The following is a 57,671-nucleotide window of genomic DNA, read 5'->3' as shown; positions in this document are numbered from 1 at the left end:
GTTCGTTCTGTTTAGTTAGCATTGTTTCTAACAGTAGTTCCATTTGTTAGATTAGGCTGTAATTAAAAAACATTTTGAAACAAAAATTCCTGCGCAGTGCGGCGAGTTACCCGCCGCACTGTTCGCTCAGAAAGGAGGGAGGTAGTCGTATCTTTGTATTGGTACGTGTTGAGTCAAACGGAAAAGTAACTCATGAGGAGAAACTATAAAATGAAGAAACAGAATGTTATCGACAGAGTCATTGCATTGTGCCTCGTTGGTATCGGCCTGACAGTGGTGTGTACCCCGGTCTTGCCGGCAAAGCTTCAAAACTCGTCGTTTGTACGAAAACAAGCCTACACACTTGTGCGCTATGTCAAGATGGTCGGCCTATCAGAGGAGTCCACCCCCCTGTCCCAAGAGGCCCGTGAGGAACTGTCATCTCTTAGTTTTGGGCAGACTTCCGCAGCACCGGCACTTAAAAAACTTAGACGTGCCCTACTGACTCCGACCGCTGGAGGCAGGCGCCTCATTGACCTCATTGAGTCACTGACAGCGGTGTTTGTCGCTTGTGACATCAACAAAACTCAGGCCAACAAAGATGGGCAATCCAATCTTGTAGACCAGATTGGAGCACTTCTGAAGCTGCAACGACAAGTTGCGACCCTCAATTGCCACAGTCAAAAGAAAGACATCCCAGAGAAGTACGGACTCTTCGCGGAGTATCTGTGGATTCTTGATAGACTGCCATACACGGGGGTTCAGGGTAACACCATACGGGCTGCAGTCTTGGACATGTTGGACGAGAGAGAGACTCTGACATATACCAAGGACGACTTGGCAAAACTCGATGACTTCCTGAAGGCTCTTCTCGCTGCCTCTCATGCCGATCCTACCGATAAATCTGAGATAATGCGTCCTCTTGTACCGCTGATGTTTTTGGCTGTCCAGTGGAAACTGGATGCGGAGACGTTTCGCTTAAGTGGATATACGGACGAGGCGGAAGTCATAGAGAAGATAGGGGAGTTGATGAAGTAGTCACGTAGTATCGCTCATAAGACGGGGCCTTTTTGCTTGTATTGTTCGGACATATGGTTGGTCTTGAGACTACAATGGGTCATGTCGTGAAGCACTCCGTATCGTTTAATCTTATGACCCAAAGTCTTTTCGCGAAAAATGTTCTTGGACACGTACCCTAAGAAATCGACTATCTTAGGAATGTGCCTTGTCAGTGGTTGGCAATGGTTCAGTTCCTAGCTTACGACGGTCATTTCATCGACACTCATGATGGTTGCCGCCTCGCGTTGAAGGAGCTTCAGGTCAAGTCGTTTCTTCCGTATGTGGTCTCCAAGGGTGAGCAACACCTCTGGGTAAGCATTCGAAATCGGCTTTTTTGCCTTAATTTCGAAATGGCAGAATGGCAACGCAACCATGTAGTTGCGTGGCTATCTTACCAATCACCCTAAGTGCCCGAAATCCCACCGGAATCCCGCGAGTTCTCAAAACATACGGAGATCACATCAGGAAGCGCCGGTTGGGACAAAAGCTTTCTCAGCGGGAGCTTGCGCGTTCGCTCCACATCGACGAGTGCACCGTAACCAATTGGGAGCGGGGACGAACTCAGCCGACCCTTCAGGTGCTTCCGAGAATCATCGAATTCATAGGTTACCGTTTGGAACTTGAGGTTGATGGCTCCCTCGGTGGGAAGATTAGGCAATACCGCTGTCTCAACGGCCTCAGCCTGAATGACCTAGCGAAACAGCTCGGCGTTGATATAGACACGGTAAGGGGATGGGAACGAGTTGGGCATAAGCCGAAGAGAAAATTGAGAAACCGACTCGCCTTGTTCTCTGACTCAATTGGTCATGATCAGGAAATTCAATGAAATAATGTGTGACCTCAGAAAATTTCAGAAGTTCTTGAACTATGTCGGCAATCGACGTGTGCAGTCGGAACGGCTGCTCGAATCAAAGATCAGCGTTGCTAGGTTGAGTTTCATCGGCGAAGTCGGACCTGACATCAGAATTGACATCGGGGGTTTTGGTTTCGGATTTCCACCTCTGCCAATCTCTCACACCTGGCTCATACGTTCAAAGGGAGCATCATTTGAACATTTCAGACAGTGCTCTCCGCCAAACACAGCCACCCTCAGTTCCAGCGAAGATATTCGTTCCGCTGACCGTTAGGGACAGGACGGACATGTTTCTTAAACCGCTGTTGAATGCAGCCCAGCTATTTCCACCATTGGTTGAAAGGAACACACCTGCATCCTTGGTTCCCACAAAGATATTTGTGTCACTCACGGCGAAGGAAGTGACAGCTTGACTGAGCAAACTGCTGTTGATACGATTCCAGTATGAGCCACCATTGGTCGAAAGAAAGATGCCGATGTCTGTACCCGCAAGTATGTTCTTACCTGAAACCGCAAGCGCGTGAACGCAGGTGTCGGTTAGGTCAGTACTTTTCCAAATTGTGTCGTTGGTGGAAACCAAGACGCCGTGGTCTGTACCAGCATAGATATTCTTGCCGATCATGACAAGTGCATTGACGTCATAATTACTCAATTTACTGTTAACCTTAGTCCAGTCCTCGCCTTCGTTGGTCGAGAGAAAGAGACCGAAATCAGTTCCAGCAAAGACATTTGTTCCACTCGTAGCAAGGGAAAGCACTTGATAATGTCCAAGTATTTCCCTGCCTGTTGTACCTTTATTGACAAGACGCCAGCTTGAGCCATTGTCGGTCGAAAGAAGAACACCGCCGTTAAAGGTACCTTCAAATAGATTCGTTCCACATTTTGCGAAGGACTCAACGCAAGGAGAGACACCAGCTTCCCCGACCAAACTGTCATTGACCTGAGACCAACTTTTGCCTTCATTGGTCGAAAGAAAGTTGCCACAACTAGTTCCTGCAATAAGATTTGTGCCACTGGAAGCAAGGACGTTGACATCGAGGCCAATCAGTCCCCCGTTAAGTTGGGTCCAGCTTTCACCGCTATTGGTCGAAAGGAAGATACCTCCGTATTGGGTTCCTGCAAAGATATTCGTGCCAGTAACAACGAGAGAAGTTACATCTTTATCAGTCAGGCCATCATCAACTTCCTTCCAGCTTGAGCCATCATTGGTCGAAAGGAACACACCATGGCCGTACATTCCTACAAACAGATCTGTACCATCTATATTGTTTGGAGATGGGCTTACAGCAAGTGTATAGAGGAGTGATTCAGGCAAACCATTGTTAACGTCAATCCAGCTTTCTCCATTATCTGTCGAAAGGATAACACCGTGTAAAAAGGCTGTCGCATAGATTTTTGTCTTGCGTGTCTCACCATGACTGACAGCAAAACAAGTGATGTCAAAAGGACGACGAAATAGCGGATCATACAGCCCGTTGTCGGCTCGAATCCAGTTTGAGCCTCCGTCGGTTGAACGGAACACGCCAGAAGCAGTTCCGACAAAGATACTCGCATCGGCGAACGCAAATGATTGAATCGGTAGGTCACGCGGGTCGCCACTGATTGCTGCACCGATTATAGGCCAGCTTTTACCCCTATCGGTTGAACGATACATAAATCCATCTTTGGTTCCAACAAAGATATTCGTATCACTAACAGCAAGTGCATCAACTTGCTTGCCTTCCAAGCTGCTGTCGATTTGTGTCCAGTTTGAGCCAGCGTTGGTTGATAGAAATAGACTGTCATCAGTACTCGCAAGGACGATCGTTCCGCTGATAACAATATTATTAACATGTTTGCCTTTCGGACCATTATTGACTTGCATCCAGCTTGAGCCAGTGTTGGTTGATAGAAATATGCCATCGGGAGTCCCTGCAAAAAGATTTGCACCCTGAATAGCGAGGGAATAGACTGCCCCGCCGTAAGGGCCACTGGTTTGTTGCCATTGGGCAATCGATAGTCCTGCACTAGTGAAGGTGAAGGTCACCAAAAAAAGAAGCCGGGCTGTACCTTTCATATGTCATACTCCTGATATAATTGTCACGCGTGGTCTGAAACTACTTTTCAGTCAACCCATTCATTAATTATCCTCGGTCGACACACTTGACGAACAATTTCACTTACTGGCCTTTTGCGGGGAACAGACGACCACTTAAGTTAACTCGCTACCACAATGAAAATCAACTTGTTGATTATTGATCATGAAGCGATCCACAGACGAATGGGGAAAAAGTGAAGGGATTTAGTGGATTTGTACTTCATAAGAAGGAAGGATAAGTTTGAAAGTGTACAAGGGAATGGTGTCTGAGAGGTATAAAAACCAAATGTGTCTTTGCAGTAGCTCTACACCACGCACCACATACAAGATGACGCTACTATCTTTGTCTGGCAGAGTGCCTGCTTAGTCCGGACCTGCCCCCATATTATGTACCAATGATAAATTAGTGATTATTTCCATATCAAGCATTGGCGACCCGACAAGGAGACTGGTTTTTGAGATTCTGTTTGTGACAGATTGTACCGCCTTCTTGCATTAAAAGTTCCATCTCAATCATCTCCCTCTGGAAACACAAACAGGATTATCGGTCAGGCTTTCTTTCGTTCTGAGGATCAATAATGGAAATCAATTTACTGAGATATTTATCAGGGGGCGTGCTCATATTATGTATCCACTTATGGATTGTCATAGGACGAACGCCCACTTTTGAAGCAAGCTGTGTCCGAGACATTCCGTAGGATTTCAGATAATGCAGGATCCTGTCGCCATAGAATTCTTTCGTTTCGACTTTAGGGAGATACCCCAAGAATTTCACAATTTGAGGATGGTATCGGCGATTCGGACTAGCATAGTTATTCTCCCAATTTCGGAGTGCAAAGATACTTGCTTCCAGCATCTTGCACACTTCTTCTCTCGATAGCTTGAGTTCAACTCTTTGCTTCCGGATATGATCGCCCCAGGTTTTCAATGTCGCAGGAACCAGATAACGGGGCTTGAATTGGGGCTTTTTAGCGGTTAAAGTGACATGGCAAAATGGCACCGGACGCTGAATGGATCGAGCTTTACAACGCCACAGATAAGATCATCGATCTGTCTGGTTTCAGAGTCGAGACGCACGGAGGTTCGGACAAAATAAAATCTGGTTCCATAATTGGGCCCGGGGAATTCGCCGTTCTCTGCAAGGACTCATCGGTTTCAGTGCTTCATTATCCTGTGAAGAATCTCATAATTCAATCGACTCCTTCGCAAAATAACAGCGGCGATTGGATGGTCGTTTATGACAATCAGGGAAACCTTCTTGATTCGATGAGTTATGTACCATCTTACGGCGGCGCAAACGGGAGATCGCTCGAACGCATCGATTGTTTTGCGGGAAATGATTCTGCCAATTGGCACGAATCAGTTGACTCGACCGGAGCAACGCCTGGAATGATAAACAGCGTGGCGAAACTCCTCTATGATGTTTGCTTGAAGAGATTAAGCTGCAAAGTGGCTATAGATGTGAACGACCATGCGGACATAGATCTTATGGTTCAAAATGACGGCCGAAATCTGTTGAGTACCATAGACGCCTCGATTGACATTTTGAACGATGATGGAAAATTAATTTTCTCAGACAGGCAATTGTTGAATGTGACGCTGAAGCCGGGCGATAGTGTTTCCGCAAATTTTGTTTTTACGCCGGCGCAATCAGGGGCATGCAAAATACTTGCACAGATTCATCAGCCGCAAGATCAACGGCCATGGAATGACACCCTGTCAACATGGACGAACGTCTGCTATCGTCCGCAAGATATCGGTATCAACGAAATCATGTATACCAGCGGGATGATGGGCGAGTACTTCGAAATCTGCAACGCTTCGCAAAATCCGATTGATATCACAAACTGGGCATTTTACACTTCTTCTGAAACAAAGCCGATTCACCTGTCGGCAGTTCAAAAAGTCCTTCCTTACAATAACTATTTCGTGATCGCCGCAGACACTTCAATATTAAATTTTGTGACAGACACAAGTCTCGTTCTGATTACGAAATCGATGACGCTGCGCGACAACGGCGGATATATAGTGCTGGAGGATCCGTCATGCACATTAATCGACAGCGTTTACTATACACCATCATGGCACAACAGCGACATTGCCAATACCTCCGGTCGATCACTGGAAAAAATAAACCCGATGCTTCCGTCTAACGAGAAGACAAGCTGGTCAACCTGCGTTTCACAAAATGGCGGAACGCCTGGAAAAAAGAACAGCATTTTCATGGATGCTGGAAATATCGCAGGATCCGGATCGATCTCGGTTGCCCCGAACCCTTTTTCGCCCGATGGCGACGGCGTAAACGACTTCACTTTCATCAACTATTCTTTTCAATCTTCGTCTGTGAAAGTTCGAGTCCGCATTTTCGATTCGATCGGGAGGCTCATCGCGACTCCGGTTGACAATACGATTCTCCCATCATCGGGGAAGATAGTCTGGGACGGGAGAGACAATTCAGGTAAGATCGTAAGGTTCGGATTATATATTCTGTTTGTTGAGGTAACCGGATCGGATGGGAAATCTCTTTCCAGGTACAAAACGCCGCTCGTCGTGGCAAAGAGAATGAGGTAGAGTTGAAAACTTGCGAGCGAAGCCTGCGACTCGTAAGGACCTGGAGCGAATTCGTGAATTTATCGACACAATTCCCATGGAACTACTCATTCAAAGTATTTTTTGTGTGGCTTCGATTTAAAACATCAAACATAAAGAACATAGCAAACCGATGACGTAATCAATGCTGATTTGCGTTGATACGAGTAAAAAGAAAACCGGCATTTATTTGCCTCATCAGTGTCATCAATGTGCTATATTGATTGAAAATGGCTCTATCCGAAGATCATTCCGTGCTTAAGAAGCGCATCTCGCTTTACGTCACCGCATTACAGAACGAGATCGAGGCTCTTAGAAACTATTCATCGCGGAACTACTCGCTCTCCGCCGGAAAATTTCTCGGTAATGCGGACACGGAATTTCTTTACGAGTTTAAGTTCGATGATGACGCGCGAATGGGCGAGGATGTTCCGGTGGAGATCGATGTTGAAGGCAACGTAACTCGCGGAAGTCTCGTCGCCGTAGAAAGCAACCGGATTGTGCTCCTGCTTCAAGGATATATCGGGGATAAAGTCGACCATGCTATGCTCCGGACTGCGCCATACTTCCTTCTCGAACAGCTTATAGATCGTCTCGAGTCGATTGAAGACAAGGACGTGGAGTGCATAGAAGCCCTGTTCGGTGAAGATGAAGGGGAGGAACTCGGTCAGGATATTGCGCTTGACCCGAAGAAGCTGAATGAGTTTCAGGTCAAAGCGGCACGCTCGGTGATCAAGAGACAAATTTCATTTATATGGGGACCGCCGGGAACGGGAAAAACTCAGACTCTCGCATTTACGGCTGCAAATTTGGTTTCCATTGGAGAGAAAGTCCTGATCATCTCGAACACAAACATTGCCGTCGATGTTGCGCTTCAAAAAACTCTCGAATATCTGAAGGATGAGGACGATTATTTCAATGGAAAATTTGTTCGCTTCGGTATTCCGAGGTTTGTGGAGCTTGAGGATTTTCCGTGGTCTCTGCCGCAATATGTCGCGCGCGACAAAAATCCTGCGCTTTATGCAACTATTGAAAAAGTCGAGAAAGATATTCGGGGCTCCATGACGCAATTCAGAAACCCCGGGTCAAAGCGCCGAGGCGGCCATAAAAGACTTTCCGACCTTCGCGAGAAGCTTTCGAAGCTTCGTGAAGAAGCTTACGGCAAGGAAAGCAGAATAGTCCAGCACGCAGACCTGGTTGCATGCACGGCGGCTAAGGCAGCAATCTCTTCTCAGATATTTTCGAGGCGGTTCGATGCCGTTCTCATCGATGAAGCAAGTATGCTGTACCTTCCTTATGTCCTGTATGCGGCTTCGCTTGCGATAAAGCGCGTGGCAATTTTTGGAGACTTTATGCAGATCCCGCCGATCACACAATCCTCGACGAGAGTTCTGAATATTCTTTCGAGAGATATTTTCCGAGAGACAAGCTTGCATCGCTACGCGACGAAGGGGCATAAGAGACTGAACGTTTTGGAGGTTCAATACAGAATGCCGCTTCCCGTCATGGAACTGATTAACGACAGAATTTACGCAGGAAAGCTCAAGGCAAGTGATAAGATAAGAGGCGCGACACCGAAGGAAGAGCCGGTCGTATTCTATGACACATCGCCGTTGAACTCAAAACCGTTCCGCGAAGCTACAACCAACAGCAGGGTAAATATTCTGTCGGGTATCGCCGCGACTGATCTTGCGGTTGAATCTTTGAAACACGGTGCAAAATCCGTCGGCATCATCACTCCATACAGGGCACAGGCAAGATTTTTACGCTCTGTTTTGAACAGCATGGGTCTTGACAGGATCTCTGCCGCAACTGTCCATACATTTCAGGGCAACGAATGCGACGTGGTCGTATTCGATTTCGTGGATGACAGGCCGCTTCCACTCGGTGTTTTGCTCGCATCACGGGAACAGTCTTCGACATTCGAAAGTGGAGACGATGAAGATGTTACGGAGGGTGAGCGCTTGTTGAATGTCGCCATAACGCGTGCGAGAAAAAGACTACTGTTCGTAGGAAATTTCGATTATCTATCTTCGAAAACAAGTGAAGGATCACTGCTGCGTTTCGTGCTCGATAAATCGAGACGCGAGAAAGTTGTCACGCCGATTCAGATTGAAGAGAAAAACGAAAAAAAACATATCGGGAGCAATTTCGCGGGCATCTCTATGCATCATGGCTTTACCGACGCTGTAATTCCATTGTTGCGAGACATCCAGGGATCGGCCGAAGAACTGAAGCTGGTACAGCCGATCAAATCAAAGCTTCAATTTTTCAAATATGTTCTGAATAAAGAAGTCGAGTCGGCGAAGGAATTCCAATCTCTCGAAATGAGTGTTCTTCAGCAGAAACTAAGGAATACTAATCTCATAACGTCTGACAAATCCGATTTATTCTTCTGGATAATCGATGGAAAAATTCTGCATGTCTTCGACATTTTAGGACGGGATGAGATTTTCAGTCTTCGGATCGGCGTGCCGGAAATCACAAAAGTCTTCAATTATATTTTACCGAGGAAAAGTTCAAAGCTCACGGGTGTAGGTGGTAAAGAAGTCGATGTTCATTGTTCCGTATGCGGCGGGAAAATGGAGCTGAAAGAGATGAAGGGAATGATCGTGGCACAATGTGCAGACAATCAATGCATAACGGCTCCGGCGGATGGAAAAATCATCGAAGCAATACTTGAAGAAAGTGGAGAGAGCTGTCCAATTGATGCAGGCAAAATAAAAGTCAAACGCGGGAGGCGGGGATTCTTTGCGGGGTGTGCTAATTATCCCGCGTGTAACTGGACTGCAGATCTGGGAGAGATTTTGAAGTAGCCGCAGAGGCTCCGCTTAGTCGGTAGCGATGCCGTTTGAATTGTCAAAGCGAGTGATGAGGAGATTGCTGGAGAATCTTGCCCTGTTATCTTCTTATTTCAACCTCCTCGCTTCGACCGCTTTCAATTCCTTTTGAATCCACGGCAGTAATCCTGTGTTTGCGACGCTGCCGGAAAGTACTGTATAGGTTAAACCCCCGTCTGTTGAAAGCTCTACCTTTACATCGCCATAAATACCTGATGAAGCCCGGCGTATGTTCTCGACGTTCCCGATCGGCCACGAATCGTTACCGTTTGGAGCTACGACGACGATGGATGCTTGAGGCGGAGGCAAAGATGACGGCCTGTCTCGCGATCTGAGAAATGAAATATCAAAATATGGCCCCCCTCTCTTCCTACTCCTATTCTAGCAGGGAATCGGATTGTGCGCTGCTCTGCGCTGACATGTTACCTACATACGTCAAACCGAGAATCAGAAAGAGAATTCCCTTGAAGTATCCGTCACTCAACCTTACCTCTTCCTCCTCCTTTGATCCTTTTTTGCATCAGGTTTGGGTCTCTCGCCCGCTCGATTCGCCAAGTGAGGACATCTGCTTTGGCGAGAAACCCAAAAACCTGCTATGGTTTTTTATTTGACGACCATTAGCTTTTTTACATCGCTGAAATTTCCCGTCGTGAGCCTGTAAAAGTAGACTCCGCTCGAAAGGCGCGAGCCATCGAACGTGACAGCATGTGTACCAGCATCCTGGTTTCCATCCACGAGAGTCGCAACTTCTCTGCCGAGAACATCATAGACCTTCAATGTCGCGTGACCGACGGATGACAAGCGATAACTGATGACTGTCGTCGGGTTAAATGGGTTGGGATAGTTCTGAAACAATCTGAATGTTCCGGCGACAGGCTGTTGCTCCCTGACCGCAACGATTCCGTTCGGATTGTACCGGGCAAATCGATATGATGGTCTACCTCCCGCTGTGCTGAAAGCACCGCCCACATAAGTATCATTGCCCGTCGAAGAGATAACATCAACCGTATTATTGACGCCATCACCTAGGGTAGCGAATGAGCTGTCTTTGATGCTCCATTCGATTATGTTGTTGACGTTGACAAGCCCGCTCGTCGAGAATCCGCCTCCGATGAAAAGATTTGTCCCATTTATCGCCATTGAGTACACATTGCTGGCGACACCAGCGCCGAGAACGGTCCACGCGTGCGTGTTCCACTTTGCGAGGCAACTAGCGGGGCTCCCTCCGGCATTTGCGAATATTCCTCCCGCGAACAGCGTATCGCCGTATGTTGCCAAGGCATAAACGGTGTTGTCGACACCATTTGTTGGTGATCCAAGTGCAGACCAGTTTGATCCGTTCCATGATGCCACATAATTAGCAGAACCGCCTCCGGCCTGAGAGAATATTCCACCGACATAAATTTCGTTGTTCCCGGCAGCGATCGCATAGACAGTGTTATTAACTCCCGTGCCTAGGGCAGACCATGACGTGCCGCTCCATTTCACTATATGATTGACGGTCGCTCCCGAGCCGGTGGCAGTGAAGTTTCCGCCGACGTACAAATCCGACCCAAAGCTTGCGAGTGCCCTCACGGTGTTTGTTACACCATCGTTCGGAGTGGTTCCGAGAGTGCTCCATGATGTTCCATTCCACATTGCGATGCGGTTGGCTGGATTCCCATTTGCGTGAGTAAAACTGCCGCCTACATACAAGTTTCCGCCTAACATTGCAAGAGCATAGACGGTGCCATCAACACCGTTTGCAGTTCCAACGCCAAGTGCTGACCATGTTTTGCTGTTTGTGTTATACACGGCGACATGATTGGCTGCAACATTGCCTGCGGTGAGGAAGCTTCCGCCGACAAAAATGTTAGAACTGTCAATTGCCATCGCATATACATTTCCGCCGGGTGCATTCGTTGTTCCCCCGAGAGACGACCATGTTAATCCATCCCAGCTTGCGATTCCAAATGCACTTACACTTCCTGCCCTGGTAAAACCGCCGGACAGATAAAGTTTGCCGTTGACGACCGCACTCACCCATCCCCAATCATTCGTTCCTATGCTGGCAAGTGATCCAAGCGCCGACCAGACATTCGTCGATGTATCGACAGTAGCGATATTGTTTACCGTGATCAGGCCCGCAGCGGAAAACCCTCCGATTACATATAGCGTGCTGCCGGAAAGTGCAAAGGCTTCAACATAGCCACTTACTCCGGCTCCTACCATGTTCCACTTTGTTCCGTCCCATCTTGTTACATAGTTGACAGTGGTTGCGCCTGCCGTTGTGAAATCTCCGCCGACATACAGGCCGTTATTGGCAACGGCAAAAGCATACACTGCATCGTTTAGATCAGTTGCTGTGGCTCCGACGCTGCTCCAGTTTGTACCATCCCATTTGGCTATATAATTTGCAGTGCTGCCGCCCGCATTGAGAAAGGAGCCACCGACATATAGGGCGCCGCTCCAGATTATCATGGCATCCACGTTATTGTCGACCCCGGAGCCAAGTGCGTGCCATGACGAGCCGTCCCACCTTGCTACGTAGGCTGCAGCATTGCCGCCCGCATTCGCAAAGTGGCCGCCAACGTACAGATTACCTCCGAAATAGACCATGCAATAGACATAGCTATCCGTTCCGTTTGACGTTCCTGTCCCCAAAGATGAAAATGTCCCTGTGGATGTGTTGTAATCAGCGACATAATTTGCGGCTGCACCGCCCGCCGAAGTAAAGTAACCGCCGATGTAAACATCGTTACCATTGACAAGTATATAATCCACTTGGTCGTTAGTTCCTCTGTCAGCGCTCGTCGTATCGAAAGCCGACCATGTATTAGTGGTTAAATTGTATTTCGCAATATTGTTCGCTACGACATTTCCCGCACTGCCGAAGGAACCGCCGACATACAGTGTATCACCGTTATATGTTACTACGTCAAGGTAACCGCCGACGCCTGCGACGGTGAATGACGGATCCCAATTTTTATCGTTGGGATCGGAGGTGGCCTTTACAAATCTCGGGGAACCGTCCCTCGCAGTGACCATCCTGTATCCGCGGGCGTCGAAACTTCCTCGTGTAATTCCGGACATTACGCTTCCATCCGGATTGAGGATGGTTTCAAGCGGTTTTGCTGATTGCGCAAGAGCTGCGGATGCTGCGAGTATCAATCCCAGCATGGCAACCCTTCCTAGCCAGTCTGCAAGCACAAACCGGCGGTTTGTAGAGTTAGTCATTTTTTCCTCCTGTTATTTTTTTGCTTGTTCAAATGCAACAACTATGAATTGTGGTCAGCCACCTTTGGCGGTGACCATCTCATATCCACCAGCATCAGGGCTTTCTTAATAGTTTACAGTTTTGATTTTCCGATCAGGATTAATAATCGGCCGAATGGAATTTGAAGATTAAATATGGGCTGCACTTTAGGCACAGCTAACTTGATTGGATGATCCACAAGTGTGGACCGACGGGCAGTATCCTGGGACATCTCTCCTTCTCCATTTGTACTTCTGTTTCATTTTGAACGCACAGAGAGTTTCTTTCTATCCTGGATTCGCTCTCTCGTGCCTGCATCCTCCGTGAAGGATTTCAGCACGTGTTGTCCCTATCTCTCTGTAGCGTTATCTGGCAGACGAATTCCTTATCACCATGGAACCCATCTACTGACCAGCATAATAACTAACAAAGTTAATTCCAAAAAGATTTCATTACAAATGACAGGTGTCACACTTTTTAAAGGCTATGGTTTCCTGTCATTCACTGTAAAATGCCATGCGTCCGCATAGGAGGGCCTTGATACTAGACATCGGCTGACCTAAATTTTCTCGATGAAATAAGTTTCGGCATGAAACAAAACACTGTCGCTGGAGGCTGTATGCAAGTTTGCAGAGCAATCATCACCTTAGTTTCACTTTTCATTTCTTCCGAGAATTTATTCGCACAATCACAAGCAGCTTTTCAAGCGCTGCTTTATCCAAGGTCAGTCAGCTCCCAGGGCATTGGTGAGCAAGGAGTAGCTTCGAAAAACCCAATCGATGCCATGGAATACAATCCGGCGAATTTGGCCTATGCGGAAGATGCAAGTCTGTCGTTTTTCAGAAATCCATTCGAATCGTGGGCAGGGAACATACCGCTGAGTTCTCTCGCCCTTGCGACAAAGATAGAAGACTTTGGCAGCATCGGCTTAGAATATACCGATTATGGTTTTGACATGGTCAGCGCGGTAATCGACACGACCCCGCAAGGTTATAGAGACATAACGATGCATTTTTACACGCGAACATTTGCTGCAGGTTACGCAACGCATCTTGGTGATGAGCTTGCAGTAGGCGCACAGATAAGATATTCAAAACAGGTCGCTTGGCAAATTACTTTGGACCATCTTTTATTTAGCGCAGGGGCTACATACAGCCCCGAAGTATTTTCCAACCGGTTGAACATCGGCATTTCACTTATGAACTTTGGGACTAAAGTTGAATATCAGGAGAGCGTCTGGAATCCTGACAGCGGACGAGTCGTTTCACAGACGCTTTCCGCTCCTTCACCTGCGCAGCTAATTGTAGGAATTGAAGGATTGCCGATTGCGAATGAGTTCTTTGAGCTTGAATTAACGGCCGGGGCCATGAAGCCGCTCGATAAGGTCGGGAGCGCTCCTGATTTTGAAGCGGAATCTTCATTTGAGGCACTGTTCAACGATTGGAACAATTTCCCGAACGATGTCACGGGTCGGCTTGGACTAGGTTACGTCTGGCACCCGATTTATCTCGGCGGCGGGATTTCATACATTCAGGAAATGTATGCTGGCTTTTTTACTGAAGGACCGAAGCCGCGCTATTATAGCGCTTACACTCACGGTTTTAACGTTGGAATTGAAGCCGGCGGCATAAAAGCCATGGTGGGATATGCCGGATTGTGGCACAATAGTATCGAGAATTATCTCAATTCCCCGTTTGACTGGGATTATCCATGGGAAACATTTCAGTTCACATTGAGTGCTGATCCCAATTTGCTGATGGGAAATAGTATCGAGACTCAGCGTCAAAATTCTCCGAGCAATATCATCGTTTCAGGAGGCTATTCATATAACGTCGTAGTAGGAAAGATGGAAAAACAAAGCTTGAGTTGGGCAGATACTGGAAATTACTGGGCCAATTTTGGAAGTTCCTCTGATTCGTATTCGAGCTATTCAGAATTCTCAATTGAGGGAGACATCTATTTGAACTCAGATGAGGCTATTGTTTCCTCATTTTCCTATTCAAGAATCAAGCAAACCCCCACGGATTGGACTGAAACTTCTCCATACCCTATAGTATCTTACATTCGCGACGAAACTTTTTCGCTTTCCTCAGGATTCAGGTACCATCCTATCGAAGATTTACATCCGCTGTTTATTCAGGCGAGCATCGGCGTGATCCGACTTAATCCGATTGAGGACACTTCACCAAAATATTTCTATCAAACCATCACCGATCTTTCGATCGGAGGGGTGTTCCATATTGTTGACCCAAATTTTACGGTAATCCCGAGTGTCGGTTTGAAAACGATTTTCATGGACGCATTCGGCGTATTCTATGGGCCAACGTATAAGCTGGCCGGCTATAATCAGATACGATTGGGGTTGAATCTCGGATACGAATTCTAGGCCGCAATGAGATTGGAATCATTTAGCCAGCATCTTCTGGAATGCCGCAGCGTTCCCGTAACAGGCCGCGTTGTTGAAGAAGACATAAACGTATTTCATCTCATATGACAATGAATCTATTTTTTTCTGCAACCGGTACAATTCTTCTTCGGAAAAATCATACTGGTACATACTGGGCTTCCCGAAGCCGTGCAGCCTGAAATAAGCGGTCTTTGTCTTCCCTAACACAAGTGCATCGTTCCGGAATGGGTCAACGCAGTGTACCAGCTTGCAATCCGCACAAACTTTTTCAACGAGTCTTGAGTCGTCGTACCATTTTCCCCTCGGCTCCCAGGCCGTAACGATTCCTTCTCTATCTATTTTGTCAAAGAATTCCGTCATGGCATCGATATTCTCCGGAGACGGTTTAAAACTTGCCGGAGATTGAAAAAGAACCAGATTCGAACGAAGTACGGAGCAGATATCTTTGATAATTCTGTAGGTATCGAGCGATTCTTTTTTCCGGAACCGGTGGAGGTGAGTTATCCCTTGATATACCTTGACGGTGAATCCAAATCCCGGATTTACTTCGTCAGCCTCTTTGCGCCACCTCTCCGCAGTGGAAAGCCGGGGGAGTCTGTAAAAAGTGGAATTAATTTCTACGGAGTCGAACAATCTCACATAGGCTTGAAGCTTTGAATGCCCGGGCCTGAGACCTTCAGGTTCTCGAAATTCCTTTTCGTCGAGATAACTCCAACCGCAACAGCCTATGTGAATATGGGCGGGCATATTTGCAAACCTCGCGAAGGCGTTCAGGCCTCCGCAAGGTTTATAAGAAAAAAATTACTTGACTGTGAAGCTTCCCGTTTTGAGAACTTCTCCGGATTGGGTTAAAACCGTCACTGTCCAATCACCTGCGGCACTTACCGTTTTATAAGCCCAGGTTCGCCAGGGACTTCCACCGACGCCGATCGTCGCTTTGTATTCCTTGTCAGCGTGTTTCCACGTTACCACAATTGAATCGCCGGCGGCGCCCGTAACTTTCATCCAGGCATAAACTTTTGCGTTGAGAGCGAATGTCGAATCCTCGCCAGTGATCTGCTTGTCCTGTATCCCCGCGCCAAGTTTCATATCTACGACTTTCGGCCCGGCTTCCGGCTTCATATTGGCATTCTGGGCGCTGACCAGACTCGATGAGAGAGTGAGAACGCCAACAAAAATTACTGCTAGCAATACGATCCTCTTCATTGTTTTCTCCTGTTTTGTAGGTTCACGACACAATTCCCGCCTATGGCAAGCCTTCGGCGGAGACGCGCGCGGCACATTGGCCACACTCTGAAATGTTAACCATTTTGCGGACAACTCTCAAGGTTTCGAATGTTATTTTTCAAGCACCATCTTGTTGACCTTTGTGAATCCTGACGAAGTAGTTAGCCGGTAAAAATATACACCGCTCGAGAACTTGCTCCCATCAAATGTAGCGCTGTATTTCCCAGGAACCTTGGCCCCGTCCACAAGAGTCTCTATATCTCTTCCAAGAATATCATAAATCTTCAATGTCACAAAGCCCCCGGAAGAGATTTCATAGTCGATGGTCGTTGAGGGATTGAACGGGTTGGGGTAATTATTCGATAGAGAAAATGTGTAAGGACCACCGGATGGCGGAACGCTTTCAACGCCTACTATTGAAACGGCATCGCTCAAAAATGTTACGCCTCTATTTGTTGCGCCGGACTGGATAACTCGGAATTTTATGTCTGATCCTGCGGACAATGCCGGCACCGCAAAATCTATCGAATCTGCATCAGCCGGATAATTTACAGTTATGCCGGACCATGAGTTGCCCCCATCGGTAGAGCAGTCAACATCGACAGTATCAACGCCGGACGATTTCCACCTTAGAGTTGTAACATCACCCCCTCTGAGTGTGTCGCTGACCGTTGGTGATGTGATAAACAAGAAAGGGAAACGATATGCCCGGTAACTCAACGCGGAATCAAAGGGAAATGTCATTTCAAGTGCGATGCTTCCATCGGGCCTCACTTCCGTCATAGTCGGAGTTGGAGCGCCACCCCACCCGATCAACGTATTTCCGTTCGCAAGCCTTTGCACGTCGCCCATGAAAGAGTTATAGACATTTGGGCTGTGCTCAAACTGCCACGCCAACGTAGCCGTCTTGTTGACTTCATCCAGCTTGTATTCCACGGCCCTCGAATGCGTCGGCGTGTGCTTGTTGCCGTTATCCATCAATGTTATGTCGCCGTTTGGAAGCCTCCTTATGTCATGCTGGTATGAAAATCCGATCGGATCGTTGACAAAGTCAAATTGATTATTTTTTCCGCCGAGCCGCCAGATTATATCACCCGTCTCGATATCTATCTTTGTTATTTCACTGAGATAACGGGATGAAAGAAGAATATTCCCATCCTGATCCATTTCAATCGCATTGCAGTGAAAAGGATCGACGTTCGCGGTAGTCAGGCTTGTACCTATGCCGTCCGTGATATTGAAATGGTCGAAAGTCCGCCATTGGAATATGACGTTTTTGTTTTTGTCCAATTCCTGGATTACGTTTTCAAGCACCACTGCATTCGTGTCGCCACCCGGCACAATTTTGCTCATATCGATCTGCTCGTAATCATCGGCAAGGAGAATCACGTTACCATCAGGCAAGATTTTCATCTCGTGGCCATCGTCGATATAGCCGTTGCCGCATTTGAAGCTGTCAATAATCTGAAAGGACGTGTTCATTACGTAACGCGTGGGATCGATGAAGGGGTATGAATAAGTCAACACGCCGGTGGGCTGCATGGTAAAATCCCATGCCTGGTCACTTCCCATGTATTTGTAGAAAACGGGACTCCCTTGATTATCTGCCATTATCAGGTAATGGCCATAATCGGAGCTGATCGGGCTGCTGATCGTTGAAAGAAAAATATATCCCGGACTCGGGTTGTCCGATTGAGTGACCTTCAAAGTAGGAAAATTAGCCGGCAGCCCTTCAAACTCATTCTTCAATTGTGGTTCGTTCATTGTGCGGCTGGTTTGGTTTGTCGGGGACTCCGGATGCACATCTGGAATCTCCGAATTCGCCGCTGCGATCTCCGCAATCAGTGCCTTATCAGCATTCAGATTGCGCCCGGAAATCCTAAAAGAGAACGGATTCAACGATATCGTATCTCCATCTGCCGTCAGCAGCCGACGCACGATGGATACGCTCACGATTTCACCCAGCGAGAATGGGACAATGGGTTTGAATATTATCGTTCGTCGATCGCTGGCAAGTACTGCGTTTCCAGCATGATCGCCGCTAAGACTCCCGACGATCGTGAATAACCCGTCACCGGCAAGCGATGCCGCATCTATGCTCTCATCACTGCGAATAATAATATTGGTACTCGGAGTAAGATAGGCAGAACCCGGCACAGGCGAGACGTAGACGACATGAGAACCGGAGTTGGATTGACCTCTATGTATGTTTCCCTGACGTGCCCGTGTGGCGCCGGAGATTCCATGGAAACATAAAATATTTACGAACAAAAAAGCATAGTAATAGGTTTTTCTGTAAGCAATATCCATAGCAATAACTCTCCGTAATTTAGGTTGTTGATAGTATCCGAATCGTCAAATGCCCCTGTCGAAATCCTTGTACGCAATTACGTCTCAGGCATAAAGAAAATCCGAACGATTGGACGCCTCGGCCTGCAATTAGTTTAATCCTGGACTTGAAATTCCAGAGCCCCGCACCTTTGACCCCGTTTTGAATGTCTTACCCTCAGACGGTCGCAAAATCAGATCCGCAACGAGATGCAATCCATATTGCCGCAACATTCCGGCTCATGATTTGTAATACATCAGACTGCGGACGGCGTCCACCTTGCACGCTTCTTTACTTCACGATCGATGCTTCTTTACGAACGTTCCTTTATCGAGCTCTTCGAATGCCTGACGAAGCTCCCCTTCATGATTCATCACTATGGGGCCGTACCACGCTATAGGTTCGCCGATCGGCTCACCGGAAAACAGCAGGAATCTCACCTGCTCGTCAGCAGTCATAACCTCAACTGCCTCGCCATCGCCAAAGAGAACGAGACTCTCGTTGTCGATTATCTGGTTCTTCTCCGATTTCGATCCGTTACCGCCGTCGAGTTCGTATAAGAACATGTCATTCTCTTTCGTAAAATAACCTTTTCCATCGATGACGTACGCGAGTACCTTGTGGCCTTTCGTCGTCGGCAACTCGAAATGAGAATTCGCCGGAAGGGTCACGTCGAGATATTGCGGAGTTATGACTATGCCTGTTACGGGTCCTTTCACTCCTTCAACTTCTCCTGCCACAACTTTTATCTTCGTACCGTTTTCTCTGGTGAGGGTCGGGAACTGGTCGCTCTTGACCTCTTGATAACGCGGGTCCATCATCTTGTGGCTCTTCGGTAAATTCGCCCAGAGCTGGAAGCCGTACATCTCACCGTTATTATTGCCCTTCGGCATTTCCTGGTGAATGATTCCGCTCCCAGCGGTCATCCATTGAATGTCGCCGGAAGATATAATCCCTTTGTTTCCCATGCTGTCGCCATGCTCGACATCTCCTTTCAAGACATAAGTGATGGTCTCGATGCCGCGATGAGGGTGCCACGGAAAACCTTTCATGTACTGTTGAGGGTTGTTAGACCTGAAATCGTCGAGAAGCAAAAACGGATCAAACATCTTCACTTCATTGAAACCGAAAGCGCGTTTCAAATGGACACCAGCGCCTTCAAGTGCAGCCTTGCTCTTAAATACCTTTTTTATTTTTCTGTATTCCGTCATTTCTGTTTCCTCTCTGTGCAGATTAGATGCAGCGAGCCACATTTAGATGCAAAAGTATAACAGAGATGAAACATCAAGCGGTTCCGATAAGAATAGGATAGGGGTGAAGCTAAAAAGTGAAATCGACTACTTGATCGCAGATCAAAACACGATAGGCACTGCCAGGCTTTAAAAAACACGGAGTTAGATTTGTTTCAGATCAATGAGATATTCCACCAGGAAAATTAGTTGCCTCATCTCGTGTTTACAAGCACAACATAGTCAAAAGTATTCCAAGTCGTGCCGAGTCTCTCCTTAAACTCGATTGGAGCCATTGCCTTGCGCCACACAAAAACTTCCTTGACGTCGCGAACATTAATCGTTTTGAGAAATTCCGGATCCTCTCGAATGCCGTCTACAAAAAGAGCATAATCGCGAAATGTCATGAAATATGCATACTTTAAGAAAAGACCTTCGAAGTCAAAAATGCCATCTTTCTTAATATCCTTTGCAGTAACATCTGCGCTTGATGACAACCTGTAAAATTCGTCAAACTGATGAGTGCCCGTAACGGTTACTTCTGGGAGGGAAATCGAAGTTGGGTTCAGCACAGCGTTGATAAAAAACGTTTTCTCTTCTTCGATTGTTACAAAGTAATATCCTGCAACATAGCCAACGTGCGAGACTTTGACAACGTGCCATCCTATTGGTGGATCTCGTAAAGTAAATCGTCCGGCGCTGTCGGAGATTGTACCCAATTGTGACCCCACAATTATAATATTAGCGTTTGATACAGGACTCTTTGACCCGTTATCAGAGACCATTCCAATGAGATAGGTGTGATCTTGACCGTATGCTATCCGGAAGCTTAGCAGGGCAAGGATTAGTCCGTTCAATTTCGAATTGAAAAATCTGTTTCCCACTTCCATACCTTCCAATCCACAGACAATGTAGTATCCTGAGAAGCGATTGTCAATGTTGAAATGTACCATGGAATCTGCCCACTGCATAGACAATACAAACGTATCACGAGGAAATCATTTCTGCGATTTTGATGTTTAGATAGCAAAGAAAAAAGAAAAGGAACAAAATAATGGCTTTATTTGTAGTTCAACATAAACATTCAAGCGAAACATGCCCTGCACGCAGCAAAGAGATGGGCGGTATGTTATTATCACATCTTTCTTCGCGGAACGCCGAGAGTTACGGAGTCAGAATAAAAGGCGAGGGGGTTATCAACGGCAAGCATACGTTATACTTGATTATCGAAGCACCGGACGAGCAGCAGGTCAAGAAGTTCATGGAACCGTTCGCGATGGCGGGAAGCGTTGAGGTTATGTCCGCATCGCCCTGTGAGGTCGTCGTCGAGCGGGGCGCTTGCTGAAAGATCTGCTCATAACTGGTTGACAATTCTCAGTTAAAGGATTCAAATCGCTTCCTTCGTCAGATATTCTGTAGGATGGTGATTTGAGAAAATAGAGGAGAGAAGAATGAAAAAGGGGTTGATAGTCGAGAATTCCATATTCATCGACGGACCAGTATCGAGGGTATGGGATGCTCTGGTTAGTCCTGAAATAGCAAAGAAATACATGCTCAACTGCGAGGCGGTTCCTGAACGGGAAAATGGGAGGCCCCTGATCTGGAAGGGAGCATCGGATGGTAAGGTTTACGTGAAGGGATCCATTCAGAAGATAAAACGCGGAAAGATTCTTCAATACACCACGTTTGATCCAAACGGCGCCATGGAAGATGTGCCGTCTAATTTATTTGGCGGTGACATACACACTTTTGCCGGAAAAGAGTAGTACGACACTCTCCGTTTCCCGGGGAGATTTCTCAAGCATGGAGAACGGTCAAAAGAGATGTGAAGAAACTGCCGCCGGATGGTGAATGGTGCTTACGAAAATAAAAGAACTTGTCGAACAAGATTCATGAATATTGTGAGTGAAATATGATTGCAAAAGAAGACCTACTGCAAATAATAAAAAAAGAATCTGCGACGACGCTCAAGGCTATGCGGGCATTTCCGGAAGACAAGTTACTCTTCACTCCCCATGAACGCTCGCGAAACGCAAAGCAGGTCATGGCAACGTTTGTGTTTGCAATGTACTTGATCGAATCCGTTGTCTTCGGACAAAAAGTCGACAGGTCGGTATTTCAGAACTATGCGCCCTCAAATTTGCAGACACTCATTTCTGACTTTGAAAATGAAAGTTCCTGTGTTGTCTCAACCCTAGAGAAAATGTCGAACGATGACCTGAACAAACCGGTCGAGTTTGCCAGAAAGAAAATGACCGGAGATGAATTCATAACGGTAATGATTTTCGATATGATTCATCACCGCGGACAAATGTCCGTATACATTCGCCTCGCCGGAGGTAAGGTCCCTTCTGCTTACGGGCCGAGTGCAGATGACCCTTCAACAAATCTTTGAACCCCACGAAGGACGGAAACTTTCGCAAGGTTCAGACGCGATATTAACGCACATCTTCCCAGCGTCCTTCGAAGAAAACCCATTCGCAATTCCGCCCGTCCCAGTGCCCGGCCACCCAGACAGCATGTGGACGCGGCGGGCGGTTGCTATCTCTTTATTATCTGATAGTTTCCCGCGCTGTCTTCGACTATGGTGTACAGGTCATTCAACAGAAGTGTCCATCCATCACCGCTTATATTTCTGCCGTCGATCTTTGCAGGAGCGCTCGTAGTAATCTTATCCCATTTCTGACTCATCAATGCTCCGCTGTGCACGTCGAGAATTCCCCAATTGTCGGTCACGCGAATAACCGGGTAAACGTTTCCTTTATCGTCAAGCGGGATAACGTCCGTCGGGTCGAATGAGAGACGCATATTTTCAAAATGAATTTCAAGATGAGGCTGATAGATGAACGACTTTCTGTACTTTTCGACCTGCGCCTCTCGTATGGTCTCGCGGTTGGTCTCTTCCGCCCGGATAACCTTTCCGTCGTACTGATTCTCGATAGAACGCTCCGCTGACGGGATGTCGGCCGGCAAAGTCAACCAGAATTCCCTTATGAAAAAGTCCGTCAGGTTTGTGCCGGGTGTTATTTTCTTATTCCAAAACTTATCGGATTGTTGAAGTAGGTATCCATATATAGGAATCGTTTCATATGCAAACGATCTCACGAAAGTGGGGAATCTAACGAAGGAATTTATATCGGTCTCAAAATGGTAGATAGCCTCTTCTCTTGTTCTATTGCTGACCATGAAACCCGTATACTCAGCCAGACCTTCGTTCAATTCGAGAAGGTTCTCGGTAGTTTTCGCTTCAGGAAACAAAGTGTAACGGTACTCTCTGAAGATCATGGCATCGGTGATATGTTCTTTGATGTCGTAGCTTGAAGTCGATTCCAACGCCTTCCTCAGCGCTTCGAGTTCCAGCCTCATGAGAATTCTTCCGTTCTTGTCGTCGAGGTGGCTGTTCGCCGGGCTGTACCCTCGAAAGCCAAGCGACGATTGCGCAACATGGAACAGCTCGTGAGCCATTAGGTCTACGCGGTCTTTCTTGTAGCGAGGAAGAGGGAGCATCACCATTGCCCAATCCCTGCCGTTCCAGTGTACCATGGTATTGGCAGTATTGATTTCGGCAGGAAGCATTCCATGATAGACATCCCCATCGCTTGTGAGAGCGCCGCCAAGGTCGGGGTAATTCGAGTAAACTTCCCTCGTTGATGGATTGACCAAGAGAATCGGACCATACATGTCTCTATCCCACAGATCCCAACTCTGGTCTTCCGCAGCCTTTACTTCGTTGAAGTAGCTTGAATACATCTCCGCCGGCGAGGAAAATATCTGTGCCGACGCAATAGAGGTAAAGAGAAAAAGGTATGATACTGCAGCAAGCGCTTTATTCAACCGCAATCTTCCTCTTTTCCTTGCACAATTTCGGATTCATGTAAAAATCTAAATGCGCCTTGCGGAAAAACCAAATCGAATCCCCCACGTCAAACCCATCTGATAGAAAACGCGGAGATTGCGAACATTACAGTTGAGATGTTTTTCATAGGATCCTCCTTTCCTGCCACGCATTGCACGATGTTTCAATCTAGTCCGGGCAGACTTTTTGACCGGAATAAATTCAAAAAGAAAGTAAATCTATCAACTTGAAAAATCAAACGAGAGATGGGCTGCTGTTCCCGATATCAACTCACCATGGTACAGCTGAAATAATTCCCCTTCAAATCCTCAAAAAAATCTATTCTTGCGACTCGCTGGGAAGTGCTTTCTAATTCTTAGCGTTGCTCTTCTCGAAATCGAGAAGCCACTTCTTTCTCCAGAGTCCGCCTCCATATCCTGTAAGGCTGCCGTTTTTCCCGATCACGCGATGACATGGTATGACAATCGCGATTCGATTGAAACCGTTTGCGCTAGCCACTGCTCTGAGCGCTTTGAGATTGTTGATTGCGATCGCCTGCTCTTCATACGATCTCGTGTGCCCGTACGGAATCGTCGTGAGCTGCTGCCATACCGATTTTTGAAATTCGCTGCCCGGAGTCACAAGCGGAACGTCGAACGTCTTACGTTTGCCCTCGAAGTATTCTCGCATTTGCGTCTCGAGATTGGAAATGTGCTCGTTGATTCCGTACACGAAATTCGCTTTCAGCTTGCGTCTCAGATCACCAAACTCAGATTCAAGCATGCGTCTTTCGGTAAACTCGAGAAGGCAGATTCCTTCCTCCGTCGCGCCAGCTATCATTGGCCCGAGCGGAGTTACAAACCGGTGAATGTTTATCACGTTGGCGTACTTCGCACCGTTGGGGTTGGTACCAACGATCTTCCTAAACGCTTCCGAAAAACCGCTCAGAGAATCATAGCCATTTTCAAACGCGGCTTCCGTTACGCTTTCCCCATTCTTGATTTGGTGAAGTGCGCTGTTTATCCTCAGCATTCGCTGGTATCCCTGGAAAGTCAGTCCATGATTTGTCTTGAACCAACGGCGAACTTTGCTCGGCTCGATCTTCATCTTGACGAGATCATAGTCGGTAATCTTCTTCGAAGGATCTGCGGCGACCCGGTCGATCAGTTTCTGTATGAAGTCCGGTGTGGAACCGAGAAGCTCGAGCGGCCTGCATACTTTACACGGACGGTAACCGTTGAGAAGGGCGTCTTTGGCCGTTTGGTAGAACTCGATATGTTCACGCTTTGCTCGCCGGGCCCGGCAAGTAGGCCGGCAGAAGATGCCGGTTGTCCTGACCGCGACGAAAAAAATTCCTTCATACGAGGCGTCTCTTTTCATAAACGCTTCGTACATTATGTCTTCATCCCAAAGTGTCGTTTCGCCTTTTGTATTCATACAGTAAATCTAATATTCTTTTTCACCTGCCTGCAACCGAAAAATTGACAAGTATGTTTGAAAACCCATTTACAGCGAAGATTGCTTCTTCAAGAACGTACCGATATATTACGCAAAGGAGCAAGTTATGTCTATACGTATTGTCAGACTCGGTAGTCCCAGAAGAAAAGGCGAAGGTTTACGCATCGGAACTGTCCGTCGTCCGCCGCGTGGCGTACCAAAGGAGAAGTTTGCGTCGGAGAACTGGTACGACGTGTGGTTTCCCAACCTCGCCCCGAGCGCTGAAACCGTGAAGCTCGCGCGGGGAGCGGAAACACCATCGCAATGGGCTGCATTCGTCAGAAAGTACAAGTCGGAAATGGCCACTCCTGAAAATACACACATGCTTGAGCTCCTCGCTGCACTCTCTCATCATGCCAACTTCTCGGTCGGCTGCTATTGCGAGAACGAAACTCACTGCCACCGCTCGGTGCTCCGCGAGCTCCTTCTTGAAAAAGGAGCCGAGCTCGCATAGTCTCTTCTTTGAAGGAAAAGCCGGTTTAACCGGCCAGTTTCTTTATCAGTGCGATTTGTCCGAGATGGTAAATGTCGTGTTCCATGATGTTGTTTAACAGTTTTTCTTTCGCCGCCATATCGGATTTCTCCTGCTCGAGACAGGAAACCAATTGTCTGTGGTTCTTCTCGAATGCCGACACTAAGCTTTTCCACGCGCTCTTCTCGTTTTTGTCGATCCTCTTCCAATCGAACGATAGGTTCTGATCTATCGTGGCTTTCGGGTCTCCCTGAAATCTTTTCAAATAGACGTCTTCCCATCCGACAATGTGCGCCAGCAATTCTGCGGCATTATGGCTGTTTTTGTCTGGTCTCCTTATTGCCGAATCGGATGTGATTCCTTCCAAGATTTTTATCGCGGGATCCCCGTACGAAGCATCGCCGCTAAAGAAATTGTTTGCTCTGGATACGAGTTCTTTCTCTTTCATGATTTCTCCTCCATGTCGATTTGTTTATGGTGAATTCTCACGCATAAATTTAGCAGTGGAATTATAGTAAGACTTTAGAAATCTTGCTTTTTTGAGTTAACTGTTTTTCGCTCTGAACTGTGACGGGGAAATTCGATATTTGTTCTTGAATGAAGCGGAGAAATGTTCGAGGCTTTCGAAGCCGGATGAAAAACAAATGTCGGTTATCGATCGGTCAGAATTTTTGATAAGGTTTTCCGCATTCTTGAGGCGCGTGTCGACGAGATACCGGTGAGGCGAGTACGAGGTGAACGTCTTGAAAATTCTGCTGAAATGAAACGGACTGACATAAGAGTTTTCTGCAATTTCATCGAGCGACAGGTCGCGGGCGTAATTCTCGTTTATATATTCCTTCGCTCGCTCCACGGTTTGCAGGTGGTATTTTTTCAGCGACGCGGGAATACCTTTCACGAGCTCTTCACCCGCCAGTTTCGCGAGCGTCAAGTTGACAATTTCATAAACGATTGAATCTATCAACAAGCCTGAGCAGCGCTTGTCTTTCAAGAGACGCAGAACCTTGTTATGAAGAAAGTCCAACGCGGCATCCGATTTTATGAGAATAGAATGGACATCGTTGTTTGTGAAGAACCGATTCACAAGACGCCGGTGACGCTCTTTTACCGATTCGTAAAACTGTGGCCGGAATGCAAAACATGTGCATTCATCCGGAACATGGTACATATGACTGACCGTGTGCTCGTGATCGGGTTTATTCAAGAGTATCCTTCCGCTGTGAGCGTCCAGAGAATTTCGGAATACATTGTAGATGAAGTTCCCTCTCCGCGTGAAGCTCAGCGAGAAATCGGTCTGGTACTCAACTCCGGAATTTTCACCGGCCTTAGACTTACAATGGAAATCGGTTATGCTGTAAAACTTTGAGTTATAAAGAATTTTGGTGTCGGCGTTCAAAAGAAGTACTGTATTTTATTGTCAACTAATCAACCTAGACTCAGATGCAACAGTTCCGGTACCTATGTTACGCTTCAGGGTGACGAATTGTTACCTTGAATGCAGGCTCTGTTCTTCGTTGGAAGCAACCAATTCTGAAGTATGCCTAAACTTTAGGCGTCCAGAGATAAAAACCGCAACAACCACTCCAAACACAATCAGGTTTCCTACAGCATCCGTCCAAAGAAGCCCGTGTGCGCCTAACTTTGAATATCCAAACCCGTCGAGCCATGTCATGTATGCAAGCGGAATGCTTCCCGCTGCCGATAGGGCACTATATAGCGTACTTGCATCTTTGGTATCAGGCCCAACAATTTCAACGATAAGTGCGGTGAACCTTGCCCAGCACAGACCCTGCGTAACCAGATAGAGAATTGTGCCCACGAGGTATCCTGTTGCGCTATCCACGGCTACGAGTACGATGGCGGCAAATGCGTTCAGAAGACCCGCGCCCACATATACTACACGATTGTCCCAGCTCGCCGGAACCAGAGCACCGCACAGCGAACCTAAGCCGAGAGCAACTCCACCGCCGAGACCATTTATCCAGATGACACCGGACGCTCCCACTCCATAGTGTGATGCAATCGCCGGGAGGAGAAGCTGTGCAGCGCCAGTGCAAGCCGGAGCCATGAGGAGGATGGTGCTCCATCTTCGCAGCGGCGACTTAAAAACTCCACCGACCTCTCGTCCGATTGCCGAGAGGCGCCCCTTGAACCAGTGGGAAACTTCCGGCTTTTTCTCGGGAAATGTGAATGCGATCAGTGCAGGAAGGAAAAGGATGAGAGCGAGTATGAACCCGGTAAGGAAAATTGATAGCCGGGTTACAAGCCACAGAACAAGTGCGCCCCCCAGCGCACCGCCCGCAAGGTACCCCGCTTGATTCCACGCAGCTGCCTTCGGTTGCTTACCTGAAGACAGCGCAGTGACCATGAGTCCACCGGAAGCGGCAAGCACGAGAGATACAGTTATGCCAGCAACCAACAGGAGCACGGTTAAGACATAAAGTTGCGATGCACCGACGAACGGCTGAGCTATCCACAGGCACAACGCAGTTGCAGCCGCCGACAGTACCAGCCATGTTTGGCGTCGAAGTTTCGCATCGACGAGCGGCGCCCAGAGAAAAACGAATATGTTCGGGAGCTGGAGAAGCGAGCCGAGTGTGCCGATCTGGTAAACCGAAACTCCGGCTTTGCTCAGCAAATACGGAAGCGGCGTCGAAGTAAAGCCGACATAGATGGCCACGGGCAGAATCAAGATCCCGAAAGTCGATGGTGCGGGCCATGAACGGAATCTAATTGTCATAGATAAAGCCACGAAGGAATCTATTGTGCTCCTTCATCTCAGTTACGAAAATCATCTTTCGTCGGCAGTCGGCCCGAATGTATTCGGGATCGGCACATCAAGCAAGCGAAGGAAAACCGTCAGCTGCCCGCGATGATGGATGATGTGATTTAAGGTATTGCGAATGACCGCACTTCTCGGCATTTGCCAAACCAGCTGTCCTGCCCGCAGCGCTTTCCACATAACCGGCAATTCATCGTCCGGAGTTTTCTCCAGAAGATCTGTTGCCTTTCGCAGCGATTTCTCAAAGGTATCCATTATCTCCGCCGTCGTATTTGGAAACACCGGCTTGAAAGGATTTGCGGCGAAATCATAGTCCACCGTCTCTATCGCTCTCACTATCGAATTCGGAAGTTCGGCGATGTGCATGCCGAGCCTCCCGATCGCCGTCGATTTTTCATGCGGTTTCCATGTTAACTTATCACTGGGTATTCTTTCCAGAAGTTTTTTCGTGTTCGCCGCTTGCTGATTCAATTCTGTGCTGAGTTCTTTCGCGATGCTCATAAATATTTATTCTCCTTATTATTCACCTAACGATTTCAAGAATATTTCTTAATGGTTCTCATCAAATTGATGAGAACGAGACAACTTATCAACACAACAACCATGAGAATAATCAGCATGGTTATATCTGAAGCCATGCCGCCGACCTTCATTCCAATAATCAACGCGCAGATTGTTAACAACATCATCGTAGAAAAAGTTATTAATGAAGGTGCGAACAAATAACCCAGAGGCTTTTTCTTCTTAAGCAGAATTCCAGACGTGAAAATGCCTGGAAGGAAAAACGACAAATCCAAAACATGGACAGGATTGGTTAATAATCCGTCCTCTCTCAATTCCTGCGGCGGCTCACCGGATGCCAGCGCGGGAATAATTGCTTTCATCCAGATCAGGAAGAAAAGAACGGAGATCACAATCAAAAAGTACACTGAGACATTATTTGACTTATTTTCGGCGAACGAATTCTTGATCGCGGATAAATCCACCGAAAGCAATAATGAAATTATTGAATAAAAAGTCAGGCCGAGCACCGCACAGTACACCAGGAAGAAAGAATTGAAGTGGACTGCGAAACAATAGACGACGAAGGTATAAAAGACGTATAACGCCGCTCCCAGCCAGATAAATATCCCGCGTATCGATCCTCTGCGGATCAGAAATGCACCGGCCATCAATGATGGTACAGCCAGGATGAGGTTCGCCAAATCTTGCGCGACCCCCTGAACAGCCATCAAATGAGTTTCTTGCGAATACGCGCTCTTAAAAAATATACCGTAGATACCGGAGGCGATTATCAGTAACGATATAGGGATCGAGAAGTGCAGCGGCTTTGTGCTGCGGAATCGGGTGTCCATTTGCAGTCCATTGTCTTTGAAGCATTATTACTTTGAAATGTTCTCTAAACCCGGCCCGGTATTAACTTACCAGTAATTATGAACAAGCTTACGAATGTGCGTATCGTATGTTTCATTTATCTTCTTCATCGTAGCATCCGACAGCGGTGCGAGGTCGGCAGCTTTAACATTTTCTTCAACCTGCTCTGCGCGCTTTGCACCGGGAATCGCACACGTAACTGCAGGGAACATCAGAATCCATCTCAGCGCCATCTGCGCCATGGTTTGTCCCTGCGGCACAAGTGAGCGTAATTCATCGACTGCCTGCAGGCCGACTTTGTAATCTATCCCGGAAAATGTTTCGCCGCGGTCAAAAGCTTCACCGTGGCGGTTGAAGTTTCGATGATCGTCGGAAGCGAACTTGCTCATGCTGTTCAATTTTCCCGTCAACAGCCCTGATGAGAGCGGCACTCTCGCGAGGATACCGACGCGCTTTCGCCCGGCTTCCTTGAAGAAAAGTTCAGCGGGCCGCTGTCGAAAAATATTAAAAATAATCTGTATCGTCTGGACATTCGGATATTCGATCGCCTTCAACGCCTCTTCCACTTTCTCCACGCTTACGCCGTAGTAGCGGAGCTTTCCGGCTTTCGCTAAATCGTCGAGGACACCAAAGACCTCAGGCATGTAATAGACTTCTGTCGGCGGGCAATGAAGCTGAAGCAGGTCGAGAGCTTCCATCTCCAGGTTTTTCAGACTGCGCTCCACAAAAGCAGTGAGATTTTGTTTATTGTACCCGCTCGCGGTGTGAGGATCGAGCCTGCGACCCGCCTTCGTCGCGACATGAAATTTTTCGCCGCGCTCCTTCCGAAGCTTTGCAATCAATCGCTCACTGCGTCCATCGCCATAGACATCTGCCGTGTCAAAAAAGTTTACACCGAGATCGAGAGCCCGGCGAAGTGCCGATAAAGATTCCTTGTCATCGACCGTGCCCCAGGTGCCGCCGATCGCCCAGGCACCAAAGCTGACGGCAGATACTTTCCATCCCGTCCTGCCTAACTCACGATATTGCATTGCGATCCTTTACAGTTGAACCGTGATTTGATTTTTTCGTGGTCGAGTGAACGTCGCCAACACGATGCTGAGCAGAGATGGCAACGATCACATTCTTCATAGAAAGTAAGTTTCCCGAATCAGATTATCAAATTTCTCTTGCCTTCGGTTGTTTCTTTCCTGAAATTGAGACAATTTTGTCATGCAAATCGCATCGAACTTTCACTAAACCTGAAGATGTTGAAAATAAAAGTCTCCGAAGGGAATTACTCTCAGCCGGAATTTGATTTCCGCAGCAAGCGCCCCCTGAAAAATCTCCTCCGCATTTATAAAGGACAAAACCTCAAGCTCGTTGCCTCTATTATTCTCTTCGCGATAAAACATTCCCCCGTCTGGATCCTGCCGGTAATTATTGCCCAGATGATAAACATTATCACCGATACGGCGAAGTATCCAATCCATGATCTGTGGACTGTCGGCATAATTTTTTTTGCGATCATCATCCAGAACATACCGACACACACGCTTTACGTGAGAGTCTTCAGCGGAGCGCTCAACACGATGCAGATGAACTTGAGGTCTGCGATCGTCAGGCGGCTTCAGGAGCTGTCAATTTCATTTCACGATAATTTTCAATCGGGAAGACTTCAGACGAAAGTTCTCCGCGATGTCGAGACTCTCGAAATCCTTTCCCGTAACATCATGAATTCGGTGATGCCCGCGATCCTGACCATCATCGTCGCATTTTCGGTGACGATACTGAGGCAGCCGCTCGTTGCAGTATTTTATCTGGTTTCCATTCCGATATCGTCCAGTCTCGTATTTGTTTTTTCAAAGAGGATGACCGCTCGTAACAAAGAATACCGGAGCGAGATCGAATCACTTTCGGCAAACGTCGTCGAGATGATACAAATGATCCCGGTTACACGTGCGCACGGCGTCGAGGAAGCTGAAGTTACAAAAATCCGTTCGCGTCTCGAGAGACTAAAAACGAGGGGCATCCGCCTTGAAGTCGTCGGTGCCTTGTTCGGTGCAAGCTCATGGACATCGTTCCAGGTCATCATGCTGATTTGCCTCATGTTCACGTCGATTCTCGCCTACAGGAAAATGATCAGTATCGGCGATGTCGTTTTGTTCCAGAGCTATTTTGCGATGATCGTCGGCGCCGTAAATTTGATTCTTAACTCATATCCCGATCTCGCCCGCGGTTTTGAATCGATTCGGTCCATCGCGGAGATTCTCGAATCTCCCGACATCGAACATAATGAAGGAAAGCGAAAAGTCGATTCCGTAAACGGATATTTTGTTTTCGACCACGTTAGTTACACATACCCGATAGATCCGTTCTCGCCGGACAACAAAGCTCAAAGGCCGGCGGTGAGCGATATCGATCTTTATGTACAACCCGGAGAATCCGTTGCATTTGTAGGCGAATCGGGATCGGGAAAATCCACGTTGATGAATCTTGTCATCGGGTTCCGGCGCCCGACTCAAGGACGCATATTGCTCGACGGCATAGACATGCAGGCATTGGATTTACGAACATACCGCAGGTTCTTGGCAGTCGTGCCGCAGACGACGCTTCTCTTCAGTGGAACGGTGCGCGAAAACATCCTGTACGGTTTGGACAAGATCGACGACAAGAGGTTGTGGGAAATTTTGGAGATGGCAAACGCCGCGGAATTTGTCTCGAAATTACCTCACACACTTGATACAACACTCGGCGAGCTGGGAACGCGGCTGTCGGGCGGACAGCGCCAGCGGATCGCGATTGCCCGGGCGATCATACGAAATCCAAAGGTGATCGTACTTGACGAGGCGACTTCTTCTCTGGACGTGGCATCCGAGTCGCAAATCCAGGAGGCATTACTAAGGCTCGTCACAGGACGCACGACGTTTATCGTGGCACACCGTCTCTCAACCATAAGAAATGCGGACCGAATCATGGTCATGAAAAATGGAAGCGTGGTGGAATCAGGAACTCACGAGGACCTGATGAACTCAAAGGGAGAGTTCTACAGGTTCAAGCTGCTGCAACAATAAACGGCTCGTCCATAAGTGTAGTGTTCACACTCATCGACGTCTCCACGAAAAATCGCAGTTCATTCTTTCGCATCGATCACTCTTCTGACAGTCTGGAGAACTTCCGCGGGCTTATAAGGTTTCAGTATGAAACATTTTGCGCCAGCCTGGAGCAACTCTGCTTTGGATCCTTCATCCAAGAATCCGCTGGAAAGAATGATCTTCGAGTTGGGGTTAACTGACTTAATCTGCTTGACGACGTCGTCGCCTGAAAGTTTCGGCAAACCCAGATCTGTTATGACGGTGGAAATTTCGCCCTTATATTTCTTAAAGACAGCCACACCTTCTTCACCATCCGATGCCGTTAACACCGAATAGCCTTTGGCAATCAAGATTGTATTCAATAAATCCCTGAGCATTTCTTCGTCTTCAATTACCAATATGGTTTCGTTGCCGCCGGTTATTTCTGCAAGGCTTGGACTTCCGCCCTGGCTGGTGGCGTCTTTCCTTTCATCGACCGGGAAATAAATGCTGAACGTAGTTCCTCTGCCCGGTTCACTCTCAACTTCGATCATCCCGTGATGATTTTCTATAATCGAATAAACGAGAGCCAGGCCCAAGCCAGTGCCCTTTCCTGGAGCCTTAGTAGTAAAGAAAGGCTCAAAGATTCTACGTTTGATTTCTTCGCTCATTCCGATGCCGGTGTCCGACACCTGAACCATGAGATATTCCTTCTCCCCGGCCCTTGGAAACTTTGAATCAATCTTCTCGCTGGGGATCGTCGAAGTTGAAATAGTGATCGTGCCTCCGCGCGGCATCGCATCTCTGGCATTGACACAAAGGTTCATGAAAATCTGGTGAAGTTGGTTTGCATCCGCGGTGATGCTCGGCAGGTCACGCTGGAGGTTCGTCGATACCACGATACGTTTTGGCAGCGTCTCCTGCAGTAACCTGCAAATCTCGGCGACGACGTCGTTCACACGTATCGATTCGAAAACAGTCTCGTTCTTGCGCGCTAGCGTCAGCAATTGTTTTACAACCGATGCTCCCCTCTCCGAAGCCTTCTCGATTGCCTCGATGCTTCGGGCGATTCTGTCAGGCTCTGAAATGTGGTCCTTAAGAAGAGATGAATGCCCCATTATGACGTTTAAGATATTGTTGAAGTCGTGGGCAATTCCGCTCGCAAGAGCCCCAAGTTCTTCAAACTTCTGCGACTGAATGAGCTGTCGCTCCAACTGAAGTCTCTTCTCCTCCTCTTTTCTCAAAGTTCCTTCCGCCTTTTTACGTTCGGTAATATCTCTCGCTACAGTGTGCATGAAAATAATTCCAGCGATGGACACCCTGTTGTTGCTGAATTCCGTATCGACCTTTGTGCCATCTTTCCGCCTGATCTTCGCCTCGGTAGATGCGGCTTCGCCAGCCATTATCCTTTCATGAAACTCATTGTATGCTTTCAGGTCCGCTCCATCATGAAGATCGGGGATGCTCATCGCGAGGAGTTCTTCTGTCGTGTATCCGGTCAGCTCGCACGCCGCCTTATTCACGGCGATAAATTGAGATTGTAAATTGGATATGAAAACAGCATCACGCGATCCCTCAAATATCGCCTCCTGCCATTCGAGTACCTGAGTTATGGCAAGTTCAGCCTGCTTTCTTTCCGTGATGTCGCGGATAATTGCAAGATGGTTGCCATTTGAGAGTTTTCGTACATTGATCTCAACAGGCAGCAACCTGTCTCCTTTACAAATCAGATTTCTTTCGAAAGCGATTTTCTGGCCAACGAGCAGGTCGTCCAATTTTACCGGGCTTTGCCTTCGTTCCTCCTCGAGCGTAAAGTCGTCAGTACAGCGCTGCAAGATCTCTTCACGTGAGTAACCAAGCATCTCGCATGAACGCTGGTTGACTTCGACGTAACGGCCTTTTTCATCAGAAACGAAAATTCCATCGGCGGCTTGCTCAAAGAGAGTATGGTATAAATCTTCGGATTGCGAAGATCGTTTGCTCAAAAATTTTTTGTTAAAGTCCTTTATGCCCATGGCTTTTTGCAACGAAATTGAGGCGCGAATAATTTTGCACTTCCCGGCACAGTATCGGGACAATCATCTTATTTCCCAATCTTTTCCTCGGAACATTTTACGGGTACTTTAGAACGTCGCTCTGTTCCCGAGGGCGATTTGGAAAACTTGGAGCAATCTATCGTTTGATAAATTTCATCCGGATATTTACAATTTCAGGGTCAGCGGCCACCCGTATCGGCGGTCCCCAAGTCCCAACTCCTGAAGATACGTAGATGTGGGTAGATCCTTTTACCAGATAGCCGTAGGACAATTCATAAACCATATCCGTGACATAATTGAAAGGCCACATCTGGCCGTGGTGAGTATGTCCAGAAAGCTGGAGATCGATCCCGTTTGCCTCTGCATTGTCAAGGTTAAAAGGCTGATGATCCATAAGAATTACGGGAAACTTTCTGTCAACTTTTCCCATGAGCTCGGCAAGGCTCTTCCTTTTTCGTACTTCCCTGTCGTCGCGTCCTACAACGTAGAAGCTATTATCTACGAAAACCGCGGAATCTCTCAGCATCTTCACGCCATGCTCGGTGATATACTCGCAAGCTCTCTCTATGCCTCCATAGTACTCATGATTGCCGGTGACGGCATACACACCGAGCGGAGCTTTTATTTTGCGAAGCGATTCGCCGAGGTTCTGATCGATGACGGGATTTAGATCGCCGTCTAAGATGTCGCCGGGCAGGAGCACAAGATCGGGTGATAGCGAATTTATTTTTCCCACGATGGACTCAATGCGGCTACGGCCGATGATGGAGCTGAGATGGATGTCCGATGCCATTACAATATTCAGCGCTCTCCTGTGGCCGGCATCCTTCGCTACCGAAATATCAAAAGTTCTGACTCTGACGAGATGCGCATTGATGAAACCGAACAAGACAAGTATCCCGGTTATGAGAATCGCGTCTAACGCTGCGAACCTGGCAGCCTTGCCCGGATTTGAATTAATGAACGCCGGAAAAAATGGGACGACATGGTTCACCAATCGCAGTAAATCGATGGCAGCGGTTATGAGGAGCAGGTAGACAAAGGCCGCCAGCCAGAAGGAGCCGGTCCAGTTCAGAGGCCGGCCGATGGTTATGACATCTGCGCGCTCCAGAAAAACCGAAACGATGAACGAGATCGCGAGAAAAATAAACGTGACCGTGTAGACAGTGTGGAGAATTCCGGCCGGTCGAAACGCTTGAAAACCTCGCAGGTAAATATAATAGTTCGCGAGGCCGTAGACGGAAAAGATTGCAGAGAAAATAAGTATGAAAATTACATTGCGCATTTTAGAAAGATATGCCTTCCGGACAACCGGGGCGATTCTGTCGTATCGACATCATCCGTGATCTATTTGCGTTTTCAGCGAAGGTCTTTGCGGATCCGTTGTTTACCAACAAGTCTCTTTCCAATTTCGTTCAAAAGCGACTCCATATGGTCTCTTATCTCTGGAAGATAAACCTTCTGCGAAAAAATTTCATCCTGCGTTTGAACATATTTGCCGGCGGCCATGTCATCTGCACAGTTGTCTATGAGACGCTGTATGCTCGCCTCGGAAGATTCAAGATGGAATTGCAGCGCAAGAACATTTCTGTCTTTAGGTGATCCACTCGCGCCGTACTCGAAAGCCTGATTCTCACATCCTTCGCTTGCGGCCAATTGCGTCGCCCCCGGTGGAATCTCAAACGTGTCTCCATGCCAATGAAAAGCGACGAATTCATCCGGGAATGATTCGAGATAACCGGAACCTTCTTCGATTTTCTTCACTTTGAACCATCCAATTTCTTTGTAGCTGTTCCTCCTGACTTTTCCACCGAGCACATCGGCAATCAGCTGCGCGCCAAGACAGATTCCGAGAACAAAATTGCCTGACTCGATTGTCTCCCGGATAAACTTCTTTTCCCTGAGAAGCCATGGATAATCTTCTTCCTCGTAAATATTCATCGGACCTCCCACCACTATAAGCCAGTCGAAAGAATTCACCGGGGGCATTTTTTCATCGAGGTATAATTTAGTGGAAGTCACCGAGTGCCCCTTTTCGTTCGCCCACATCCATATGTTTGCAAGGTCTTCGAACGGAACGTGTTGAAGATAGTGGATTCTCATCTGGTATCGTGAATGGTTAAGAATTTAATTCGCATGAAGTTGTCAATGTCGTAAATTATTATATTAGGCCGTTGCCTGTGAAGCAACGGCTCTTTTTTTTCGTGCTAATTCCTTCCTTACTTATTATCTTTTCCTCGTGAAATTTTTCGAAAAAAAATCAAGGCCTCTCTGGACTTTCCCCAAAAAGGGGAGCGAAGGTGGAAAAAAGATCTGGCGGCTCCTCGCCGGAAATGAAATACTAGTGACCGAGATGCGCGATATCGATAAAAAAACGGCGGAGTTTGTTGGAATAGATATACGCTCGGGCTTACTCCTCTGGAAAAATGACCAGATCGAGGAAAAGTGGTGGGTCACCCTGAATCTGATTTACAGAGATGTCGTTCTTCTGCAGCAGTTTTCCAGACCCGACATGCCGACCTCCGGCAGAATTTTTGCGCTCGACCTCCGTACTGGAGAGCTGCTGTGGAAAAACTATGAAGTCTCATTTGCGAATGCCGCCGGTGACACGATCTACTGCGTAAAAAAATCGTATTCATCCGAGACAACAATCGGATTGGACTTCAGAAGCGGGATTGTGCGGGAAGTTTCTCAAGAAGAGACAGTCGACGGAAATTTCGTCTCCTCCGAAGATCTCAAGTTTCCGGAACCGTTTGAGGATGCGTTGGAAAACCTGGATGAGCAAATACTGCAAAAAAAAATTCCCGGTGATGCCGCCCTGCCAATGATCCTGAGATCCGGACGGAAGAAAGTCATAGGTTTTCATGTGCCGTCAGGAAAGGACACGGAAGGTGTCACAACATACGATGCTCACTTGATCGTCGCCGATTCCGCGGGGAAAATTGTCTTTGAAGACATCACCGATAGAAAAGTTTACATGCCGCTCGCAGAATTTTATTTCAGTATTGGTGAAAAACTGATTTACGTGAGAAATTCCGAAGAAATAGTCGCAGTACAACTAGATTGATTCCTCGGCTCCCGCACCTCTCAGAGCGATTCGGCAAGCTTCGGAGTATGAACAAAATTTACAGACACGCTCATAGGAAAAATCGGTTAAGTTAAACCGGCCCTCGGCCGCTTCGGAAATCCTCGCGTTGAAAAAAGACTTTGTCTCCTCAGAGAGTTCCTCCATAGATTCAGGATATGTTTCGGTGGTTTTCAGTTTTCGCTCGCCGCCGAATGTCTTGTTATATCTCAGTCCGGAATTGTCCGCCTGCACGATGAACTCTATCAGATCTTTTCCATCATCGGCGCTCATCAGCCTGTCGCGATTTATCGATATGAACGCGGCTCCGGCGGCACTGGCCCTTCCGGTGGGCTCAATTCCGATCAGCCTGTTTTCACCTATCAATTGATTCAAGGCGCTCAAGTACAGAACCAGCTGAGGCGATATTTTATCTCTGACGACATCCTTGTGCGTAGGAATCTCTACTGAAGTTTTATAATCAAAAATTGTGAGTTCATTCGCGCCGGACGGATCCGTTCGTATATCGACACGGTCGATTTTTCCGCGGAGAAAAGCATCGCCGATTTTTACGGGCGCGATCTCACTTCTCCCAGTCTTTCCCGAGGGAGTCATTCCGGACATGCCGAAGCCCAATTCAAAGATTCCCGGACGAAAACCATATCCCGAAAGTTTCGACTGCACTTTCTCCAAGAAAAGTTCCAAAGTGCCTTTCACCCCGGGAGTCCCGAGCATTATCTCCCGTTCGACTTCGAACAAGTCATGTTTGATCCCAAGCTCGTCCAATGTGTGCGCACCGATTTCAAGCAGCAACCGCAGCTCATCTTTCGCATTATCCAGCCTGTCTCTCTTCGATAATTCGTTGTAGAATCGAAATAAAATTTTATGAAGAACCGCGCCTCTCTCGAGCGCGCTGAGCGACGTTTCTATCTCCGGCACCTCCGCAATCTCTAATACACGACGCGCAAAATATTGAAAGCCGCAACGCGCAAGGGATTCCAATTGCGCGGAGGAGAAAATCCTTTCGGCAAACATTCCGGACAGAAGTCCGATTGAATTCTTCCCGGCTATTCTACCGTTGAATTCGCTATCTCTATCGTTTCTGTATCTCGGTGTATCCGCGTTTTTGCACCGCTCCAAATTCCTCGGGAGAAAACTTGCATTCTCCGACCGGATGGTCTCCAGAATGTCTGGAGGCGCTTCGATTGCCTGCTGAATATTGTAAACGCTTGCCGCGTGATCTTCGCTATTAGTGTCATCGATGCTGGTACAATCCGCTATCTCCAGCACGGCTTCTATAAACGACGATCTGACGAGTCTTATGTCATCCGTTCTCAGGGCGTGGACCAGATACAATTCTTTTTCGAACGAGCTGACGGCTTGATAAAAAAGATGTCTTTGAAGATACGGCTGCATCTCACGGTTTTCTCTCTGTGAACTGAGCGGAAGAAAAATCTCCGGGCTGTATTTTCTCGGAAGCTCGCCTTCGTTAAGTCCGACGATGAACATGTAGTCGAATTCAAGCCCCCGAATTTCTTCCAGCGAAGTTACATACACTCCGTAGCCATATTTCTGGCGGACATTGTACCGGGCCAGCGACAGCGCCGAACGGAGCTTCTCCATCCAGATGTCCAGCTCGGTTCGCTGATTTCCTTTCTCCATCTCTATATCTACGATCTCATCGACGACATCGAGAAATGCAGAGATGGCTCTCGCGTCGCGCTCAACTATGTCCACAGCGACATTTTCGACATCCATCTTAGCGATGCTTTCATAGATTCTCAGTTTCTTTAACAAAGACCTTACCGCACCGCGGAATTCGGACGGCAGCATCTCCCGGTTGAACTGAGTCAACTCTCTCTCAACGCGATCTAAAATCGACTGAGCGTTGTTCAACAGCTCGGCATCCCGGCGAATTTTTATCTCATCTTCATCGAGTTCCTCGGGACTGAATTTGCTGAGAAGTTCAAGGCGGCGCGCAATCGCTTCTCTAAAACTTTTCAGCCCTCGTTCAAACTTGCAGAGCGCCGCGGCATTGTAAAGGATGCTTCCCGCTGCACTCGGCGTGAGGTCGTCGCTGAGAACGATGAACCGATTCGTTATCGCGCGAAGCAATGCGCCGCGCTCGTAATCCGCCAACCTCACATCGATGAACGACAGGACGGCGTTCACCACGCTGTTGCTTACGAGTGTGAACCTGTCGGTAACGTTCGCAGGAATCCGGTATTTAGCAAAAACCTCTCTGATAATCTGGGAGTAGTCTTGCGGAAGGTATGACGCCACACAAACCCTGTACAGTTTCTGATGCGGATTGTTCTTGATTATCTTTTTGATCTTCTCGGCAACGTATTCCACCTCGCGAAGCGTATCGCGCACGCCCGTCACGAAGATTTTTCCTTCAAGATTCCGTTTCGCTTCCGAAGATCTTTCTGCAAATAAATTCAGTGCGAAATACTCCCGTAGATTTTGTTTTTCCTGATAGTGAGCGCCTGATTGCCGATCGATCGTATCAAATCCTCTTGCCATCAGGTCCGAGGCGGTACCCATCATCATCTTGAAAAGATTCTCATTGTTGCATACGCAATCAAGTTTGACAAGGAACGAAAGATTGCTTCGGGATGAGATAATTTTGAAGAACTCAAGCTCCGGTTTCTTGAAGTTGTAGAAGCCTTCGACAAAAAAAGTGAGATGACCCGGAAGAGTCCGGTCGATGAACTCCGGCGCTCCTCCAATTTCATGGTTCACCAGCGACAACAAGCCCGCGCCGTCGATCAGCTTGTCGCCGAGCCGTTTTTCATACTCCTCGAAGATTCGCAGAAATTCTTCCAGCTTACGGCTCTCCGATTCCTCCGCGGCAACGAGCGTTTTCCCGTAATCGTCGGGAGAGATTCCGTTTTCCCTGAGATAGTCGATTTGATCGACGATCCTCTTGATCGTGCCCGCCGGCGCGACGCCCTTTCTGCCGCCGGGACGAAATGACAGGTACCTGAAAAATTTAAAATCATCCTTGGAGAGAATTTCGCCGACGATCATCCCCTGCATCGAAGGCGATATCATTTTTCTTCCTGCGCCTAATTCCGAGAAAAGCTCCCGAGCGAACAGTTCGAGTGTATAGACCGGCAGTTTTCCGAAGACGATCTCTCCGACAAGTTCCCTCTGCAATTCACGCACTCGCCTTCGGGTCGGAACGACATACACAAAGTCGAAAGAACCCTTCTTGCAGCTGACGACGCTTCGACGCTTGACCTCAGCGGTGAAATCTTCCGCCGCCTCGCCGTCAAAATTTCTCGTGAGAATTATCGACATTATTCGATTTTCTTCACCTCATCATCCGATTTCGCGATTCCCTGCAGCCGCTCTCGAAATCTCGCCAGCGCTTCATGGGAGTCGCCGTATTTGTTAGCAGCATTTTTCAGATGCGTCCCGAGAGTCTCAAAATGATCGTCGAACTTCGCAAGTGAATTCTCAAGCTGTGCAAGCTGGTCGCGGATCAACTGTGCATTCTTTTCGATCTGCATGCCCTTGAGTCCGATTGCGATTGCCTGGATATATGCATAAAAGCTGTTCGGCGACGCCGGAATCACGTGCTTCTTCATCGCGTAGCGATATGCACTGTTCGCATCGCTGTCCTGCATCAATAGTTCGTAGTACACGCTTTCGGACGGTATGAACATTATCGCAAAATCGAAGGTGTTCTCGGTCGGCTTGATATACTTAGAAGAGATGTCATCTATCTGATCTTTCAGCGCCTTAGTGAACTTCGTCAGCGCACCGTTTTTCTCCGATTCGTTTTCAGCATTGACGTAGCGCTCAAACTCATCTTTCGGAAATTTCGAATCTATCGGAATAATTCTCTCGGACGTTCTTATAATCGCGTCGACTTTCGAGCCGTCCCGGAATGCATATTGGAATTCGTAAAATCCCTGCGGGATGACTTGCTTTATCAAATCCTCGAGAAGCGCCTCGCCCAAGTTTCCTCGAAGCTTCGGCGAGCTCAAGATATTCTGCAGCTGGTTTATCTGTTTCCCTATCTCGAGCATGTTGTCGCTCGATTCCTTCAACTGACCGAAATCCTGCTTCAGGGATGAGAATAATTTGTTTGCTTCCGAAAGCTGCCCGCCCAATTGAGAACCGATATTTGTGAGACGCTCTTCGACCGATCCGCGGAGATTTTCAACTTGTTTGCCGACGATGTTCGCCAGCTGCGACACCTGGTTCGCAAGCTGGTCAACCTGAGAATTTGTCCCGGCTCGATTTTCCTGCATTCCCCTGGACAGAGTGTTCGTAACAAGTTGAAGCGTGCTTGCCATCGCTTCATTGCTGGAGCGGGTCGTATCGGATACCGATTTGATTGCAGACTCAACATCCGATTTGAACATGGCGAACAACTGCATCACCTGTTCAGACGATGATTGCTGCTTCGTCGACAGATTTTTGAATTGTATGAAAGTGAGAATCACTCCGATGAACAGCAGGACAATGACTGACAATATTATCGTTTCCACAATTTCTCCCGAATAAACTTGAGGTTCCGCGATCTCAAATTGACAAGCCTGGATCGAAAATTTTCAGAACATCTTCTTTCTTCTCATCAGATACGCAGTCAAAGCCTTATCGAACGGCGTCGAAGTGCTGATGAGCGCATAGTCGATATCGTTTTCGAAGCACTTGCTCTTCAGGTCGCGAACGAAATTATTCATGCTTTTCTTATATGCCGATTTCAGAGCGGAAACCTGGGTCGGAATCCGTTCTCCCGTTTCGAGATCCTCAAACACGGCGTCACCCGGAAAATCGAGATTCATTTCCGCGTCATCGAGAATATGAAAGGCTATGACTTCGTTTTTTCTATGACGGAAATGTTTCAGCGCGGTGATAACGCTTTTCGTCTCGTCCAAGAAGTCGCTTATGACTATGATCAATCCGCGGCGTTTTATTCTCTCTGCGAGCGACGAAAGCGCCGTCGCCGTCGAAGTCCTGGAATTCGGCTTGAGATCAGACAGCTCGCTCAAGAGTAATTTCATGTATGAATATGTGAGATGCGGCTCAAAGAAACGCCTGACGCTCTCGTCATAGATCGCAAGCCCGGTTGCGTCCTGCTGTTTCATCATCAAATAAGTCAAACCGGCAGCAAGGTACGATGCATACTCGAGCTTGGTTATTTCCCCGACGCGTTTAAATCCCATCGAGTTGCTCGCATCGATGAGGATGTAACCCTTGAGATTCGTTTCTTCCTCATATTGTTTTATGTAAAGCCGGTCGCTCCTTCCGAACACTTTCCAGTCGATGTTGCTGATATCGTCGCCCGGGAAATACTGCCTGTGCTCCGCGAACTCGACGCTGAAGCCATGGTACGGACTCCTGTGCATCCCCACAAGAAACCCTTCTACAATCAGTCTCGCTCTCAACTCCATCCCGGATAATTGAGAGATAAATTTCGGGGTTAATATCTTTAAGGCATTCTCGCTCATTCGCAAATAAATTTACTGAACTTGAAGACCAAAACCATCTCATTGTTTTTCCACCGTCACAAAAAGCTTTACAGTTGCTCTGGTTCGGTTCGACTCGATAACCTTGTGAAGATATCCTCGCCCCGTTCATCGGAACCCAGGCAAGGATTTGATTCTCGGCTTCAATTTGAGCGGCTAACATATATTGCGATTTGTGCTGCGAAATTATAATTTAAATGAGCAACTGCAATTCCGAGAAAGGAGAAGATCATGGAAGGTAACAAAGAAGTTATTGAGATTCTTAACCTCCGTCTGGCGGAGGAACTTACTGCTATCAACCAATATATCGTTCATGCCGAGATGTGCGCGAACTGGGGATATACCAAGCTTCATGAGGCGATTGAGAAGAGGGCTATTCATGAGATGAAACATGCCGAAAAAATCATCGAACGAATACTTTACCTTGAAGGCAAGCCTAACGTCAGCAAACTCAATCAGATCAACATAGGCAAGGATGTCGAAGCCCAATTACAGTCGGATTACGAAGCCGAAAAGTCGGCGGTGAAAGCTTACAACGACAGTATCCGGGCATGCGTTGATGCGGGGGATAACGGGACACGCGAGCTCTTCAAATCGAATCTGCTGGACGAAGAAGGTGACGTCGATTGGCTCGAGGCGCAAATGGATCAAATCAGGCAGATGGGCATACAAAACTATCTATCACAGCAAAAGTAAATGCATCTTTGGGTTTGAATTCAATGAACTGACGAACCCGTCCCGGCATTGCCGGTGAGACGGCGTCACCCCGGCGAATTGATCTGCGATACCTTTCCACCAGGCTTTTCTGCAGGCGAGAGGCCCATAGCGACAATCGATTTTTGTGCCTCCCCCTGCTCATCGAGAATCTCTCGACCGCAATCGAAACAAATTCTTTCCCCTTGACATTGACCGGCCTGCCTGCGTATTTTATATTTAGATTAAGTCTAAGTAACAATAAAGAACTGCGGAGAATAAAGGCAGTTGGACGAGAACAAAGAACGGACGACGTCTATGACGGGTACAGAGATCTGTCAAATGTATGCGACCAAAGCGGTTTCCAATCCCGTAATGGACATGCTCGTGGGTCTTTCTAAGATGGCCGTCCGTCTGGCAGGAATCTTGCTTTCCTTGGCTTCGCCGATCTTGGCTCAAGTGCCGGATTCGACCTTCACCCTGAAGGGAGTCACCGTAGAGGGAGCGAGAATTATGGACGGAATCGGGCAAATGAAAGATTACGACGAAGGTGTAATATACGCCGGCATGAAAAACGAGGTGCTTGAGATTGACAGCCTGAATGCCAACAAAGCCGTTAACAACACCAGGCAAATCATGGGCCGGATACCCGGAGTAGAAATCACCGAGAACGAAATGGGTGGTTTCACGGCAAACGGCATCGGCTTTCGAGGGCTGAGTCCGTACCAGAGCGTCGAGACCAACACGCGGCAAAATAGTTACAGCATTTCTGCGGATCTTTACGGCTACAATGAAGCCTACTACCTACCTCCCATGGAAGCGGTAAAAAGCATTACAGTCCTTCGTGACGGAGCGGCTCTATCGTTCGGACCACAGTTAGGCGGCGCGGTAAATTACGAGCTCAAAGACGGCGATACGAAACCCATAGAAGTCAATACTTCCCAGACAACAGGAAGTTTCGGCCTCTTCAACAGTTTCAATTCAGTCGGCGGTACCGATGAAGATTTCAAATATTACGGGTTCCTGCAGTACAGGCGACTCGACGGGTGGCGGACGAACTCGCAGCAGACACAGTGGTCGGGGTTCGCAAGCTTGAAATATGATCCGGCAGAAAATCTCCAGATCGGGGTTGAATACACCAGTCTGCGCAACCTGATCCAAATGCCGGGAGGGCTCACCGACTCGCTATTTTACGCAAACCCCCAACAGTCGCTTCGCAGCCGAAACTGGCTCGATAGTCCATGGAACATCGCGGCCGCGCACGTCGACTATAAGATAAGCGACAACTCTTCCCTGAATCTCGTTTCATCATATCTCCTGAGTCAGCGCAATTTGATCTGGCGAAACGAAGACATTGCGCCCGACGTACCTGACACTATTACTTCAGATCTAACCTATACTCCGCGCGAACTGGAACGAGAATATTTCAACACATTTGGAAATGAACTCAGATTTTTATCCAATTATCGCCTTCTCGGGCAGAAGCAGACTTTCTCGTTCGGCTTGCGATATGCTTACTCACACCTTGAGAGACAGGAAGGCGCCGAGGGCACAGCAGGAACAAACTTCGATCTGGCACAGCTATCCCCCTGGGGAGAAGACATGAACTTCTATACGACCAACTTAGCTCCCTATATAGAGAATATTTTCAGGATCAACGATGCATTGAGTATAACGCCCGGTTTGCGTCTCGAGTATTTGAAGACCTCCGCCGATGGCTACGCTCCGGATGAGGCCGGTAACGAAACGTACGTTTATGCGAGCAATGAACGAAGCAGGCGTATTTTCTTGTTAGGCGCGTTGAGTGCCGAGTATAAAACTTCCGACGCAACCAATATTTATGCAAACTTCAGCCAGTCGTATCGTCCCATAACGTACAGCGACTTGACGCCCTTCGGCACAATCGCCAGAATCGACCAAAACTTGAAAGACGCTTCGGCAAACGATGTCGATCTGGGGTTCAGAGGATTGGTCGGCAACTTCTTGAATTTTGACGTAAGCTTTTTCTACATGCATATCATGAACGACATCGGCATCATCGAGCAAACGTACGATACGCTCACTTACCAATTCGAGACTAATACCGGCGCAGACGATCATGCGGGAGTGGAGGCGTATGTTGAACTGAATATTCTCGGCGGTCTCATTCCAAACGACAAATACGGCAGGCTTGGCATTTACAATTCATTTGGCTACACTGATGCCCGCTATGTTTCGGGAGAATATGACGGCAATTATGTTCCCTACGCTCCGAGGTATACTGATCGTTTCGGGCTCGATTACAGCATTGGTGGCTTCTCGATGAATGCGCAGTATTCTTATACCGCTTCATCCTACAGCGATCCTGCCGATACAAAGTTCTCTCCAGACGGTCTGGTCGGGATTATACCCTCATACGCGATCATAGACCTCTCCAGTTCCTTCAGAGTCTTGAAGTACGAATTCAGATTCGGAATCAACAACCTGGCAAACGAAAAATACTTCACAATGCGAACTGACGAATATCCTGGTCCGGGAATAATTCCGTCGGTCGGAAGGATGATCTATATCGGATTAGCGGAGATATTTTGAAACGAAATGGTCCCGGGCCCGATGAATTCTTTGCTTGAAAGTGAAAACGGCTCCAAAGTGCCTCAAGAAACTCTTATGGAGTGTCCCAAAAACCTCTTAGAGATCCTGAAATCAGATAATTTTGCCCCGTGAGCGAAGGGCACGTGGCTTGATATAAAACGGATCGACATATAAGTTACTTAGACTTAATTTAAAGTGTGCATGCGATGGAAACAGCCAAAAAGAAACTCGAAAATTATTTGCGGCACGAGGGCCACAGGGTCACTCCCGAACGGTTCCAGGTTCTCGACGCTGTGATGATTGCACCGGGACATTTCGACGCGGACGAACTGTTCCTCAGCCTGAAGAAATCCGGAAGCAAGGTTTCGAGAGCAACAGTATACAACACATTGGATATCCTGGAGGAGTGCGATCTCGTTTTCAAGACGCGGTTGAAGGACCACGGATCGCGCTATGAGAAAGCGTTCGGAAGGACACATCATGATCATCTCGTATGCGTGCAGTGCGGTAAGATTGTCGAGTTCATGGACAATAACATCGAACGCAGCCAGGAAGCAATCGCGAAACAATTCAGATTCAAACTCATAAGTCATTCGCATCAAATTTTCGGACTATGTCCTGACTGCAAAAAGAACGAATGAACAAGATGAAAGAAGATAGAGATAATAAGCAGGAAATCTGAAGGATGACTCGAATGGGAATTGAATTTAATGAGATCGTAAACGAAGAAGCGAACGCAATCAAAATTTTAGAAACGGGCATTTTACAGGTGAATTTGAAAGAGCTTAAAACAGGAGAGGCGGCACAGATCGTGGGCTTCTCGAAGCACGACGACGCGATAAAAAAAATCGAAGCGATGGGACTGAGGAAGGGAAAGCGAATCACAGTCCTGAAAAAACTGGGAAGGGGAATTCTAGTCAAAGCCGGCGGCACGCGCATAGTAATCACTGCCGACGTAGCGAAGAATATCGAAGTGGAATGAACAAGAGCATCAAAGTCGCATTCGCCGGAAACCCGAATGTCGGCAAGACTTCCCTCCTCAACTACGCCGCTAAGACGGATCTGAAAGTCGGCAACTGGTCGGGCGTCACCGTCGAGAAACGGGAAGGCTTCATGGATTACAAGGGATACGATATACACTTTGTGGACCTTCCCGGGATCTACACGCTCGAGCCGCTCTCGGAAGACGAATGGGTCGCTTATAATTTTCTGACGAAGGAAAATCCCGATGTAGTCGTCGACGTCATCGAAACCACCAACGCCGAGCGGGATCTGCTCCTCACGACGGAGCTTCTCGAATTCGGCAGGCCGATGGTCGTCGCGCTGAACATGGTCGATGAAGCCGCAAGGCGCGGGATAGAAATAGACAGCGCCCACAGCAGCGAGCTTCTCAACGTTCCGGTAATTAGAACGAACGGAAGGACAGGTCAAGGAGTTGCGGAATTACTCGACGCGATAATAGACTCCGCCGAAGGAAAGGCGCTCCCTAAACCGGTGAAATATAACGACAAGATTGAAGAAGCCCTCTCGCGAATCTCCGCCCGAGGCGAACTCGCATTCAGCAAGGAAACGGAAAGACATGACGGCACCGTCGATAAACACACACTCATAAAACTGCTGTCTCAAGGCGACGGAGAAAATTTAGAGAAAACCCAGTTAGAAAAATTTTACAAGAAGAACATTCAAAGTATCGTCAAGGAAGAACGATACGCGTTTGCAAACGGATTTTACAACGAGGTTTTCAAAAAGAAAAAATCGACGGCGCGAGACATCACAGACCAGATAGACAAGGTCGTGCTCCACCCGTACTGGGGTCTTGCCGTATTTCTTTTCGTGATGTTCCTTCTCTTTAAAGTGTCGTTCGATTTTTCCAATCCGCTGATGAATTGGACGACCGGTCTGATAAACGATTTCGCTTCGCCGTTGATATCAAGCTTGCTCTTGAGCATCGGCGCCAGCCGGTGGATTATGAATTTTTTTTCCGAAGCCATCGTCGGCGGCGTAGGGTTTGTCATAACTTTTGTGCCGCTGATCGGCGCAATCTATTTTCTCCTCGCGCTTCTTGAAATGTCCGGCTACATGCCCCGGATCGCATTCCTGATGGACAGGTTCATGCACAGGCTCGGACTTCACGGGAGAGGGATGATCCCCCTCCTGCTCGGATTCGGATGCAACGTTCCGGCGGTCATCGCGACGAGAACTCTCGAGAACAAGCGCGACAAGATGCTTGTGATGGCGATGATCCCGTTCATGAGCTGTCCCGCGCGACTCGTGATATTCTCTTTCTTCGCAATTTTATTTTTCGATCACCCGGCAGTGGTAATATTCTCGCTTTATCTTGCGGGAATCCTGATCGGACTCCTGACCGCCTTCTTTTTAAGAAAGACCGCCTATAAAGGCATACTCTCGCATTTCGTGATGGAGCTGCCGCCGTACCGGGTGCCGAGAATAAGAACCGTCCTTCGGATCACATGGGTGCAGGTGAAAAGTTTTCTCTACAGAGCCGGCACTTTGATTTTCGCAGCGTCGGTCGCAGTTTGGGTCTTGCTGAATACCCCGCCGAATATCAAAAGCCAGTCGGACAGCGCAGCGGCGTACATCGGCAAGGCAATCACTCCGATCTTCAAGCCGATCGGCATAAACGACTGGAGAATTTCCACGTCATTGATCCCCGCGTTCCTCGCAAGGGAGATCGTGCTCAGCTCGATGGGGACAATTTATTCGGAGGAGACGCAGGATCTCGAATCTCAGCATCCTCAGTTTCGTTTCTTCTCCGCACTTGGAGGACAGGCGAAGTCATTCGGAACTGCCGTCAAGGAAAGTTTCGCATCGCTTCTCACACCGACCATCCAGACTCTTCAAACCGACGAGGGGACCGAAAGTCTGCGCGCGGTGATACGATCGAGTTTCACTCCGGCATCTGCGTTGTCGTTCATGATATTTCTTCTTTTGTATACTTCGTGCCTCGCGACAGTCGCCGTGATGATACGCGAAGGGGGAAGAACGTTCGGCTTTCTTTTTCTCGGTTACAGTTTCGCGATAGCATGGTTCGTAGCGTTCGTCGTGTACAATGTCGGAGCTTTGATATGATTGGCGAGATTGTTTTCATGGCGGCGCTTGCAGTTCTTGCCGGGGCGGTAATATGGAAGTCAGCAAAGAAAAGAAGTAAGAAGAGCTGCTGCGAGTAGAGAAGTATCTGTGGTTGTAGTTCAGAGTTTGATGCGCCTTCCCACGGCGATTTCCTCTCCCTTCAAGCGAAAGGACTAAGGTGGAGTCCACATTCCATTTCAAATTGCACATCCAAATGAGACCGTCTTTGTCATGCCAGCGAACGCTGGCATCCTAAACTAAAAACCGGATTCCGGGTGGAGTTTATCCCGCTCCAGGCGGGACCGGAATGACACCTGGGACAGCAACAAGCAAAAAGCTCGTGACCCGCACCACGATGCGGCCTTTCGAATGAGAAGTTGAGAGGACCATTTTGCTTGTCGTTCTGCCGGCGCTGAATGCCAAAACCGGCAACCTGTCAATTTGGCGGACCAACCTGAAAGCCCGGACAACCAACCTTGTAGTTCGGACGACCGACCTGGTGGTTCGGCGAACGAACCTTGTAGTTCGGCAGACCAACCTGCTCGTTCGGATGACGAACCTTATAGTTGGGAAGGCGAACCTGGTGACCCGGATGACCGACCTGGTCGTCGGGACGACAAACCTTGTAGTTCGGACAACGATGCACATGGTCGGGACAGCCATGCATGTCGTTCGGAAAGGCTTGCATATCGTCGGGAGAGCGGACCTGATGGATGGGACAGCAAACCCATCGTTTGGAAACCCGACAAGAAAATGAAATCCCGCCTGTATTGTCGTTCCCGCATGCCGCAGGCGGGATAGATTGCAGCGGGAATCCACGGTGCATGGGAAACTGGATTCCCGATTGAAGCATCCGGGGATGACAGAGGGCGCTGTGTCATTCACGTGGAAGTGGAAATCCGGCGCCCGTGAAGCAATGGAGTCGCGACTGGTCCGGCACAATTAAGGGGATTGCTGTGTCTCACTTTTTGGCGACGACCGAGAAATCTCTTGCCTGATCTCCGAAAAAATTCCTAATAAGATCGTTCTTTCCTTTGTCTTGATACAAAGGAAAGAACTAAAGTGAGCGCAGTATGCGCCATCCCGCATTCTCGTATACGATAATTGAGCGGGAGAAAAATCAAGGCTGGAGAAAAAATGGCTAAAAATTTCTCCGCTCCGCTAAAACAAATGCCGCCTCGCGGCATCCCGCATACCACGTATACAATAGTGAGCGGGATAAAATACAGTGGATCCTGATATGACAGAAGAGTTCCATATCTGTTTCTTAACGCGGAGTTTACCCCGCCTTTGCCGGGGCTCCGAAATTTTTCCACGCCATTTTTTCTCAGGCCAATCCTGATGTTTCTTGATTAGTTGTCGGATAATACTACCGCCTCTTTACAATCCGGATCCCTGTGACGGGCGCGCAGGCTGAAGAGGCGGTTTTAGGGGTTAGTTCTTTTGGGTGGGTGGATTCACCGGCGGAGGAGTCGGCTGACTCTTCGGGTTCCGCTGTACGGCGTATCGAAGCGGTTTCAGGCGCTCGAACTCGCCGAGCACTTTCGGATTCTTGGCAAACTCCGCTTCTGCAGCGCCGTAGATGAAGTTTGCGGCGGCTTCGACGTCGGCCATCGCTTTCAACGCGGCGGCAGTTGCCTCCGGTGCATCGACGTGTTTCGCATTTTCCTGAGTCGAGTCGACGCTCTGAAGCGCTGCGGCATTTGCGACCATGCTATCGAGGTCGTCCTGGACAAGGTTGCCTTGCGATAGCAGGCTGTTCTTGTACTTGTCCCACGCCTTTTCGATGCCGGACGACCACTTGAGAAGGAGCCCGGTCGAATGGTTGAAATATTCGCCGACGAAGAACTCCTTCAGCTGGGGTTTGCCCTGCTCGAAGACGCGCTTTGCGCCGCCCTGTATGCGGCGGATGTCTGCGAGGAGCTGGTCCTTCGCGTTGAGCTCGCTTGCCGAGAGCTGCATCTTCTCGGATCTTTTGCCGCCCGAAGCGGCTACTGTTGTCTCCATGCTGCCGGCGAGCGTCTTGTACTTCGCGAGGAAATCGGAAGTGACTCCGCGCTTCTCCAGGCTCTGGAGGTTGGAAGTGGCAAGAACAGAAAGTGCCCCCTGTTCCTGTGCCAGTCCCTGACTTGTTGTCCCGCTCAATTATGTATGGTATAAGAAATGCGGGATGGCGCAAGGCGCCAGGTGTGCCATTATGGCCTCCTTGTTTTTAGGTTGAATGAATCTAAGGCTGCACCGAAATGCCCGTTTAATCGGTGGATGCCTCGTGAATTAAGGGGAATAAAAGCGTATCCTGCATGGCGGGAGGTTTCGGGACGCGATCTATTGCCCCCGTTGATGGTTATTTTAATATCAAAGAACGATCGTTTGAATAGGATTAAACAGTGGGTATGTAAGTGCGTTTTCTTCCGCATAGCCTTCCTAATATTAGAACCACCTTCCTATGCTCCATGGACATCATGGAGCACCTTAGAAAATATAGTGGTCTATAAAAGGAATGTCAAGAGGGAGAGGGGAAAATACGGAAGGTTGTGGATGGAGTTATGGATTGAAGCAGAGGCTGGGAAGAAAAGTCCGTTTATTAGCTCAAGCATTTTATTTCATCCCGAATCTCATCGATTACTTCTTTGTTCGCAATGACTTTGGTTCCGCCTTCTTTTACTGAAACAACGTAGAAAACTTTACCGCCATACTCATCTGTAAACTTCTTGTGGGTTTCTGCCTGCTGGTGTCGTTCTTTGAATATTTCCGGGATATGAGAAACACCGCTGGCAGGTTTGATCTGGAGGCCAATGTACTTGTCTCTAACTTTGATGAAGAAATCGACATTGTAAAGCCTGTCCCATTTGTCTGGGGCAGGCTCAATCTTGACTCCCAATTCTTTCTCTAATTGGCCATACACGGTACGAATCTCGGTAGTATACCCATCGTACGTCCGGTCGATCACCAGTTGAAAGAGATATTGTATGCAGTCTTCCTCGGTTACCTGCTCGACTTCGGAAGCTATTACTTCAGTCACCTTGACATAGAGTTTTCTGCCAAGCTCTTCTATTTGCTCTTTGGTTCGGATATTTTTGAAATAATACTCTCTCCACTCGTCAAGATTTTTAGGCGCACACTTTCGTATCGCTTCGGAGACCGCCCCCACATTTCTTTTGAAGTTGAGTTGGAAACGATTAGTAGCGCTGTTGAGAACCCATTCCTTCGCCACTTATCAAACCTTTCGGTACTTTTCTAGGGCAGCTGCATTTACAATGTCAATCTTGACTGCGTCTAGGAGTTCTATTGTTGTCTCATATATATCATTGAAAGTAGAATAATCGACGTTAAAATATTTACCATGAGCGATTTTGTGTCTATTCTCGACGAGTTTCTTATCTATAAAATATTTTTTCAATTCATAATTTTCCGTCTCTAATCCTAGCAATGTACAGTATTCACACAAGACTTCGTATGTCAAATTGAATGACTCGATTGGGATGCGTGAAGGAAAATGAGCTTGGTTTCCCAATTCATTCAAGATAAACTTTACGCTTTTCGTTTGCATGACAACCTTGTTGGTTTCAAGAAGTTCATGTATACTTTTCCTTAAACAAACTGCGATGAAATTCTCCTTGAGTTCGTTGTGCTTCAACCTTTTGAACGAAACAAAGGTGTAATAATTTTGGGCAGCATTTTTCACAAAACCTTCCCAATGAGCATAAAGTAATGCAACTCCCGATCGAATCAACGCGTTTCTGGTGTTGTCATTCCTGGAAGCATCCACGACGCTCTTGAAGTCATGAAGCTCTTTAATCCGCCAAGCATATTCTTCCTGCAGATTATCGTTCAGTTCATTCAGCGTCCTATTCTTCTTGCTCATATGTTAAAATAGCTAATGCCAAAAGGAACGATCCTTGGCACTCTAAGTTTAGTATTTGTTCCGGAGCCCTTTCCTTCCGCAAATACAGGAACGGTTTCTATTTCATCGATTTTGTTCTTCAAGATGCTTTTGCAATCTGGATGAATATATCTATCAATGTTTTGCCCCACCCCAATAGCTATAGCCTCAAAGTATGACTCCAAGAATTTTCCCCTATGGTTCTTCTTGAAAATGGTATCACCATCCAGTTCCTTTAATAAAGCAAAAGTGCTTCTGAATCTTGCCGCCTCGCTGTTTCTGTCAAATGCTCTATCAGCGACAATTTTTTTCATTGACTCGGTTAGAAAATCGCTCACTTCTGCGTAACTGAATTCGTATTTGGGAAATACAAAAAAACGCAAAACTAACTCCATGTCGTATCTTTCCTCAATCAGTTTATCCGAAAGATCAATGCATGTTTGAAAATTATCATCCTGGGACAAGGTTTCTAACCAATCCAAGAAGGATTTATCGAGCATTACCAGAAGACAATTCCGAAATTCTTGGGCCGAAAGTAGTGAACCTCCCGTGTTGAGTCGTTGAAAAACCTCGAACTTAGCGTCCTTGTGAGAACCCGACTTAATTATTTCTATCTTCAATTTTGTTCTCTTGAATTCCAACTGAAGGGGTTCAACAGGCAACTTCTTCCAAGTAATTCCTTTCAAACTTGGAATCATTTCTGTCTGTTCTAGTTTCGTAGAAGATCTAGTTCTTCTCGACTTATCTTCGTCTTTTAGTATACCAGCAAAATTGAGGATTGTCGAAACTCGCTGTAGGCCATCAACGAGTTCCCATTTCCCCTTCTCGTTTTGATACACGAAAATAGGAGGAATAGGTATGCCCAATAAGATCGACTCGATGAACTTAGTCTGTTGAGTGACGCTCCACCTGAAGAACCTTTGAAAGTCTGGATTGATAATCAGTTCTCCATCTTTGTACATGTTCATAATCTCGCCAATCGACATGGGATAACTGTCTGCGAGAAACTCTTTCTTCTTATCGTTTACTTCATTGACGAGCTTTTGCTCTTGAAGCTTCATGGAATGCCTCGAATCTTTTCTTGTATTTGAACCATCTAGATTGATCAACGTTCACGAGTCCAGCTTTGAGAAGATGTGCATTAATAAAGGTTTTGTTTTTCAGAAACAAGTATACGAGCAAATTTCCCTTTTCATCGTATTTCTCATCGTCAAATTTTAGAAACACTCTTTGCCCTCTGGTCTTGTTTCGAAGGAAGGCAAGGGCTTCTTCCCGGCGCGTTGGATCTTCAACGATTCCTAGCAGCCTGATTGACAACCCATTGTCGAGGATAACTATTTCGGAGTTCTGAACTTCCTTGACGGCATGAAGCTCCATTCTTTCTTTGCCATCTCCATCTTCGATCTTCGAACCGAACTTCAGTTTCCGAGGATCGATCTTCTTATCAAGCCCATGTGGATCAAGAAATTTATATGGCAACGATTCTATTGATGCGGAATAATCATCGATTGATGACTGTTGATTGATGAATTCAAACGTGGCATCTCCAAATATGTCACGCTCGGAGACTTTCAGCTTGTTTTTGATGATAGAAATGAACTTTGGGTTAATCTCATAACCAACAGAATTTCTGCTAAGATTCTTCGCCGCGAGTGAAGTTGTTCCGCTCCCAAGAAATGGATCGAGAACCGTATCGCCAACAAAAGAAAACATCCGAATCAATCGTCGCGGGAGCTCTTCGGGGAACATCGCGAGATGATTCTCCTGCTTCTCACCGGCAAAATTCCAATGTCCTGCAAAGTAGGTGTTCCATTCCTCTGTTGTGAGCTTGGAAAGCTCTTTGATCTCTTTGCTCACCTTTGGCGGGTCACCAAGCTTTTTAAAAATTAGAATAAACTCATAGTCAATCTTGAGTATTCCGTTTCGAGGATAGGGAAATGAGCCCATTATAGTAGCGCCGCCAGTGGTGTTGGTTGTGGTGACCTTTTGCCAGATTACAGCTCCCATGTAGTCCATCCCTAACATCTCACAGAACTTAATTATTTCTGTCCTTATGGGAATAATCTTATACCGTCCGTAATACACGGAGCGGGCAAACTGGTCACCAATGTTAATACAAAGACGACAGCCTTGTTGTAGAACTCGGAAACATTCGCTCCAAACAAGATTTAGATTGTTAATGTACGCTTCGTAAGAGTCATGGAATCCTATCTGATTTTCACTTCCATAATCTTTGAGCTGCCAGTATGGTGGCGAAGTGATGACTAGATGGACAGACTCATCGGGAAGTTCCGTCATCTTCCGTGAGTCGCCGATTATGATTTTGTGGTGTGTTGCCATATTCTGTTTAAAATATAACCGAATTCCGTTTGAATTGCTAGTCCCTTTGACTTTTCAGTTATGCTTTTATTTGATGTCTCCCTCTTATCCTGAGGATCCCGCCATGCCACCTGACCCGTGGGCGGATTATCATGTGAGATAATTCCTGAAACAATTCACTGGAGGGTTGCTCGCCCTGACTTACCTCACGTGGTAAATATATCTGTTCCATCTTGTATTGTCAAGAAAACATGAATCATCGATAGTCTCCAAAAACAAAAGCTGCAGAGATAGAGAAGCTCGTTAGAGCTTTATAGACGGCGACGGCCGGCCCGATCGCAAAGGAGTTCATGCGGGAAGTTTTGAACACGACCGAAATTCCTCCCGAAAAAACTATCCCCTGCGTGCCAATCGTCTCCCGGGAAAAGTAACCTGCCGTTTCGCTCTTGCCAAAAAAATAGACTACGCCAAGGGATGGCTGGCAGTAAACGGCCGCGCGGGAATAAAGGTCGGCAGAAACAGAAAAACCAAAAGAGTAATTCGAGCCGGAGACCGGCATCGGATAAAAGCCCGATCCATCCGAAGAATACCAGTCTGTCTCATACGCCATGGAGATCGAACCAAACAGACGGTTCGCGGACGAATGGGTTTTCATGTACGCTGTTATATGCGGAGAAACCGCGAAACCGCTGACCTTATACGGTTGTTGATTGAGGGAAACCTGAGAAAAGGACGCTTCAATATCGATGATGCCTTTGATAGAATACACCATGGATCCACCGAAGCCTGACGCATCTTTGTTAGAAGTGTACGCAGCGTCAACTCCGAAGCCGCTTTCCCCTTTATTGAGAAATTGTCCCTGAGAGAATGCTGCAGCCGGTAAAAGGATCATCAGGATCACGGCTAAAGAGACGACTCCGGCGGCTCGCTTTTCCCTGCCAAGACGGCGCTTACCGTTTCGTATCAGGGAACTCGAATTCTCTAAGCCTATTCTCTTCATTCCCTCTGACATTTCAATTATCCTTTCCTTCTCCTCTTTTCCGCCTTTCCGAAGGATCCCGCCATTCCACCTGAGCGGGGGCGGTTAACTATCTATTGTGAATATAGATGTTCCAGTTTGTAGTATCAAGAAAGAGGAGCCGTTAGCTTCCTGCCTGTCGGAGATTCTTCAGTACGGCCGACCAACTAAATCGTACTTTGGGACCCTGGTACACTTTGAGCCCATTGCTTTCGGCAAGCTTGGTCGTCGATTCAAATTCCTTTCGGGATACGTGAAACAATTTCGGCTCCACGAGCAGAAATTCGCCGTCATCATTCAAGATATTTTTCAATTGCTTGAAGAGAGAATCCTTGTCGGGCACTTCATGGACCATGAAGAAAGCCAGGATAAAATCGACTCTCTCCGGTACATTGATCCTATCCCTGTCACATTTCACGAGTGTGATCCTTTCTTCCAGTTCAGTCCCTTTGATTTTGCTGCGGAGCTTCTGCAGCATTCCTTCCTGCAAATCGGCTGAGATTACTTTTCCACTCTTGCCGACCATCTTTGCCATCTCAATCGAGAAAAATCCCGGTCCACAACCTAAATCAAGAACCTTCATTCCTTCCCTGACAAACGGACTTAATATATCCTGCGGATCCTGCAGCCACCTTCTAATTCTGCTGTCGAGTGAGTTGGCGAGCTCAACTGGA

At 47.6% G+C, this 57,671-nt stretch carries 46 protein-coding genes (1 of these 46 only partly in view); 17 read left to right on the top strand and 29 right to left on the bottom strand.

From position 1 onward, the window contains the following. Nucleotides 1–192 precede the first annotated feature (192 nt). Nucleotides 193–1,017, top strand: coding sequence for a hypothetical protein (locus tag VLX91_01750; GenBank protein HUI28911.1), 825 nt, complete (start codon nucleotides 193–195; stop codon nucleotides 1,015–1,017). A gap of 379 nt (nucleotides 1,018–1,396) precedes the next feature. Next, complete coding sequence (locus VLX91_01745; protein HUI28910.1) at nucleotides 1,397–1,864, top strand: helix-turn-helix domain-containing protein; 468 nt, start codon at nucleotides 1,397–1,399, stop codon at nucleotides 1,862–1,864. A gap of 217 nt (nucleotides 1,865–2,081) precedes the next feature. Here VLX91_01745 and VLX91_01740 read toward each other — a convergent pair whose 3' ends face one another. Then, nucleotides 2,082–3,947 (bottom strand): hypothetical protein, encoded by a 1,866-nt coding sequence (locus tag VLX91_01740; protein HUI28909.1) that lies wholly within the window; start codon nucleotides 3,945–3,947, stop codon nucleotides 2,082–2,084. Nucleotides 3,948–4,961: 1,014 nt separating this feature from the next. Here VLX91_01740 and VLX91_01735 point away from each other — a divergent pair. Beyond that, nucleotides 4,962–6,539: a lamin tail domain-containing protein gene (locus VLX91_01735; protein ID HUI28908.1), complete on the top strand. Its 1,578-nt coding sequence runs from the start codon at nucleotides 4,962–4,964 to the stop codon at nucleotides 6,537–6,539. Nucleotides 6,540–6,811: 272 nt separating this feature from the next. After that, nucleotides 6,812–9,373: an AAA domain-containing protein gene (locus VLX91_01730; protein ID HUI28907.1), complete on the top strand. Its 2,562-nt coding sequence runs from the start codon at nucleotides 6,812–6,814 to the stop codon at nucleotides 9,371–9,373. A gap of 93 nt (nucleotides 9,374–9,466) precedes the next feature. Here VLX91_01730 and VLX91_01725 read toward each other — a convergent pair whose 3' ends face one another. Together VLX91_01725 and VLX91_01720 are read right to left on the bottom strand one after the other, a co-directional pair. Next, a complete protein-coding gene (locus tag VLX91_01725) occupies nucleotides 9,467–9,706 on the bottom strand; it encodes a hypothetical protein (GenBank protein ID HUI28906.1) in 240 nt (79 codons plus the stop codon). Between the two features lie 294 nt (nucleotides 9,707–10,000). After that, a complete protein-coding gene (locus VLX91_01720) occupies nucleotides 10,001–12,613 on the bottom strand; it encodes a T9SS type A sorting domain-containing protein (protein HUI28905.1) in 2,613 nt (870 codons plus the stop codon). 638 nt (nucleotides 12,614–13,251) lie between these two features. On the opposite strand from VLX91_01720, the gene VLX91_01715 reads away from it, so the two are divergent. Next, nucleotides 13,252–15,018: a hypothetical protein gene (locus VLX91_01715; GenBank protein ID HUI28904.1), complete on the top strand. Its 1,767-nt coding sequence runs from the start codon at nucleotides 13,252–13,254 to the stop codon at nucleotides 15,016–15,018. Between the two features lie 18 nt (nucleotides 15,019–15,036). Here VLX91_01715 and VLX91_01710 read toward each other — a convergent pair whose 3' ends face one another. From VLX91_01710 to VLX91_01690, 5 genes are all read right to left on the bottom strand, one after another. Next, on the bottom strand, nucleotides 15,037–15,786 hold the full coding sequence (locus tag VLX91_01710; GenBank protein ID HUI28903.1) for a DUF72 domain-containing protein: 750 nt from the start codon (nucleotides 15,784–15,786) through the stop codon (nucleotides 15,037–15,039). Nucleotides 15,787–15,840: 54 nt separating this feature from the next. Next, a complete protein-coding gene (locus VLX91_01705) occupies nucleotides 15,841–16,245 on the bottom strand; it encodes a DUF2914 domain-containing protein (protein HUI28902.1) in 405 nt (134 codons plus the stop codon). A 132-nt stretch (nucleotides 16,246–16,377) separates the two neighbouring features. Then, nucleotides 16,378–18,576, bottom strand: a complete 2,199-nt coding sequence (locus VLX91_01700; protein ID HUI28901.1) for an aryl-sulfate sulfotransferase — start codon at nucleotides 18,574–18,576, stop codon at nucleotides 16,378–16,380. A 315-nt stretch (nucleotides 18,577–18,891) separates the two neighbouring features. Next, nucleotides 18,892–19,806 (bottom strand): pirin family protein, encoded by a 915-nt coding sequence (locus tag VLX91_01695; GenBank protein ID HUI28900.1) that lies wholly within the window; start codon nucleotides 19,804–19,806, stop codon nucleotides 18,892–18,894. A 233-nt stretch (nucleotides 19,807–20,039) separates the two neighbouring features. Further along, entirely contained in the window at nucleotides 20,040–20,795 is a 756-nt protein-coding gene (locus VLX91_01690) for a carboxypeptidase-like regulatory domain-containing protein (GenBank protein HUI28899.1), read from the bottom strand. An 83-nt stretch (nucleotides 20,796–20,878) separates the two neighbouring features. On the opposite strand from VLX91_01690, the gene VLX91_01685 reads away from it, so the two are divergent. The 3 genes from VLX91_01685 (at nucleotide 20,879) to VLX91_01675 (ending at nucleotide 22,219) form a co-directional block, all read left to right on the top strand. Then, on the top strand, nucleotides 20,879–21,169 hold the full coding sequence (locus VLX91_01685) for a DUF3303 family protein (protein ID HUI28898.1): 291 nt from the start codon (nucleotides 20,879–20,881) through the stop codon (nucleotides 21,167–21,169). Between the two features lie 106 nt (nucleotides 21,170–21,275). Next, complete coding sequence (locus tag VLX91_01680) at nucleotides 21,276–21,590, top strand: SRPBCC domain-containing protein (GenBank protein ID HUI28897.1); 315 nt, start codon at nucleotides 21,276–21,278, stop codon at nucleotides 21,588–21,590. A 146-nt stretch (nucleotides 21,591–21,736) separates the two neighbouring features. Further along, a complete protein-coding gene (locus tag VLX91_01675; GenBank protein ID HUI28896.1) occupies nucleotides 21,737–22,219 on the top strand; it encodes a DinB family protein in 483 nt (160 codons plus the stop codon). 146 nt (nucleotides 22,220–22,365) lie between these two features. On the opposite strand, the gene VLX91_01670 is transcribed toward VLX91_01675, so the two are convergent. Both VLX91_01670 and VLX91_01665 read right to left on the bottom strand, forming a co-directional pair. After that, the gene (locus VLX91_01670; GenBank protein HUI28895.1) at nucleotides 22,366–23,658 is read right to left on the bottom strand and encodes a hypothetical protein; all 1,293 of its coding nucleotides are present in this window, start codon (nucleotides 23,656–23,658) and stop codon (nucleotides 22,366–22,368) included. Between the two features lie 370 nt (nucleotides 23,659–24,028). Then, complete coding sequence (locus tag VLX91_01665; GenBank protein ID HUI28894.1) at nucleotides 24,029–25,096, bottom strand: methylated-DNA--[protein]-cysteine S-methyltransferase; 1,068 nt, start codon at nucleotides 25,094–25,096, stop codon at nucleotides 24,029–24,031. Nucleotides 25,097–25,223: 127 nt separating this feature from the next. On the opposite strand from VLX91_01665, the gene VLX91_01660 reads away from it, so the two are divergent. After that, a complete protein-coding gene (locus VLX91_01660; GenBank protein HUI28893.1) occupies nucleotides 25,224–25,610 on the top strand; it encodes a DUF488 family protein in 387 nt (128 codons plus the stop codon). 25 nt (nucleotides 25,611–25,635) lie between these two features. On the opposite strand, the gene VLX91_01655 is transcribed toward VLX91_01660, so the two are convergent. The 6 genes from VLX91_01655 to VLX91_01630 form a co-directional block, all read right to left on the bottom strand. Continuing rightward, complete coding sequence (locus tag VLX91_01655; protein ID HUI28892.1) at nucleotides 25,636–26,076, bottom strand: DinB family protein; 441 nt, start codon at nucleotides 26,074–26,076, stop codon at nucleotides 25,636–25,638. Nucleotides 26,077–26,172: 96 nt separating this feature from the next. Continuing rightward, nucleotides 26,173–27,024, bottom strand: coding sequence for an AraC family transcriptional regulator (locus VLX91_01650; GenBank protein ID HUI28891.1), 852 nt, complete (start codon nucleotides 27,022–27,024; stop codon nucleotides 26,173–26,175). A gap of 90 nt (nucleotides 27,025–27,114) precedes the next feature. Beyond that, nucleotides 27,115–28,368: an MFS transporter gene (locus VLX91_01645; protein ID HUI28890.1), complete on the bottom strand. Its 1,254-nt coding sequence runs from the start codon at nucleotides 28,366–28,368 to the stop codon at nucleotides 27,115–27,117. 51 nt (nucleotides 28,369–28,419) lie between these two features. After that, nucleotides 28,420–28,911 (bottom strand): DinB family protein, encoded by a 492-nt coding sequence (locus tag VLX91_01640; protein ID HUI28889.1) that lies wholly within the window; start codon nucleotides 28,909–28,911, stop codon nucleotides 28,420–28,422. Nucleotides 28,912–28,946: 35 nt separating this feature from the next. Then, the gene (locus VLX91_01635) at nucleotides 28,947–29,765 is read right to left on the bottom strand and encodes a hypothetical protein (GenBank protein HUI28888.1); all 819 of its coding nucleotides are present in this window, start codon (nucleotides 29,763–29,765) and stop codon (nucleotides 28,947–28,949) included. Between the two features lie 66 nt (nucleotides 29,766–29,831). Beyond that, a complete protein-coding gene (locus tag VLX91_01630; GenBank protein ID HUI28887.1) occupies nucleotides 29,832–30,815 on the bottom strand; it encodes an aldo/keto reductase in 984 nt (327 codons plus the stop codon). Nucleotides 30,816–31,031: 216 nt separating this feature from the next. Between VLX91_01630 and VLX91_01625 the strand changes: the two genes are divergently transcribed. Continuing rightward, nucleotides 31,032–32,837: an ABC transporter ATP-binding protein gene (locus VLX91_01625; protein HUI28886.1), complete on the top strand. Its 1,806-nt coding sequence runs from the start codon at nucleotides 31,032–31,034 to the stop codon at nucleotides 32,835–32,837. Nucleotides 32,838–32,896: 59 nt separating this feature from the next. On the opposite strand, the gene VLX91_01620 is transcribed toward VLX91_01625, so the two are convergent. The 3 genes from VLX91_01620 to VLX91_01610 form a co-directional block, all read right to left on the bottom strand. Further along, on the bottom strand, nucleotides 32,897–34,822 hold the full coding sequence (locus tag VLX91_01620; GenBank protein ID HUI28885.1) for a PAS domain S-box protein: 1,926 nt from the start codon (nucleotides 34,820–34,822) through the stop codon (nucleotides 32,897–32,899). A gap of 187 nt (nucleotides 34,823–35,009) precedes the next feature. Continuing rightward, a complete protein-coding gene (locus VLX91_01615; GenBank protein ID HUI28884.1) occupies nucleotides 35,010–36,158 on the bottom strand; it encodes a metallophosphoesterase in 1,149 nt (382 codons plus the stop codon). 74 nt (nucleotides 36,159–36,232) lie between these two features. Beyond that, nucleotides 36,233–36,976, bottom strand: a complete 744-nt coding sequence (locus VLX91_01610) for a type 1 glutamine amidotransferase (protein HUI28883.1) — start codon at nucleotides 36,974–36,976, stop codon at nucleotides 36,233–36,235. A 136-nt stretch (nucleotides 36,977–37,112) separates the two neighbouring features. Here VLX91_01610 and VLX91_01605 point away from each other — a divergent pair, with 136 nt between their 5' ends. Then, complete coding sequence (locus tag VLX91_01605; protein ID HUI28882.1) at nucleotides 37,113–37,940, top strand: DUF4905 domain-containing protein; 828 nt, start codon at nucleotides 37,113–37,115, stop codon at nucleotides 37,938–37,940. Here VLX91_01605 and VLX91_01600 read toward each other — a convergent pair. The 3 genes from VLX91_01600 to VLX91_01590 form a co-directional block, all read right to left on the bottom strand. Further along, nucleotides 37,932–41,243, bottom strand: a complete 3,312-nt coding sequence (locus VLX91_01600; protein ID HUI28881.1) for a PD-(D/E)XK nuclease family protein — start codon at nucleotides 41,241–41,243, stop codon at nucleotides 37,932–37,934. The two genes, VLX91_01605 and VLX91_01600, sit on opposite strands and share 9 nt — an antisense overlap. Continuing rightward, nucleotides 41,243–42,442 (bottom strand): DNA recombination protein RmuC, encoded by a 1,200-nt coding sequence (locus tag VLX91_01595; protein HUI28880.1) that lies wholly within the window; start codon nucleotides 42,440–42,442, stop codon nucleotides 41,243–41,245. The genes VLX91_01600 and VLX91_01595 overlap by 1 nt, the downstream gene beginning before the upstream one ends. A gap of 63 nt (nucleotides 42,443–42,505) precedes the next feature. Then, nucleotides 42,506–43,405: a DUF58 domain-containing protein gene (locus VLX91_01590; GenBank protein HUI28879.1), complete on the bottom strand. Its 900-nt coding sequence runs from the start codon at nucleotides 43,403–43,405 to the stop codon at nucleotides 42,506–42,508. Nucleotides 43,406–43,654: 249 nt separating this feature from the next. On the opposite strand from VLX91_01590, the gene bfr reads away from it, so the two are divergent. The 6 genes from bfr to VLX91_01560 all read left to right on the top strand — a co-directional run bounded on the left by bfr (nucleotide 43,655) and on the right by VLX91_01560 (nucleotide 50,534). Then, nucleotides 43,655–44,119, top strand: a complete 465-nt coding sequence (gene bfr / locus VLX91_01585; protein HUI28878.1) for a bacterioferritin — start codon at nucleotides 43,655–43,657, stop codon at nucleotides 44,117–44,119. A gap of 285 nt (nucleotides 44,120–44,404) precedes the next feature. After that, nucleotides 44,405–46,687, top strand: a complete 2,283-nt coding sequence (locus tag VLX91_01580) for a TonB-dependent receptor (GenBank protein HUI28877.1) — start codon at nucleotides 44,405–44,407, stop codon at nucleotides 46,685–46,687. A 206-nt stretch (nucleotides 46,688–46,893) separates the two neighbouring features. Next, on the top strand, nucleotides 46,894–47,328 hold the full coding sequence (locus VLX91_01575) for a transcriptional repressor (protein ID HUI28876.1): 435 nt from the start codon (nucleotides 46,894–46,896) through the stop codon (nucleotides 47,326–47,328). 53 nt (nucleotides 47,329–47,381) lie between these two features. Then, the gene (locus VLX91_01570) at nucleotides 47,382–47,669 is read left to right on the top strand and encodes a FeoA family protein (GenBank protein HUI28875.1); all 288 of its coding nucleotides are present in this window, start codon (nucleotides 47,382–47,384) and stop codon (nucleotides 47,667–47,669) included. After that, the gene (feoB, locus tag VLX91_01565; GenBank protein HUI28874.1) at nucleotides 47,666–49,777 is read left to right on the top strand and encodes a ferrous iron transport protein B; all 2,112 of its coding nucleotides are present in this window, start codon (nucleotides 47,666–47,668) and stop codon (nucleotides 49,775–49,777) included. Before VLX91_01570 ends, feoB begins: the two co-directional genes overlap by 4 nt. 391 nt (nucleotides 49,778–50,168) lie before the next feature. Continuing rightward, nucleotides 50,169–50,534 carry a hypothetical protein gene (locus tag VLX91_01560; GenBank protein HUI28873.1) on the top strand — a complete coding sequence of 122 codons (366 nt, stop codon included), beginning with the start codon at nucleotides 50,169–50,171 and terminating at the stop codon, nucleotides 50,532–50,534. A 677-nt stretch (nucleotides 50,535–51,211) separates the two neighbouring features. On the opposite strand, the gene VLX91_01555 is transcribed toward VLX91_01560, so the two are convergent. From VLX91_01555 to VLX91_01525, 7 genes are all read right to left on the bottom strand, one after another. Then, nucleotides 51,212–51,922, bottom strand: coding sequence for a hypothetical protein (locus tag VLX91_01555; protein HUI28872.1), 711 nt, complete (start codon nucleotides 51,920–51,922; stop codon nucleotides 51,212–51,214). Nucleotides 51,923–52,361: 439 nt separating this feature from the next. Continuing rightward, complete coding sequence (locus tag VLX91_01550) at nucleotides 52,362–52,991, bottom strand: MjaI family restriction endonuclease (protein HUI28871.1); 630 nt, start codon at nucleotides 52,989–52,991, stop codon at nucleotides 52,362–52,364. 3 nt (nucleotides 52,992–52,994) lie between these two features. Next, nucleotides 52,995–53,642 carry an MAE_28990/MAE_18760 family HEPN-like nuclease gene (locus tag VLX91_01545; protein HUI28870.1) on the bottom strand — a complete coding sequence of 216 codons (648 nt, stop codon included), beginning with the start codon at nucleotides 53,640–53,642 and terminating at the stop codon, nucleotides 52,995–52,997. Next, nucleotides 53,639–54,628, bottom strand: a complete 990-nt coding sequence (locus VLX91_01540; protein HUI28869.1) for a DUF262 domain-containing protein — start codon at nucleotides 54,626–54,628, stop codon at nucleotides 53,639–53,641. Before VLX91_01540 ends, VLX91_01545 begins: the two co-directional genes overlap by 4 nt. A gap of 61 nt (nucleotides 54,629–54,689) precedes the next feature. Then, entirely contained in the window at nucleotides 54,690–56,000 is a 1,311-nt protein-coding gene (locus VLX91_01535; GenBank protein ID HUI28868.1) for a DNA methyltransferase, read from the bottom strand. A 235-nt stretch (nucleotides 56,001–56,235) separates the two neighbouring features. Then, nucleotides 56,236–56,979: a hypothetical protein gene (locus VLX91_01530; GenBank protein HUI28867.1), complete on the bottom strand. Its 744-nt coding sequence runs from the start codon at nucleotides 56,977–56,979 to the stop codon at nucleotides 56,236–56,238. 142 nt (nucleotides 56,980–57,121) lie between these two features. Further along, on the bottom strand, nucleotides 57,122–57,671 hold the 3' portion of the coding sequence (locus VLX91_01525; protein ID HUI28866.1) for a class I SAM-dependent methyltransferase. It continues 26 nt past the right edge of the window; 550 of the gene's 576 nt are visible here — the last part of the coding sequence; its start codon lies off the right edge, out of view; its stop codon occupies nucleotides 57,122–57,124.

It is taken from the genome of Candidatus Acidiferrales bacterium, assembly GCA_035515795.1.
GTDB lineage: Bacteria > Bacteroidota > Ignavibacteria > Kryptoniales > JAKASW01 > JAKASW01.
Note: the sequence above shows the minus strand (reverse complement) of the source record. Positions and strands in the feature narration are given on the sequence as shown.

What these genes read in the sequence shown, in the direction of transcription:
- VLX91_01750 (HUI28911.1), top strand. Translation starts at nt 193, where the DNA reads ATGAGGAGAAACTATAAAATGAAGAAACAGAATGTTATCGACAGAGTC.
- VLX91_01745 (HUI28910.1), top strand. Translation starts at nt 1,397, where the DNA reads ATGGCAACGCAACCATGTAGTTGCGTGGCTATCTTACCAATCACCCTA.
- VLX91_01740 (HUI28909.1), bottom strand. Translation starts at nt 3,947, where the DNA reads ATGAAAGGTACAGCCCGGCTTCTTTTTTTGGTGACCTTCACCTTCACT.
- VLX91_01735 (HUI28908.1), top strand. Translation starts at nt 4,962, where the DNA reads ATGGCACCGGACGCTGAATGGATCGAGCTTTACAACGCCACAGATAAG.
- VLX91_01720 (HUI28905.1), bottom strand. Translation starts at nt 12,613, where the DNA reads ATGACTAACTCTACAAACCGCCGGTTTGTGCTTGCAGACTGGCTAGGA.
- VLX91_01715 (HUI28904.1), top strand. Translation starts at nt 13,252, where the DNA reads ATGCAAGTTTGCAGAGCAATCATCACCTTAGTTTCACTTTTCATTTCT.
- VLX91_01710 (HUI28903.1), bottom strand. Translation starts at nt 15,786, where the DNA reads ATGCCCGCCCATATTCACATAGGCTGTTGCGGTTGGAGTTATCTCGAC.
- VLX91_01705 (HUI28902.1), bottom strand. Translation starts at nt 16,245, where the DNA reads ATGAAGAGGATCGTATTGCTAGCAGTAATTTTTGTTGGCGTTCTCACT.
- VLX91_01700 (HUI28901.1), bottom strand. Translation starts at nt 18,576, where the DNA reads ATGGATATTGCTTACAGAAAAACCTATTACTATGCTTTTTTGTTCGTA.
- VLX91_01695 (HUI28900.1), bottom strand. Translation starts at nt 19,806, where the DNA reads ATGACGGAATACAGAAAAATAAAAAAGGTATTTAAGAGCAAGGCTGCA.
- VLX91_01690 (HUI28899.1), bottom strand. Translation starts at nt 20,795, where the DNA reads ATGCAGTGGGCAGATTCCATGGTACATTTCAACATTGACAATCGCTTC.
- VLX91_01685 (HUI28898.1), top strand. Translation starts at nt 20,879, where the DNA reads ATGGCTTTATTTGTAGTTCAACATAAACATTCAAGCGAAACATGCCCT.
- VLX91_01680 (HUI28897.1), top strand. Translation starts at nt 21,276, where the DNA reads ATGAAAAAGGGGTTGATAGTCGAGAATTCCATATTCATCGACGGACCA.
- VLX91_01675 (HUI28896.1), top strand. Translation starts at nt 21,737, where the DNA reads ATGATTGCAAAAGAAGACCTACTGCAAATAATAAAAAAAGAATCTGCG.
- VLX91_01665 (HUI28894.1), bottom strand. Translation starts at nt 25,096, where the DNA reads ATGAATACAAAAGGCGAAACGACACTTTGGGATGAAGACATAATGTAC.
- VLX91_01660 (HUI28893.1), top strand. Translation starts at nt 25,224, where the DNA reads ATGTCTATACGTATTGTCAGACTCGGTAGTCCCAGAAGAAAAGGCGAA.
- VLX91_01655 (HUI28892.1), bottom strand. Translation starts at nt 26,076, where the DNA reads ATGAAAGAGAAAGAACTCGTATCCAGAGCAAACAATTTCTTTAGCGGC.
- VLX91_01645 (HUI28890.1), bottom strand. Translation starts at nt 28,368, where the DNA reads ATGACAATTAGATTCCGTTCATGGCCCGCACCATCGACTTTCGGGATC.
- VLX91_01640 (HUI28889.1), bottom strand. Translation starts at nt 28,911, where the DNA reads ATGAGCATCGCGAAAGAACTCAGCACAGAATTGAATCAGCAAGCGGCG.
- VLX91_01635 (HUI28888.1), bottom strand. Translation starts at nt 29,765, where the DNA reads ATGGACACCCGATTCCGCAGCACAAAGCCGCTGCACTTCTCGATCCCT.
- VLX91_01630 (HUI28887.1), bottom strand. Translation starts at nt 30,815, where the DNA reads ATGCAATATCGTGAGTTAGGCAGGACGGGATGGAAAGTATCTGCCGTC.
- VLX91_01625 (HUI28886.1), top strand. Translation starts at nt 31,032, where the DNA reads ATGTTGAAAATAAAAGTCTCCGAAGGGAATTACTCTCAGCCGGAATTT.
- VLX91_01615 (HUI28884.1), bottom strand. Translation starts at nt 36,158, where the DNA reads ATGCGCAATGTAATTTTCATACTTATTTTCTCTGCAATCTTTTCCGTC.
- VLX91_01610 (HUI28883.1), bottom strand. Translation starts at nt 36,976, where the DNA reads ATGAGAATCCACTATCTTCAACACGTTCCGTTCGAAGACCTTGCAAAC.
- VLX91_01600 (HUI28881.1), bottom strand. Translation starts at nt 41,243, where the DNA reads ATGTCGATAATTCTCACGAGAAATTTTGACGGCGAGGCGGCGGAAGAT.
- VLX91_01590 (HUI28879.1), bottom strand. Translation starts at nt 43,405, where the DNA reads ATGAGCGAGAATGCCTTAAAGATATTAACCCCGAAATTTATCTCTCAA.
- bfr (HUI28878.1), top strand. Translation starts at nt 43,655, where the DNA reads ATGGAAGGTAACAAAGAAGTTATTGAGATTCTTAACCTCCGTCTGGCG.
- VLX91_01575 (HUI28876.1), top strand. Translation starts at nt 46,894, where the DNA reads ATGGAAACAGCCAAAAAGAAACTCGAAAATTATTTGCGGCACGAGGGC.
- VLX91_01570 (HUI28875.1), top strand. Translation starts at nt 47,382, where the DNA reads ATGGGAATTGAATTTAATGAGATCGTAAACGAAGAAGCGAACGCAATC.
- feoB (HUI28874.1), top strand. Translation starts at nt 47,666, where the DNA reads ATGAACAAGAGCATCAAAGTCGCATTCGCCGGAAACCCGAATGTCGGC.
- VLX91_01545 (HUI28870.1), bottom strand. Translation starts at nt 53,642, where the DNA reads ATGAGCAAGAAGAATAGGACGCTGAATGAACTGAACGATAATCTGCAG.
- VLX91_01540 (HUI28869.1), bottom strand. Translation starts at nt 54,628, where the DNA reads ATGAACATGTACAAAGATGGAGAACTGATTATCAATCCAGACTTTCAA.
- VLX91_01535 (HUI28868.1), bottom strand. Translation starts at nt 56,000, where the DNA reads ATGGCAACACACCACAAAATCATAATCGGCGACTCACGGAAGATGACG.
- VLX91_01530 (HUI28867.1), bottom strand. Translation starts at nt 56,979, where the DNA reads ATGAAGAGAATAGGCTTAGAGAATTCGAGTTCCCTGATACGAAACGGT.